Source organism: Sphingobacterium endophyticum (assembly GCF_009733535.1).
Classification (GTDB): Bacteria; Bacteroidota; Bacteroidia; order Sphingobacteriales; family Sphingobacteriaceae; genus Sphingobacterium; species Sphingobacterium endophyticum.
In genome coordinates, this window is sequence record NZ_SMMI01000003.1 from 576,716 (window position 1) to 634,386 (window position 57,671).

The 57,671-nt window shown below is 37.5% G+C and carries 47 protein-coding genes and 5 tRNA genes (2 of these 52 running past the window's edge); 19 read left to right on the plus strand and 33 right to left on the minus strand.

Features of this window, described 5'->3' with window-relative positions:
* Together E0Y80_RS05490 and E0Y80_RS05495 are read left to right on the plus strand one after the other, a co-directional pair.
* Positions 1–135, plus strand: the 3' end of a protein-coding gene (locus tag E0Y80_RS05490; protein ID WP_156306458.1) for a DEAD/DEAH box helicase. The gene continues 2,748 nt to the left of window position 1, outside the view; the window shows 135 of its 2,883 coding nt (coding positions 2,749–2,883); its start codon lies off the left edge, out of view; it ends in the stop codon at positions 133–135.
* Between the two features lie 521 nt (positions 136–656).
* Positions 657–1,133 (plus strand): hypothetical protein, encoded by a 477-nt coding sequence (locus E0Y80_RS05495; protein ID WP_197091487.1) that lies wholly within the window; start codon positions 657–659, stop codon positions 1,131–1,133.
* Between the two features lie 50 nt (positions 1,134–1,183).
* Here E0Y80_RS05495 and E0Y80_RS05500 read toward each other — a convergent pair whose 3' ends face one another.
* Together E0Y80_RS05500 and gltX are read right to left on the minus strand one after the other, a co-directional pair.
* Positions 1,184–2,059, minus strand: a complete 876-nt coding sequence (locus E0Y80_RS05500) for a sugar phosphate isomerase/epimerase family protein (protein WP_156306462.1) — start codon at positions 2,057–2,059, stop codon at positions 1,184–1,186.
* 20 nt (positions 2,060–2,079) lie between these two features.
* Positions 2,080–3,609: a glutamate--tRNA ligase gene (gene gltX / locus E0Y80_RS05505; protein ID WP_156306464.1), complete on the minus strand. Its 1,530-nt coding sequence runs from the start codon at positions 3,607–3,609 to the stop codon at positions 2,080–2,082.
* A 78-nt stretch (positions 3,610–3,687) separates the two neighbouring features.
* On the opposite strand from gltX, the gene E0Y80_RS05510 reads away from it, so the two are divergent.
* The 5 genes from E0Y80_RS05510 (at position 3,688) to E0Y80_RS05530 (ending at position 8,264) form a co-directional block, all read left to right on the plus strand.
* Complete coding sequence (locus E0Y80_RS05510; protein WP_156306466.1) at positions 3,688–4,920, plus strand: sensor histidine kinase; 1,233 nt, start codon at positions 3,688–3,690, stop codon at positions 4,918–4,920.
* Positions 4,901–5,437, plus strand: a complete 537-nt coding sequence (locus E0Y80_RS05515) for a DinB family protein (protein ID WP_156306468.1) — start codon at positions 4,901–4,903, stop codon at positions 5,435–5,437. Before E0Y80_RS05510 ends, E0Y80_RS05515 begins: the two co-directional genes overlap by 20 nt.
* Positions 5,427–5,852, plus strand: coding sequence for a hotdog fold thioesterase (locus E0Y80_RS05520; RefSeq protein ID WP_156306470.1), 426 nt, complete (start codon positions 5,427–5,429; stop codon positions 5,850–5,852). Before E0Y80_RS05515 ends, E0Y80_RS05520 begins: the two co-directional genes overlap by 11 nt.
* Before the next feature lie 204 nt (positions 5,853–6,056).
* Positions 6,057–7,331 (plus strand): sugar MFS transporter, encoded by a 1,275-nt coding sequence (locus E0Y80_RS05525; RefSeq protein ID WP_156306471.1) that lies wholly within the window; start codon positions 6,057–6,059, stop codon positions 7,329–7,331.
* 87 nt (positions 7,332–7,418) lie between these two features.
* Positions 7,419–8,264 carry a DUF2911 domain-containing protein gene (locus E0Y80_RS05530; RefSeq protein ID WP_156306473.1) on the plus strand — a complete coding sequence of 282 codons (846 nt, stop codon included), beginning with the start codon at positions 7,419–7,421 and terminating at the stop codon, positions 8,262–8,264.
* A 79-nt stretch (positions 8,265–8,343) separates the two neighbouring features.
* On the opposite strand, the gene E0Y80_RS05535 is transcribed toward E0Y80_RS05530, so the two are convergent.
* The 3 genes from E0Y80_RS05535 to cdaA form a co-directional block, all read right to left on the minus strand.
* Positions 8,344–11,265, minus strand: coding sequence for an FAD-binding and (Fe-S)-binding domain-containing protein (locus tag E0Y80_RS05535; RefSeq protein WP_156306475.1), 2,922 nt, complete (start codon positions 11,263–11,265; stop codon positions 8,344–8,346).
* A 2-nt stretch (positions 11,266–11,267) separates the two neighbouring features.
* The gene (locus tag E0Y80_RS05540; RefSeq protein ID WP_156306477.1) at positions 11,268–12,176 is read right to left on the minus strand and encodes a DUF1338 domain-containing protein; all 909 of its coding nucleotides are present in this window, start codon (positions 12,174–12,176) and stop codon (positions 11,268–11,270) included.
* Between the two features lie 104 nt (positions 12,177–12,280).
* Complete coding sequence (gene cdaA / locus E0Y80_RS05545; RefSeq protein WP_156306479.1) at positions 12,281–13,075, minus strand: diadenylate cyclase CdaA; 795 nt, start codon at positions 13,073–13,075, stop codon at positions 12,281–12,283.
* 108 nt (positions 13,076–13,183) lie between these two features.
* On the opposite strand from cdaA, the gene E0Y80_RS05550 reads away from it, so the two are divergent.
* Positions 13,184–13,900, plus strand: coding sequence for a pyridoxine 5'-phosphate synthase (locus E0Y80_RS05550; protein WP_156306481.1), 717 nt, complete (start codon positions 13,184–13,186; stop codon positions 13,898–13,900).
* A gap of 76 nt (positions 13,901–13,976) precedes the next feature.
* Here E0Y80_RS05550 and lepB read toward each other — a convergent pair whose 3' ends face one another.
* Genes lepB through E0Y80_RS05575 form a run of 5 tightly spaced genes read right to left on the minus strand, consistent with a single transcriptional unit; the run spans position 13,977 to position 18,650 of the window.
* Entirely contained in the window at positions 13,977–15,419 is a 1,443-nt protein-coding gene (lepB, locus tag E0Y80_RS05555; protein ID WP_156306483.1) for a signal peptidase I, read from the minus strand.
* Between the two features lie 3 nt (positions 15,420–15,422).
* Complete coding sequence (gene dapB, locus E0Y80_RS05560) at positions 15,423–16,166, minus strand: 4-hydroxy-tetrahydrodipicolinate reductase (protein WP_156306485.1); 744 nt, start codon at positions 16,164–16,166, stop codon at positions 15,423–15,425.
* A 15-nt stretch (positions 16,167–16,181) separates the two neighbouring features.
* A complete protein-coding gene (locus tag E0Y80_RS05565; RefSeq protein ID WP_156306487.1) occupies positions 16,182–16,871 on the minus strand; it encodes a DUF5683 domain-containing protein in 690 nt (229 codons plus the stop codon).
* Between the two features lie 59 nt (positions 16,872–16,930).
* Positions 16,931–17,851, minus strand: a complete 921-nt coding sequence (locus E0Y80_RS05570; RefSeq protein ID WP_156306489.1) for a ParB/RepB/Spo0J family partition protein — start codon at positions 17,849–17,851, stop codon at positions 16,931–16,933.
* Between the two features lies 1 nt (position 17,852).
* Positions 17,853–18,650, minus strand: coding sequence for a ParA family protein (locus E0Y80_RS05575; RefSeq protein ID WP_156306491.1), 798 nt, complete (start codon positions 18,648–18,650; stop codon positions 17,853–17,855).
* Positions 18,651–18,864: 214 nt separating this feature from the next.
* Between E0Y80_RS05575 and E0Y80_RS05580 the strand changes: the two genes are divergently transcribed.
* From E0Y80_RS05580 to E0Y80_RS05595, 4 genes are all read left to right on the plus strand, one after another.
* Positions 18,865–19,386: an NADPH-dependent FMN reductase gene (locus tag E0Y80_RS05580; protein ID WP_156306493.1), complete on the plus strand. Its 522-nt coding sequence runs from the start codon at positions 18,865–18,867 to the stop codon at positions 19,384–19,386.
* A 132-nt stretch (positions 19,387–19,518) separates the two neighbouring features.
* On the plus strand, positions 19,519–20,235 hold the full coding sequence (locus E0Y80_RS05585; RefSeq protein WP_156306495.1) for a 3-keto-disaccharide hydrolase: 717 nt from the start codon (positions 19,519–19,521) through the stop codon (positions 20,233–20,235).
* 332 nt (positions 20,236–20,567) lie between these two features.
* Positions 20,568–21,434: a glycosyltransferase gene (locus E0Y80_RS05590; protein ID WP_156306497.1), complete on the plus strand. Its 867-nt coding sequence runs from the start codon at positions 20,568–20,570 to the stop codon at positions 21,432–21,434.
* Positions 21,435–21,668: 234 nt separating this feature from the next.
* Positions 21,669–24,065: an ABC transporter permease gene (locus E0Y80_RS05595; protein WP_156306499.1), complete on the plus strand. Its 2,397-nt coding sequence runs from the start codon at positions 21,669–21,671 to the stop codon at positions 24,063–24,065.
* Positions 24,066–24,200: 135 nt separating this feature from the next.
* On the opposite strand, the gene E0Y80_RS05600 is transcribed toward E0Y80_RS05595, so the two are convergent.
* The 19 genes from E0Y80_RS05600 to nagA form a co-directional block, all read right to left on the minus strand.
* A tRNA-Phe gene (locus E0Y80_RS05600) sits at positions 24,201–24,272 on the minus strand.
* Entirely contained in the window at positions 24,256–24,504 is a 249-nt protein-coding gene (locus tag E0Y80_RS05605; RefSeq protein ID WP_156306501.1) for a GIY-YIG nuclease family protein, read from the minus strand. Before E0Y80_RS05605 ends, E0Y80_RS05600 begins: the two co-directional genes overlap by 17 nt.
* Positions 24,505–24,557: 53 nt before the next feature.
* A tRNA-Phe gene (locus tag E0Y80_RS05610) sits at positions 24,558–24,627 on the minus strand.
* A 54-nt stretch (positions 24,628–24,681) separates the two neighbouring features.
* Positions 24,682–24,751: transfer RNA gene (locus E0Y80_RS05615), tRNA-Phe, on the minus strand.
* Between the two features lie 72 nt (positions 24,752–24,823).
* Positions 24,824–24,898 (minus strand) — tRNA-Val (locus E0Y80_RS05620).
* Positions 24,899–24,907: 9 nt separating this feature from the next.
* Positions 24,908–24,985, minus strand: a tRNA-Val gene (locus E0Y80_RS05625).
* Positions 24,986–25,217: 232 nt separating this feature from the next.
* Positions 25,218–25,541 carry a DUF6686 family protein gene (locus tag E0Y80_RS05630; protein ID WP_156306503.1) on the minus strand — a complete coding sequence of 108 codons (324 nt, stop codon included), beginning with the start codon at positions 25,539–25,541 and terminating at the stop codon, positions 25,218–25,220.
* Positions 25,542–25,993: 452 nt separating this feature from the next.
* Positions 25,994–27,982 (minus strand): putative porin, encoded by a 1,989-nt coding sequence (locus E0Y80_RS05635; RefSeq protein WP_231595937.1) that lies wholly within the window; start codon positions 27,980–27,982, stop codon positions 25,994–25,996.
* A gap of 58 nt (positions 27,983–28,040) precedes the next feature.
* Positions 28,041–28,847: a purine-nucleoside phosphorylase gene (locus E0Y80_RS05640; RefSeq protein WP_156306507.1), complete on the minus strand. Its 807-nt coding sequence runs from the start codon at positions 28,845–28,847 to the stop codon at positions 28,041–28,043.
* 76 nt (positions 28,848–28,923) lie between these two features.
* Complete coding sequence (locus E0Y80_RS05645; RefSeq protein WP_156306509.1) at positions 28,924–30,435, minus strand: sodium:solute symporter; 1,512 nt, start codon at positions 30,433–30,435, stop codon at positions 28,924–28,926.
* 15 nt (positions 30,436–30,450) lie between these two features.
* Positions 30,451–31,269 carry an N-acetylmuramic acid 6-phosphate etherase gene (gene murQ, locus E0Y80_RS05650; protein WP_156306511.1) on the minus strand — a complete coding sequence of 273 codons (819 nt, stop codon included), beginning with the start codon at positions 31,267–31,269 and terminating at the stop codon, positions 30,451–30,453.
* Between the two features lie 86 nt (positions 31,270–31,355).
* On the minus strand, positions 31,356–32,054 hold the full coding sequence (locus E0Y80_RS20740; RefSeq protein ID WP_317163521.1) for a polysaccharide deacetylase family protein: 699 nt from the start codon (positions 32,052–32,054) through the stop codon (positions 31,356–31,358).
* The gene (locus tag E0Y80_RS05655) at positions 32,036–33,823 is read right to left on the minus strand and encodes a glycoside hydrolase family 9 protein (RefSeq protein WP_231595938.1); all 1,788 of its coding nucleotides are present in this window, start codon (positions 33,821–33,823) and stop codon (positions 32,036–32,038) included. The genes E0Y80_RS20740 and E0Y80_RS05655 overlap by 19 nt, the downstream gene beginning before the upstream one ends.
* 13 nt (positions 33,824–33,836) lie before the next feature.
* On the minus strand, positions 33,837–35,666 hold the full coding sequence (locus tag E0Y80_RS05660) for an outer membrane protein assembly factor BamB family protein (RefSeq protein ID WP_156306513.1): 1,830 nt from the start codon (positions 35,664–35,666) through the stop codon (positions 33,837–33,839).
* Between the two features lie 55 nt (positions 35,667–35,721).
* Positions 35,722–37,584, minus strand: a complete 1,863-nt coding sequence (locus E0Y80_RS05665) for a RagB/SusD family nutrient uptake outer membrane protein (protein WP_156306514.1) — start codon at positions 37,582–37,584, stop codon at positions 35,722–35,724.
* 11 nt (positions 37,585–37,595) lie between these two features.
* Positions 37,596–41,072 (minus strand): SusC/RagA family TonB-linked outer membrane protein, encoded by a 3,477-nt coding sequence (locus tag E0Y80_RS05670; RefSeq protein WP_156306516.1) that lies wholly within the window; start codon positions 41,070–41,072, stop codon positions 37,596–37,598.
* Positions 41,073–41,233: 161 nt separating this feature from the next.
* Positions 41,234–42,466, minus strand: coding sequence for an exo-beta-N-acetylmuramidase NamZ family protein (locus E0Y80_RS05675; protein ID WP_156306518.1), 1,233 nt, complete (start codon positions 42,464–42,466; stop codon positions 41,234–41,236).
* 358 nt (positions 42,467–42,824) lie between these two features.
* Positions 42,825–44,471 (minus strand): glycoside hydrolase family 10-like protein, encoded by a 1,647-nt coding sequence (locus E0Y80_RS05680; protein WP_231595944.1) that lies wholly within the window; start codon positions 44,469–44,471, stop codon positions 42,825–42,827.
* 72 nt (positions 44,472–44,543) lie between these two features.
* Positions 44,544–45,656: an N-acetylglucosamine-6-phosphate deacetylase gene (nagA, locus tag E0Y80_RS05685; protein ID WP_156306520.1), complete on the minus strand. Its 1,113-nt coding sequence runs from the start codon at positions 45,654–45,656 to the stop codon at positions 44,544–44,546.
* A 133-nt stretch (positions 45,657–45,789) separates the two neighbouring features.
* On the opposite strand from nagA, the gene E0Y80_RS05690 reads away from it, so the two are divergent.
* The 6 genes from E0Y80_RS05690 to lipB all read left to right on the plus strand — a co-directional run bounded on the left by E0Y80_RS05690 (position 45,790) and on the right by lipB (position 51,829).
* Positions 45,790–46,176 (plus strand): RidA family protein, encoded by a 387-nt coding sequence (locus E0Y80_RS05690; protein WP_156306522.1) that lies wholly within the window; start codon positions 45,790–45,792, stop codon positions 46,174–46,176.
* Between the two features lie 207 nt (positions 46,177–46,383).
* Complete coding sequence (locus tag E0Y80_RS05695; protein WP_156306524.1) at positions 46,384–47,133, plus strand: SDR family NAD(P)-dependent oxidoreductase; 750 nt, start codon at positions 46,384–46,386, stop codon at positions 47,131–47,133.
* A gap of 138 nt (positions 47,134–47,271) precedes the next feature.
* Entirely contained in the window at positions 47,272–47,667 is a 396-nt protein-coding gene (locus tag E0Y80_RS05700; protein WP_156306526.1) for a hypothetical protein, read from the plus strand.
* A gap of 64 nt (positions 47,668–47,731) precedes the next feature.
* Positions 47,732–49,837, plus strand: coding sequence for an ATP-dependent DNA helicase RecG (recG, locus tag E0Y80_RS05705; RefSeq protein WP_156306528.1), 2,106 nt, complete (start codon positions 47,732–47,734; stop codon positions 49,835–49,837).
* Positions 49,838–49,930: 93 nt separating this feature from the next.
* On the plus strand, positions 49,931–51,121 hold the full coding sequence (hflX, locus tag E0Y80_RS05710; RefSeq protein WP_156306530.1) for a GTPase HflX: 1,191 nt from the start codon (positions 49,931–49,933) through the stop codon (positions 51,119–51,121).
* Positions 51,122–51,130: 9 nt separating this feature from the next.
* Positions 51,131–51,829 carry a lipoyl(octanoyl) transferase LipB gene (gene lipB, locus E0Y80_RS05715; protein WP_156306532.1) on the plus strand — a complete coding sequence of 233 codons (699 nt, stop codon included), beginning with the start codon at positions 51,131–51,133 and terminating at the stop codon, positions 51,827–51,829.
* Positions 51,830–51,877: 48 nt separating this feature from the next.
* Here the strand turns inward: lipB and E0Y80_RS05720 are convergent, their stop codons facing one another.
* The 4 genes from E0Y80_RS05720 to E0Y80_RS05735 all read right to left on the minus strand — a co-directional run bounded on the left by E0Y80_RS05720 (position 51,878) and on the right by E0Y80_RS05735 (position 56,683).
* Complete coding sequence (locus tag E0Y80_RS05720; RefSeq protein ID WP_231595945.1) at positions 51,878–52,711, minus strand: MBL fold metallo-hydrolase; 834 nt, start codon at positions 52,709–52,711, stop codon at positions 51,878–51,880.
* A 34-nt stretch (positions 52,712–52,745) separates the two neighbouring features.
* On the minus strand, positions 52,746–54,173 hold the full coding sequence (locus tag E0Y80_RS05725; RefSeq protein ID WP_156306534.1) for an L-serine ammonia-lyase: 1,428 nt from the start codon (positions 54,171–54,173) through the stop codon (positions 52,746–52,748).
* A gap of 173 nt (positions 54,174–54,346) precedes the next feature.
* Positions 54,347–56,053, minus strand: coding sequence for a glycoside hydrolase family 3 protein (locus tag E0Y80_RS05730; RefSeq protein WP_156306536.1), 1,707 nt, complete (start codon positions 56,051–56,053; stop codon positions 54,347–54,349).
* A 90-nt stretch (positions 56,054–56,143) separates the two neighbouring features.
* Positions 56,144–56,683, minus strand: a complete 540-nt coding sequence (locus E0Y80_RS05735) for a TetR/AcrR family transcriptional regulator (RefSeq protein WP_156306538.1) — start codon at positions 56,681–56,683, stop codon at positions 56,144–56,146.
* 175 nt (positions 56,684–56,858) lie between these two features.
* On the opposite strand from E0Y80_RS05735, the gene E0Y80_RS05740 reads away from it, so the two are divergent.
* On the plus strand, positions 56,859–57,671 hold the 5' end (the start) of the coding sequence (locus tag E0Y80_RS05740; protein ID WP_156306540.1) for a TonB-dependent receptor. Its footprint extends 1,941 nt past the window's final position; only the first 813 of its 2,754 coding nucleotides appear in the window; it begins with the start codon at positions 56,859–56,861; its stop codon lies beyond the right edge, outside the window.

A 57,671-nucleotide genomic window follows, 5' to 3' on the forward strand; every position in this document is an offset into this window, starting at 1 on the left:
GCTAAAGACACCATTGAGGAAAAGATTTTAGCCTTGCAGGGAATGAAAAAATCTTTAGCAAACTCCTTAATTACTACAGAAGAAAGCTTTGTGAAATCCTTGAGCAAAGAGGATATAAATGAGCTATTTAATTGATCTTTTTACTTTCAAACGCTTACACTTTATTTTCTTAAAAATGTCTTTTTAACTTTACATTCTTTAAAAGAAATAAAAATAAGAATGGCAAAGATTGACTATCCAAAAATAATGCTTTATAGTTGTTTGCTTTGATTAATAAACTAATACTGAGATGGATACTTAAAAAACAACCTACTATACATTACTATTTCTTAACATTAAATTAACAACCCGCTCTATTAATAAATTCAATAGCACCTCCTCCTTAAGAATCTTATTAAATAAAATAATTAGCCTTCTTACTATCCAATCAATTTATTTATCCAAAATGATTGTCTCCAATTACGGAAAGCCGTATTAACTTTAATAAAATCTTTTTTACCTTGTATTGTCATTAAAAGAATATATTATTATTATTTATTACATTTTTTAACATTTATTATCTCTAGCGGAATAAAAACATTTATAAATTTTATCAATTATTTAATACAAGTAATTAAAATTTATATATTTTAGTAAAACAATAACCAAATATGCAAATGATTTATGTTTTAGATTTCTTCACGCAGTATAGCCAATTTTATATTGTCGACCAGGGTACAATTGGCGAGACTGATGATCTAGAATTTTGGAGTGATCAAGCATTAAATGACCGATTAGCCTATGAAGATGGTATTTTAGGAATTACAGTTGAAAACGATTACTCTACTGTTTTGGGTGAACTTGAAATTTTAGAGACTTCCAATCCAAATCCAAACTTAAATGCTGATCATATTGTTGAAGCAAGTATTACCATTAATTCCGGTATTCTTGAGATTCAGGACTGCCCAACAAGTAATATTATCCATTCAATCTGTTTGGAAAATGGAGATTACAGAGTACGAGTCTACTCATTTAATCTTGCCAATGTCTATGTGGAAGGCAAAGATATCCCTAATGATCGATACCGTATTGAAATCTGGAAGGATATCCCATCTCCTAGAAAAGTCCTAAAAAGATGGCACATTAAATATTAAAAAAGGTGGCAAGTTTCCTTACCACCCAATATCATTTTATTTGAATATAATTATAAAGCCGCTCTGAAGTTTACAACACTTTCAGTAACTTCTGGCAAACTATTTTCCCAGTTATATTCATATTCTGCAGAGATCATCCCTTTAAAGTTTTGACGCTTCAATTCTGCCTGAACTTCTTTCATACCTAATTTACCTGTTCCCCAGATTACGTCATGAGCTTTCTTATCGCCAAAAGCATTCAAATCTTTAAAGTGAATATGGTAAATTCTACCTTCTAATTTTTTAAGACATTCGATAGGGTTCAATCCCGATCTCATCCAGTGACCTACATCTGCTGCTGCGCCCATCTTCTGGCTTCTTCCTTCCAATGCTTTTAAAACAACATCTGGATTCCAGTAGTGTGATGGCTCTGGGTGATTGTGAATAGCCATTTTAATATTGTATTTATCGCATAGCTTTGACAAATAATCCAATTGGTTCTCTGCAGGCTCGGCATTGATTACCTCAATACCTAAATCCTTTGCAAATTGGAATACTTTCTCCCATTCAGCTTCGTCCTTTGCACCAACAACGCCATAAGCATGAACGGTAATCCCTCTATCTTTCAATAATTGCTTAACTAATTTTCTTCCTTCAGGAGATAGTTCATAAGTCATTTTTTCTGAACTTCCAGCTCCAACTGGCTGTCCAGGGAAAGCCTCTACATAACGCAGATTTGCGCTCGCGATTTTATCTAGAGCTTCTGCAAATGTAAATAACCTAAAAGTATATGCTTGTGAACCTAATTTCCATCCTAATTTTTCTTCCGGAAATGGCCCTTTTGCTTTGGAAGCACCTTTTGTTGCTGGTACATTTGTTGAGCAGGATGCAAAAATAACTAAGGCAACTGCCATACATCCCACAAAAAATTTAGTTAATTGTTTCATATAATTTGATTTATGTTGATCTAATTCTGAAATTTTGGAACGGCCAATTCAATACGTGCTATAACTTCATCTTTACCCAAAACCTCCGTAATCTTGAAAACATCCGGGCCGAATTTCCCGCCAACAAGCATAATCCTGTATGGCATCATCAATTCTCCCATTTTCATTCCTGAATCAGTAATCTTGTTCTTAAACAATGGTTCAAGCGATGCAGCTTCCCAATCGGATTGATTAGCAAATAAATCAGCTACTTCATTAAAGAAAGTCGTTTTATCAGCATTCCATTTCGGTTTTACAGCGTCAATATCATAGGTTTCAGGTTTTTGAAAGAAGAATGAAGCCTGCTCCCAAAAATCTTCGATGTAAGTTAATCTTTCTTTCACTAAATCAAGAATAGTTTCTATAAATTCATCAGGGAAATTTACAAGATTAACCCCGTGTTTCTCCAATACTAATTTCACATCCGCCAATAATTCTGCGTTTGGAGCACGCTTAATCCATTCCTGATTATACCATTTCGCTTTTTCAAAATCAAATTTAGCACCTGCCTTACTGATGCGATCAACAGAAAATTTCTGAATCAATTCCTCCATATCAAAAATCTCCTGTTCCGTTCCATCATTCCATCCTAAAAGCGCCAACATATTTACAAATGCTTCAGGAAGAAATCCTCTTTCCCGGAATCCAGTTGTCAAATCTCCCGTTTTTGGATCTTTCCAATTCATCGCATAAACTGGAAAACCTAATCGATCTCCATCACGCTTACTTAGTTTTCCATTCCCGTCAGGCTTCAAAATCAATGGTAAGTGAGCCCAATTTGGCATTTCATCCTTCCATCCAAGGTACTCCCATAATAAAATATGGACAGGAGCTGATGGCAACCATTCCTCGCCTCTAAAAATATGAGAGATCTCCATTGCACGATCATCTACGACCACCGCTAAATGGTAAGTTGGCATACCATCTGCCTTCAACAAAACTTTATCATCTACCAAGTTAGTTTCAAAACTAACCCGTCCACGGATCATATCATCAAACGAAACCGTTTCGTTTTCAGGCATTTTAATTCGAATTGTATGTGCAGCACCTTCACTTAATAAGCGATCGGTCTCTTCTTTACTTAAAGAAAGTGAATTCCTTAAATCCATCCGGTTCTCATGCGAATACCTGAAGTTAGGATGAATCTTGCGTTGTTCATCTAATTCCTCAGCAGTATCAAAAGCATAATAAGCATAACCTTTTTCCACAAGTTCCTCAGCAAATTTTCTGTAAGATGGTTTTCTTTCACTTTGACGATAAGGACCATAATTCCCAGGTTGGTTCGGACTCTCATCCGGATTTAATCCACTCCATGCCAAACATTCCATGATATATTCTTCAGCACCTGGTACAAATCGTGTTTGGTCTGTATCTTCAATACGAAGGATAAACTCCCCGTTATTGTGTTTTGCAAAAAGATAATTAAACAAAGCGGTACGAACGCCGCCCAAATGTAATCCGCCTGTAGGACTTGGCGCAAAACGAACCCTTACTTTTTTCTGTGAACTCATAACCACAAAATTAAGCATTTATTACTTTTCTTTCTCGTAGCAATCCGAAAATGATTATTTTGGTTGTCTTAATAATTTATGAAGCAACATCCCTATCGGTACAATAAACAGCAATGGAAGTTTTTTCTGTTCCTATTTGCAGCTTTAATAGCCGCAGCATCGCTGCTTTATACGAACTATTTAGTAAAAAACCTCTCTAAATCGGAACGTACGAAAGCTGAGGTCTGGGCGATGAGCACACAAAGCATTGTGTCGATGCCCGATGTTGATGACCAGTTTATCAGCTTTATTTATGCCGTTAGAGATAGCTTGAGTTTACCGGCAATTATTACAAAAGAATCAGGAGATATCATTTTCTGGCGTGACCTCGACAGTACCAAAACAAATATCCACCCATCAACACAAGATACCGTTAGTCATTTAATCTACGACCCGCCATATTTTGAAAAACAGCTGGAAAAGATGAAGAAATCTCATCCTCCAATTCGTATTTCCTTAGATACAGGTGAAGATTGGCTAGTCTACTACCACGATTCGGAAGCCCTAAGTCAACTCCGGATCTTTCCTTATTTGCAATTGTCGCTGATTGCTGTCTTTCTGGTCGTTGCCTACACCGTATTTAATTCCATTCGAGATTCCGAACAAAACCTTGTTTGGGTTGGTATGGCCAAAGAAGCTGCCCATCAATTAGGTACGCCGATTTCTTCCATGATGGGCTGGCTAGAACTCGCCAGAATAACATACCAAGGAAAAGACAACTCATTATTGGATGAAATGGAGCGCGATGTCCAGCGTCTTGAAATTGTTGCAGACCGATTCTCAAAAATTGGCTCAACTCCTTCCCTTTCAAACCATGTTATCTATAAAGTTGTTGAAGATTTTGTCAATTACTTCAAAGTAAGAACCAGCAAGAGAATATCTTTTGAATTGACAGGAGACCAACAAGTAGAGGCAAAATTAAACATTCAAGTATTTGACTGGATTATTGAAAACCTCTTGAAAAATGCAGTGAATGCAATCGAAGGTGAGGGAAATATTACCGTTAACATTTCCGAAAACATTGCAAAAGAAGAAATTTTTATAGACATTAGTGACACCGGGAAAGGAATCCCAAGGTCCAATTGGGAACTCATTTTCCAACCAGGTTATACCACAAGACAGCGGGGGTGGGGATTAGGACTTAGTCTTACGAAGCGAATGGTATACTATCACAGAGGTCAAATATTTGTTAAAGAATCCGAAATAGGAAAAGGTACAACATTTAGAATTGTATTAAAAAGTAATTTACGCTATGAACCCACTCAAATCTGATGAATATCCAGCGATTTTCAATGACTACATCGAAACCATAACCGGTGATGTCATGGAAGAATTGAACCAACAAATTGAATCATTTCCTGAATTTATTGCTAGTATCCCTGAAGAATTGGGAACATTTCGCTATGCGGAAGATAAATGGTCAATCAAAGAAGTATTGTGCCATATCCTGGATGCCGAGCGTATCATGACTTATCGGGCATTGCGATTTGCGAGAAATGATATGACCGCTCTTTCTCCTTTCGAACAAGATGAATTTGTTGCAAATGGAAGGCACAACGAAAGAAGTTTAGCTGACATTGCGGAAGAATTCGAGCATCTAAGAAAAGCAAATATGTTTCTTTTCAACTCCTTTGATGAAACGGAATTAAATCGAAAAGGAATGGCATCCGACCGTTTGATAAGTGTTCGTGCATTTCTATATATCATTGCCGGCCACTTGAACCACCATGTTATTCTTTTAAAATCACGTTATCTTAAAGATCAAAAATTAAACAACAATGTGGTATAGAGATTACAGCTTAGAGGAAATCAACAGTTTATTTGCAATAAATATGACCGGCTTCTTGGACATCAAGGCCGTTTCAATTACTCCCGACACGTTAGTCGCCGAAATGCCCGTGAACGAAAAGGTAAAACAGCCTTACGGTCTGTTACATGGCGGAGCATCTTGTGTTTTGGCAGAATCTGTTGGCAGTATTGCTTCTAACATGGTTGTCGATTCAGAAGAATGGGCAGGTGTCGGTCTTGAAATTAACGCAAATCATTTAAGACCAGTCACGAAAGGTGTCGTTCGAGCAACATGCAAAGCTTATCATATCGGCAAAACGACCCATGTATGGGACATTCAGATCCATAATGAAAGAAATCAATTGGTGTGTATATCCAGACTTACCATCGCCGTTATAAAAAAACCGAAAATCTAAAACAAATTGTTACAACATCTGTTGAACAGGTATCATATCTATATGGTTTTATGATACGGTTTAGGTTTTGAGGAGACATTACTTTGTAATGTCTCCTTTTTTTATGGCAAATGCAATCGATTGCCTGCTAAATTCTCCTTTTATATATCGAATTATTTTATTAGCCTTGTAGCTACCATTATTATTAATTCGTAAATCAACTTTATGACAACTCAAAATAATCAATCTACCGTAGGGCCAATGATCATCATCGGATCCTTGTTTTTTATCTTTGGTTTTGCGACCTGGTTAAACTCCTTATTAATCCCATATCTACGTATAGCATGTGAATTATCTGAGGTTCAATCCTATTTCGTAACCTTTGCATTTTACATTGCATACTTGGTGATGGCACCTGTCTCAACTTGGGTACTGAATAAATTCGGATTCAAGAATGGTATGGCAGTTTCACTCGGAATTATGGCCGTAGGTGCGTTATTGTTTATTCCAGCTGCATATTCGAGAACATATATACTTTTCTTATTAGGACTATTCATCATGGGAGGTGGACTTGCAATTTTGCAAACTGCTTCAAATCCTTATATCACAATCTTAGGACCGGTTGAAACAGCTGCAAGAAGAATCAGTATTATGGGTATCTGTAATAAATTTGCAGGTGCATTAGCTCCAATTATTTTAGGGTTCTTCCTTAAATTAGATGAAGCAGATAAAGTTAAAAGTCAATTAGCAAACATGACTCCTGAGGAATCAAGTATTGCATTAGACAAAATCGCCCTTCAGGTAGTAAATCCTTATATTGGAATCGTAGTTGTATTAATCATTTTGGCATTTTGGATTTCAAAATCTAACCTTCCTGAAGTTAAAGGTGACGAAGAAGAAGATGCTTCACACCATAACCTAACAGAATCTAAACAAAGTATCTTTGATTTTCCACATGTATTATTAGGCTTCATCGCATTATTTGCCTATGTAGGAGTTGAAGTATTAGCTGGTGACACCATTATTGCATACGGTACTTTCTTAGGTATTCCGTTAACAACGGCGAAGTTTTTTACCTCATTTACAATGGGATCAATGGTAGTTGGATACATCATCGGGATTATTGCAATTCCAAAATATCTTTCTCAAGAAACAGCTTTAAAGCTTTGTGCTATCTTAGGTATTATCCTGACTATTGGAATTACCGTAACCGACGGAATGGTTTCTTTAACCTTAGTTGGTCTTTTAGGATTAGCTAATTCATTGGTATGGCCTGCTATTTGGCCTTTAGCATTGAAAGGTGTAGGTAAATTTACGAGTGCTGCATCTGGTATTCTAGTAATGGGTATTGCGGGTGGTGCAGTTATTCCATTATTATATGGAGCATTGTCTCATGAGATAGGTGCGCATCAAGCTTATTGGATAGCATTACCATGTTATTTGTATATCCTTTATTATGCTATTTCTGGGCATAAGGTTAGGAAAAAAACACAAGCTTAATATTTTGCTTAACAATGGAGTTAGTTATCTAACTCCATTGTTTATTTAGGGGAGTTTCTTATCTTCGGATATTCTATTAAAATGATTATGAAAAAATTAGCATTAAGTATCCTTGTTGCGGCAGGGCTAGTATTGACTTCTTCTCAAGCTGAGGCTCAATTAAAGTTACCGCAACCAAGTAGTACACAATTTATCCTTCAGGATTTAGGAATAGAACAGATCAGCGTCGTGTATCAACGTCCAAGTGCAAAAGGAAGAACCATCTTTGGAGACCTAGTTCCTTATGATCAAATTTGGCGTACGGGTGCAAACAATGCGACCAACATTACTTTTCAATCCGAAGTAATGATCGAAGGCCAAAAACTTGCAGCCGGAACCTATGCATTATTTACCATCCCTGGAAAAGAAGAGTGGACTATTATTTTCAATAACAACGCTAAACAATGGGGTGCTTATACCTATGACAAAGCGGATGACGTTTTGAGAGTAAAGGTAAAACCTAAATCATTGGAAACTCCTGTAGAAACTTTTACTATTGAGTTTGATAATGTTCATGAGCAATCTGTGGACTTATCCTTAAGCTGGGAAAAAACAAAAGTTGCCTTCAATGTTGCTGTAGATCAGAAAGCTGAAATCCTTGCAAGCATTGACGAGGCAATGAAAGGCGATAAAAAACCTTACTTCCAAGCTGCAATGTATTATTTCGGTAATGACCTGGATCTTAAAAAAACAGTGGAATGGATGAAAGAAGCTGATAAAGGAAACACAAAAGCTCCACACATCAAATACTGGAAATCTTTAGTATTGGCTAAAGCAGGAGATAAAGCCGGAGCAATTAAAGCTGCTGAAGAAGGACTTGCAATCGCTAAAGCTTCTGACAATCAAGAATATGTTAAGTTGAACACTCAAGCATTAGAGGCTGCTAAAAAGTAAATCAACAATGTATGAATGAATAAAAAAATAAGCAGGCCAGCATAGGCCTGCTTATTTTTTTTATGTGACTTACAATAAACTATTTTAAAGCTCTGTAAAGGATTTCTACAGGATGTTTAGACTCAACCCCTGTTCCATCCATAATCTGATGCCTACAGCTTGCTCCTGGTGCTGCAACTAAGGTTTCTCCTTTCTTATCCCTGACCGCTGGAAACAAAACCAACTCCCCGATTTTCATAGAAATATCAAAATGCTCCTTTTCATAGCCAAAGGATCCTGCCATACCACAACAACCGGAAGGTATTTCCCTGACTTTATAGTTTGTTGGAATCTCTAAAACTTTATTGACAATCGGCATCAATCCCCATGCTTTCTGCTGACAATGCCCATGCAAAATAATTTCCTCCTCCCTTGACTCAAATTGAGTAGATGAAATGTTCCCTGCCAAGTATTCTTCCCATATAAACTCTTCGATAGTTAATGCTAAAGGAGCTATCCGTTCTGCTGCTTCTATTAAATGTTCATCAACCAAATCAACATACTCATCCCTAAAGGTTAAAATCGTTGATGGTTCCACTGATACCAGCTTAGTATCTTTATTTAAACGATCTTTAAAAATCTCAACATTTTTATTTGCCAGTTTCTTGGCCTCTCTCAAAAAGCCTTTTGACAGGAGCGCACGACCAGAAAAAGCATGCTGGATCATCAATACTTCATAGCCTAATTTCTCCAATAAGAGAATGGCTTTTTTCCCTATTTCAACATCATTGAAATTCGTGAATTCATCACAGAAGAAATAAACAGTTCTGACTGCAGTTTGATGCCCTGAAAAAGGTTTATCTTTTTTCTGATACCAATCCCGCAGGGTAGTTGATGCTATTTTGGGTATATTTCTCTGCGAAGCGAATCCCAAAACATTTTTAACCAGTCCGGAAGTCAATGTATTGCCAACAACAAAATTATATAGCCCTGCAATCGGCTGCATCATTTGGGTCATGGAATCTACATGAGCAATCATACGTGTCCTAAATGGAACAGGATGACTATCATGGTAACCCTGTAAGAATTCCGCCTTCAATTTAGCCATATCCACACTGGACGGACACTCTGATTTGCAGGCCTTACAACTTAAGCAAAGATCCATAACCTCCTTGATCTCTTCATGGTCAAAAGGATTCTTCTTGTCAGAATGGGTTAGCATCTCCCGCAAAATATTAGCCCTTGCCCTGGTCGTATCCTTCTCATCCTTAGTCGCCATGTACGATGGGCACATCGTACCGCCAGACAGATGGCTCTTTCTGCAATCTCCCGAACCATTACATTGCTCAGCATGTTGCAAGATCGTTTGACCGCGAAATCTAAAAACTGTTTTAATTTCTCTATCCTTCTGCCCGGGCGTATATCGCAGCGAAGTATTCATAGCCGGAGTATCCACAATTTTCCCTGGATTGAAGATTCCTTCTGGATCCCAAGTGTTCTTTATTTCCTTTAACAACCGATAATTGTGCTCACCGATCATCAACGGAATAAATTCTCCTCTCAATCGACCATCACCATGCTCTCCACTTAAAGACCCTTTGTATTGTTTCACCAATTGAGCAATCTCCAAAGCGATGTCCCTAAATAATTGATTTCCTTCTTCGGTTTTTAAGTTGATAATTGGGCGAAGGTGAAGTTCGCCGGTCGCGGCATGTGCATAATGAACAGCATACAAATCATACCGCTTCAAAATATTATTAAAATCGTGGATATAACTAGGAAGGTCCTCTACATCCACAGCAGTATCTTCAATTACGGCAACTGGTTTTTCATCCCCAGGGACATTACTTAAAAGTCCTAATCCCGCTTTGCGTAAATTCCAAACCTTCTTTTTATCATCACCTAACACAACTGGAAAATGATATCCTAATCCATGTGCCAACAAGTCCTCTTCTACAGCCTTTACCCTTGCTAAGATATCATCTTGGTCAATCCCATCATATTCTGCAATCAATATTGCTTCAGGATCTCCTTCAACAAAAAAACGATTTTTAGATTGTTCCAAATTATTCTTGGTACACTCCAAAATATAGCGATCCATCAATTCACTAACCAAAGGACCATGCTTCAAAATGATAAGATTACCCCTTAGTGCATCCTCCAATGTTCTAAAATGAACGCAAAGCAAACCACTTGGGTTGATGGCTAAAGGATTTACATGAACCTTGATCTCTGTAATAAATGCCAAAGTTCCCTCTGACCCACAAATTAATTTACAAAAATTGAAAGGTTCAGCTCCTTCGGTGAATGGATCGGTTTCCAATAGCATATCAACTGCATAACCTGTATTCCGGCGATGAATTGATTGTTTAGGAAAATTCTCTCGGATTTCAACTTGATTTTGATAGTTGCCAAGCAAGCTTCGGATATGTTTATATATCCTGCCTTCTAAGTTTGATTGATTGCATTTTGAATTGAAATCATCAAAATTTAAAGATTTAAATGTAACCTCAGAACCATCACTTAGCAGGGCTTCAACCTCCAGAGTATGCTCTCGGGCACTTCCATAAATTAAGGAATTTGAACCACAGGAATTATTCCCAACCATACCTCCAATCATAGCTCGGTTAGCTGTAGATGTTTCTGGGCCGAAATAAAGCCGATATGGCTTGAGAAACATATTGAGTTCGTCTCGAATGACCCCGGGTTGAACCCTAACCCATGATTCCCCAGGATTGACCTCTAATATTTGCGTGAAATATTTGGATACATCAACAACAATTCCCGAACCCACGACTTGCCCAGCCAATGAAGTACCTGCTGTGCGTGGAATCAGGGATGTTTTATTTTCCTTAGCAAATTTTATGAGCACTAATAGGTCTTGCTTATCCTTAGGATAGGCGACCGCGAGTGGAAGTTCCCGATAGGCAGAAGCGTCTGTTGCATATAAGAGACGCATCTTTTCATCCCAAAACAACTCCCCACTCAATTCCTCCGAAAGCAGCTTCAACTGCTCCTCCATAGCTATGAACCCTTTATTTGTGATGTATATGTACTTTCAAAAATCTTATCTGCGTTATTGGTCTCAAAGCCATCACGTCGATGTGATCTTTTAATATTTTCTTTAGATAGATGCTTAAACTGCGGTAATACACTGCGTTCAGCAAACTCAACATAGCTTCCCGCAATCTCCAAGGTCTTCCCATCTGCAAACTTGGCATCATACAATGCCGATACTGTACTGCTTTGCCTCAATAAATTATCCTCACTAGTCTTGATTTTCCCTCCTGAAGTATTCAATTTTATTCCGATGCTCTCCAAAAACGTATTGAATTCCTCCAAGGTATTATAGCCGTCTTTTAGCTCATGAATTGATATGGTATAATGATTTAGATAATACCGATTATAGATTACCCATGCGGCATATTCACTTTCTTTCAAAAGTATCTCATATTCCGTAGAGGTCGGCAAATCCCATAAAGGCCTTTGAAGAAAGTCTGCAACCTCTTGTCCATTTCTCAGATCTAAAGCATCAACCGGATCGGAGTTTATGGAAGAAGTATATTTATATATGATATCTTGGGAATCCTGGCTTAATTCTGAAACTCTCAATTCTGAAACAAAGATTCGCGGGTAGTTATCTGCAGGTGGAGCATACCAATAGGCATCCAATTTTTTCCCTTCAAAATAATAATAGTCCATCTTTTTATATCCAAAGGAAAGGAATATCTTTTCAAAGGACTTTATCCCCAAATGAGGGACTCCAAGCGTACGGAAAGCTATATGATCGTTTACGATGTCGGATTGGGATTGTGCAACACCTCGTTCAAGCAGAGATTGGGTAATTTTATCAACGTCTGAAACGTTTTCTCGGTAATGTTCAAACAGATCGTTTAACACTATATCAATAGGCTTTTTTTCGTCGAAATGCATAACAAAGAATTTAGTCTTATAATTTGAATAAAGTTATCTAAAAATAATCAAACAAAAACAATTGTTCAGCAAAAAATAGATAACTAGAAATTTTATTCAGAAAACTACAATTCGTCCGCAAGAATCTTCTCCAGCTCGTCTGCTGTAAGGTTCATATTGATGTTTCCATCTTTTGCAAATGAAATTTCACCCGTTTCTTCTGAAACAATGACCGCAACAGCTTCCGAAACCTCCGTAACACCTATCGCTGCACGATGACGTAGACCAAATTGTGGTGGTAAATCCTCACTGTCAGACAATGGCAAAACAGAACTCGCAGTCATAATACGGTTATCTACGATAATAACAGCACCATCATGCAATGGTGAATTCTTAAAAAAGATACTCTCTAACAACCTCTTCGATATTGGAGCATCAATCATAGTACCACTCGTCTGATAATATTCTTCATCAAAATAACGGGAGAAAACCAATAATGCCCCTGTCCTTGATTTAGACATGTTTTGACAGGCCTCAACAATTGGTTTAATAAATTCTGCATTATCTCTATGGGTAGACTTCTTGCCTCCAAATATTGACCAAAGAAATTTCTTCCTTCTTAAGGATATATTCTTACCAATGTGCAATAGGAACCTTCGTATTTCCTGTTGAAATACAACAATCAGAGCAATCGAACCAACGGAAATAAATCCTCCGAAGATCTCTGTCAGAAGGCGCATCTCCATTTGCTTAACGACAAGATAGATCCCATAAAACAATCCTACACCAATTAAGATGTTTACAGCTATTGTGCCTTTGATTAAGCTATAGACATAATAGATGATAATTGCCACTAGCAATATATCAATGAAGTCCAGTAGCCTGAAGCCACTTAATAGATTGAAGTCTAAACCATCCATACTTCCTGCAATTTAAAAAATATTATCCATTGATACTCGTATTTAAAATCATAAAATGATAGGGATATGGATTGCTAAAACAGTAAATTTGTAAAAAGGAGCTGAACTATGACTAAACTATCCGTAAATATCAATAAAATCGCAACCCTTAGGAACTCTCGTGGCGGAAATGTACCTAATGTATTGGCAACTGCTTTAGCCTGTGAAGAATTTGGTGCTCAAGGAATCACGGTACATCCTAGACCTGATGAAAGACATATCCGCTATCAGGATGTCTATGACCTAAAAGCAAATATTTCAACAGAGTTTAATATTGAAGGTAACTGTAGGGAACAGAAATTCGTTGATCTTGTCTTAGCGAATACCCCTGCTCAGGTCACCTTAGTTCCGGATGCAGAAGGTCAATTAACCTCCAACCATGGCTGGAACACCATTAACAACCGTGTTTATCTATCGGAGATGGTGAAGCTGTTTAAAGATAGGGGAATCCGAGTATCTATATTCGTTGATCCAGATGAAAGAATGGTAGAGGCCGCAGCTGAAACTGGAACCGATCGCATCGAATTATATACCGAGGCTTACGCAACTGAATTTCATGAAAATCCCGAATTGGCCATTGAACCCTACGTCAAAGCCGCACTAAAAGCTCAAGAAGTTGGATTAGGATTGAATGCAGGCCATGATCTTGACTTAAAAAACTTACAATATTTTAAACAAAATATACCTGGCCTTTTGGAAGTCAGCATTGGTCATGCTTTAATTGCTGACGCCCTGTTTCTTGGATTAGAAGAAACCATAAAAAGATACCTTGTCTGTTTAAAATAGTATTTCCAGAATTTTAAATATAAAAAGAGCGGGGAACCATTTAAATGATTCCCCGCTCTTTTTTATCTAAAACCTATTAATGAATAGGCCTGAAAATTCGATTCCATCTAATTTTGGATAAGAATGATCCATCTTCGTCCCAACTTAACCAGGTAAATAAAGCCTTACCTACAATATGGTCCTCCGGAACAAAACCCCAACCCCTTGAGTCCAAAGAGTTGTGGCGATTATCACCCATCATCCAATAATAATCCATTTTAAATGTGTAGCTATCTGTTTTCTGTCCATTCAAATAGTATCCATCAGCTTTCTTCTCAAAGGTATTGCCTTCATAAACCTTAATGGCTCTTTCATATAATGGTACTGTTAAACTATCTAACTTCACTGTCCAGCCTTTTTTAGGTACCTGAATTGGTCCAAAGTTGTCGTAATTCCAAATTATACCATTATCATAAAAAGGGAATGCAGCATATTCTGAATTATTATCACCAGGTTCAAAAATAATCTCCTGAAACTGTTTGATATTACCCATTTTCTTAACTTCTTCCGCTTCTTCTTTAGTCATATGAATGACGTATTGCCCTGATGCAGGATTCGTATAACGTTGATCCAACTCCAACCTCATATCCAATAATTTTTGCATATTCAATCCGTTGGGATCCGTCATAATTAAGTAGTTCGTCTGGAAATCCTCATCAACAAAACCTGGCTCACCATTTACAAATAGTTTCGTACGTTCCATTGATATAACATCTCCAGGCATTCCTACCAATCGTTTGATGTAATTCTCGCGCTTATCGATTGGTCTATTGAATGGAGCATCTGCTTCCATAGGATAGTTGAATACAACCACATCATTACGTTTGATGTCTTGGAAACCCGGCAAACGTTTATATGGAACTTTTATCGCTTCAGAATAAGCTTTCCCTCCCGTAATAGGCATGGTATGGTGCGCAAATGGGAATGCTAATGGAGTCATCGGAATTCTTGGCCCATAATTTAACTTACTGACAAAAAGAAAATCTCCAATCAATAAGCTTCTTTCCATCGATCCTGTAGGTATCATATATGCCTCAATCAAAAAACCACGAATTAAAGTAGCAGCAACAGTAGCGAAAATAATGGCATCTGCCCATTCTCTCCCCATTGATTTCTTATAAAAATATTTCTTCTTGAATTCCTCTGATGTTGGTATGCCTAAATACTTTACATTGGGATCTCTACCCCACATTGGCAACACGATAAAGGGTACCAATACTGCTGCTGCATTTTCCCAAAAACGACGTTTACCAAATGCTTTAATTAGATTTAAGAACAAATCGTAAAAAATAAAAACATTCACGATCGGTACGAAAAGCCATATTATCCACCAAGTTGGCCTTCCAACTAATTGAGCCATTACATATTGACTGTAGATTGGAACAATTGCTTCCCAACCTTGCTTACCCGCTTTTTTATATAATAAGAAAAGTCCGTAAGCTGATCCTATGATGTATATGGCTAAAATGATATACCACATATATTAATTATTAAAATCAAACATTTCCGTCACTTGGTAAAACCCTTTTTTACCAAAAAGCCATTCTGCCGCAATTACTGCTCCTAAAGCAAATCCTTCCCTGCTGTGAGCAGTATGCTTGAACTCAATCTGATCTACTTCTGAACTATAAAGCACAGTATGAGTTCCCGGAACCTCCTCTATTCTAAGGCTTTCAATCAGTAATTCATTAGCTTTCGGAATAACCTCTTCTCCAGAACCCTCAACTGAATTTACCCAAGCACTTTTATCTTCGTTATTTTCTAAAATTCCCTCTGCAATCGTAATGGCAGTGCCGCTCGGCGCATCCAATTTATGGATATGATGAATTTCTTCTACCTGTACGTCATATTGCTTATAAGGATTGATTGCCTTTGCAAGCAACTTATTAATATGGAAAAATATATTAACTCCAATGCTGAAGTTGGATCCATACAATAAGGATTGTTCCGCTTCTAAACATGTCGCTTTCACTTCATCTAAATGATCGTACCATCCTGTTGTTCCCACTACCAAGGGCAGGTTAGATTCGAAACATAAACTAATATTTTCTAAGGCTGCATGTGGGGTACTGAAATCAATAGCAATATCTGCATCTTCAAGATCCTCCGAGCTAATGCTATCTCGATTCCGCTCATCAACGATTAAAACAACTTCATGCCCTCTTTTCATGGCGAAGCGCTCAATCAATTGCCCCATTTTTCCATAACCTAATAAAACGATTTTCATATAGTTAATTGGTTTTTATTTTATGGTAAAGGTCATTTTAAATCCAGGCGTAACTAAATTTGAACCTGAAAACGAACCCATACCCGGTGTATATGCATAATTTGGAAGTAGCGTTGGCGAAACTTTAAAGCTTAGGTCATTACTGATATTCCAACGATTCTTCAATATAGAGTCTACATAAGCTTCCACAACATTTAGACCGTACCATCCTACAGTTATTAATATAGTTAAGTCCCTGTTCCTGCGGCCATAATCCTTCTGAGCAACTAATCCTTGTATACTCCAGTTACTTCCTAAACCCAATGATTCATGATTTGAAGGCTGCCCAAATTCCTCACGGTACTGTAGCTCTCCTAAAAACTCATTATAATACCACTGCCAATAATTGAAAGTTAACCCAGCGCCAACAAATCCACCATAGATAATAGGAACTTTAATCCACCATAATCCACCATTGGTATATTGACCCCAGCCAGGTAATATCAGCGACCTCTTCCAAGCAATCCTTGATAGGCGCTCAATCTCTAAACGAGCTGAATCCTTTAGGATATTTTTATAGTAATACTTCTCGCGCTCTTTCTCTGCTTTCTTACGAGCCCTTCTTTCTTCACGGGTTTCCTTTTTAGTAGTATCTTGGGCATTCTTCTTTTTTAATGAATCCTGCACCTGGATCACTTTTGTTGAATCAGGAGCTACTTCCTTCACTTGGCTTTTTAAACCAGTAAAAGACAAAATCATCCCAAAGAGCAATAAATACTTATACATTACCAGTCAAGCAACTCTAATATACGGCTCAAATCATCTTCCGAATTAAAAGGAATTTCAATTGCACCCTTTCCTTTAGTAGTCTTTACGTTTAATTTAACGCGAGTAGCAAATTTAGACGCCAAATCATCTTCAATCTTCTGGTATTGAAACGCGAGTGGAGTTTCTTTTTTTCCTTTTTTCTTCTGTTCCTTTGCTTGTTGTACTTCGCGAACTAATTGTTCAGCCTTACGTACCGAAAGTCCCTTTTCAACAATTTCCTTGAATATAAATAGCTGCTTATCAATCTCACCAACATTAATCAATGCCCGTGCATGACCCATTGAAAGGTCTCCATCGCGAATAGCCGCCTGTATAACCGGTGGCAATTTCAATAAGCGTAGGTAATTGGTTACTGTAGAACGGTTCTTACTTACACGATCGCCTAATTCTTCCTGCTTCAAACTACATTCCTCAATCATTCGTTGGAAACTTAAAGCAATTTCTATCGCATTTAAATTCTCTCTTTGAATATTCTCAATCAATGCCATTTCTAACATTTGTTGATCATTCGCAGTACGAACATATGCTGGAATTTCTGTAATTCCCGCTAATTTGGATGCTCTTAATCTTCGTTCACCACTTATCAATTGGTATTCATTTTTCCCAACTTGACGCACGGTGATAGGCTGTATTAAACCCTGAACTTCAATAGATTCTGACAATTCCTTTAAGGCCGTCTCGTCAAAATCAGTTCTTGGCTGAAAAGGATTTATTGATATTTGCTCTACTTTTATAAAGTTTATGCTACCGGCAGGAGAGCTCGGTGTTTTATTTACAGGTGTTTCGGCAGATTGTTCTTTAGGACTACTTACGACATCTTGCTGAAGCAATGCCCCCAAACCTTTCCCCAATCCTGTTTTCCGCTGTTGTGCTGCCATACTATACTGTTACAGTTTGCTTGTTCTCTTTTAATAACCCATTTTTTTCTAGAATCTCTCTCGCAAGATTCAAGTAATTGATCGCTCCTTTGCAGGATGCATCATGCATAATAACCGATATACCAAAGCTTGGCGCCTCGCTCAATCGTGTATTACGCTGAATAATGGTCTCAAATACTAAATCATGGAAATGCGTACGAACTTCTTCTACAACTTGATTTGACAACCTTAAACGGACATCATACATCGTTAATAAAATACCTTCTATTTCCAGCTCTGTATTTAATCTATTTTGAACTATTTTGATTGTGTTCAATAACTTTCCTAATCCTTCTAACGCAAAATATTCACATTGAACCGGAATGATCACTGAATCAGATGCCGTCAAGGCATTGATGGTAATCAAACCCAACGAAGGTGAACAGTCAATGATGATAAAGTCATAATCATCCTTTACCTCATCCAAAAGACGTTTCATTTTATATTCACGCTCTTCTAAATTGATCATTTCAATTTCTGCACCAACCAAGTCGATATGGGCAGGCAATAAATCAAGATTAGGAGTGTCTGTTTGTTGGATCGCTTCTTTTGCTGTTATATCATTTACCAAACATTCATAAATGCTGTTTTTGATTGCGCGAGGATCAAAACCAATACCCGAAGTTGAGTTTGCCTGTGGATCTGCATCCACCAACAAAGTCTTATACTCTAACACAGCTAAACTCGCAGCAAGATTGATGGAGGTGGTTGTTTTACCAACTCCTCCTTTTTGATTGGCTATGGCAATAATCTTTCCCATTGTGATTCCTCAATTTTTGAAAATAATTCAAATTGGCACTTCTCCACTTCGATTTGCAAATTAACATACCTTAATGATATTAGATACTTAAATGATGTTAAATTTGTTAATTTTGCTGTGAAACTAGTTCTACCAACTTAGGATGCTAAGATACGAAAAATAGATTTAGGTATTTACACCGAACGCTATTGCTTTTTACATGTAACAACTTACGATGAATTTAATTATCTCAGGCACAAATAGAAAACACTCCAACTCCATAAAAGTTGCAAAATTTTATCAAAAGGAATTGTCAAAAAGAGGCGAAGAATTTGAAATTCTTTCTCTTGAAGATCTGCCTGAAAATATCATTGCAACTGACCTTTACGGAAAGAGAAGTGAAGCATTTGCAGAGATTCAACAAAAAGTTTCCGAAGCTAAAAAATTTGTGTTCATTATCCCTGAATATAACGGCAGCTATCCTGGTGTGCTGAAAATTTTTATTGATGCCTGCTCTTTTCCTGCTTCATTCTTCCATAAAAAAGCAGCTCTAGTCGGTGTATCCACTGGAAAATATGGGAATATCCGAGGCGTGGACCATTTTACTGGGGTATGTAATTACATGCGAATGCATGTACTCCCTCTTAAAATCCATATCCCTTTGATTCAAAACGAATTAAACAATGAACATGAATTCCATGACCCCATTTCCCTTAAATTCATCATGGAGCAAATAGAGGAAATTGTCAGATTCTAATTGCTGTCTTTCTAAACATTCCTTTTGTCAAAATTTCTTTATTAACTCGTATTCTTCTTGTGAATTAAGAATGATGTTGATTTTTATGTCTACATTTAAACTTGAGTTTAAATTAAAATCAATCTTTACCGCATGTCAATCAGATTTATTACCTCGTTAGCAATTTTTCTTTCAATAGCATTTACTTCATGTAACCATGATAATTCAGATTCCAATAAAACCTCGTCAGAAGGTTCTGATGTCTTTTTCAATGGAAAGGACTTATCGGGTTGGCATATTTACAATCGTGGAAACGACGAATCTAAATGGAAAATTGTCGATGGCGAATTAATTTGTGACCCCAAAGGAACAGGGCAATTTGGAGATATCATCAGCGATAAAGAATACGAAAATTTTGAATTGGACTTTGAATGGAAAGTCAAAAAAGGAGGAAACAGCGGCGTATTTATCAATGTTAAAGAAGATACAGCCTATGCAGCTACTTTCGCAACTGGATTAGAAATGCAATTATTAGACAATGCCAACGCCGAACAAAGGCACAAAATAGACTCTACGCATTGGGCAGGATGTCTATATTCGGTGGAATGTATCGGTAGTAATTCTAAACCAAATCCTTTCGGAGAATGGAACAAAGGTAAAATCAAACAGGATAACGGTCAGGTAACGTTTTGGTTAAATGATAAAATAACTTTTCAGGACAGCATTAATACACCTGCCTTCAAACAAAAAATTGCAAATAGCAATATGAAAAACTACCCTGCTTTTGCTACATACCCTAAAGGTAAAATCGCATTTCAAAATCACACCGACTCAGTTGGGTTTAGGAATATCACAATAAAGGAGCTTTAAGCCTCCTCATTCTTTTCCAATACAACAGAGCAAACCCTAAGAATAATTAAATGGGGAATTTATTCCCTTTTGACCTTTACTTAATAATCTGTTTGATTAATATTTAATTATGCTAATTTTTCTCTTAAATTATATATTATTTATTATAATTTAATATTTGCTCTTTTTGTGTTGTAATTTTTTTTAACACTTAATGAATTTTTTTAAAAATTATTAATCAAAATGCAACTTGCAATTACTTTAATAGTATATTTGTTTATCACTAACTTGTTTTCTATTATGGTAATTAATAATCCGAGATATATTCTTAGACCATTTAAATATTGCGCAAAATGAAGATTTCTGTTGCAATGTGCACCTATAACGGTGAAAAATACCTGAAAGATCAAATTGAAAGTATATTAAATCAATCATCGCCAGTCGATGAAATTATCATTTGTGATGATCGATCTAAAGACGGCACCAAAGATATTCTTGAGTATTATAAATCAATTCATCCGGAATTATTTAATATATCATACAATGAGACTTCATTAAAGACGGTTAAGAATTTTGAAAAAGCTATCCTCAAAACATCAGGGGACATCATCTTTCTTTCTGACCAGGATGACATCTGGAAAGTTGATAAGGTGAAAATTATACTGGATATATTTTCAAAAAATGAAGATGCTAAAATGATCTTTACAGATGGAGATCTAATTGATGCCAGCAACAAATTATTAGACCATTCATTGTTTGAAAAATGGGATTTCCCAAAAAGCAAGCAAAAACAATGGAAAAACAACAAAATCGCCATTATTAATCTTATTAATTGGAATAATAAAATCACCGGTGCAACAGTGAGTTTCCGGAAAGATTTAATTAACAAATTTGTCCCTATAAATCCTCCGTGTGATTTCTGGCATGATGCCTGGATCGGGATACACGCAGCAAGAGAAAACGGACTCTTTGTTTTCCCAGAAAAATTAATCCAATACCGGATTCACAGCGAACAGCAAGTCGGATTATCCAAAAAATCAAAAAATCCTGACAAAGAATTGGATTGTAAATTATTGAAAAAACAATATTCAGATTACCTAAAAAAAGAGTTCTCAGATTATTTCCCATATTTTGATCATGGAAAGCACTCTGTTATTAAAAAAGTAAAGAACAAGATTGTAGAGTTCAAAAACTTCTTTCAGAACGCAAAAAGCACGTAATATAAAAGCATCAAGAGATTGATGCTTTTTTTGTTTATCATTCCTAATAAGCTGTCTAAAATTCACTTTGTAAATCCGAATTAATAAAAGTTTAATTGAATGTTCATTAACGACCATTTTTTGTTCAATTACGAACACAACCAGATAGCTAATATTTCTTAACTTATTGGTTTTTATTATTTTAAGACATTGGTTTAGTCTTTGCGTAGCATCTTTTAATCAGTAATCAATTTTATGAATTCATTAAAATTAATATTAAGAAGATGGAGGAGTCGACCTTCATTCTTCTGTTTAGGGGTATTAGGATTAGGAGTTTCTTTCTCTGTTCTAATATTGGTCCTTTCATACATTCAATTTGAATTGAATTTTGATAAATATATTCCCAAAAATGAAAATATTTATTTAGTAAGTAGAGAAAATAAGATGAATACCTATTTGGATCACACCAACTTAGGGAAAACATTGGAGCATGAGATTCCCGGAATTAAAGCATCTGCAACCTTGTGGATAGATCAAAAAGGATACTATGCAGATAATACAGAAATTTTCAATGAGAGGTACTTATCAGTTTCACAGGATTTTTTTAAAGTATTTAATTGGCCATTAAAAGGAGGTAATTATCCAGTTGAAACAGATAAAAATGACATATTTATTTCTGAAGATGCTGCTATAAGACATTTTGGAAAAACTGATGTCGTTGGAATGCGGTTAAAATCAAAGGATGCACTGAATGAAGAAGATATTTATACTGTTAAAGGAATCTTTAAAAATCTACCAAAAAATTCAAGTATAAAAGCTGATGTTATAATTAGTGACGATAAAACAACTCCGGATTTCAATGGAACAGAGACAGAATTTAGAATTTCATATAACTGGCTATTAATAGATAATAATACAGGTCTAAATCAAATTGAAAAAAGGTTAAACAGTTATGGAGATAAAATAAGTAAACAAGAAAAGCAGAAATTTAAACTAGTAAACTTATCAGATTTACATTTTAGTGATGATAAATTGCTACAAAAAGATTTTAATACAACATCCCCTAAAATATTGTATTTACTCATTGTTATTTCCCTGTTTATATTAATAATTGCATCCATTAACTATATTAATTTATCCATAGCAAAATCATCTAGTCAAATAAAAGAATTTGGCGTTCGTAAAACTTTTGGAGCATCTAAATTAAGCCTCATTAAACAATCTTTTTTCGAAACAAGCATTCATTTATTCGTTTCAATGTTAATTGCAATTTTTATTGCAGTATTAACTTTCCCATATTTTACAAAATATCTAAAAATTGAAATCAATATCGAACATCTGCTTGATGTCAAATCAATAGTTGTTCTAATTGGCATTTCCATTATTATCGTCATTTTATGTGGAATATTTCCTGTGTTACAGTTGCTAAATAAAAATGCAGAACAGCTATTAAGAAGGAATAATTTTAACTTGGATATTAATTTTAATATTAAGAATGCCTTGATCATTGTCCAATTCTGTATTTCAATATTCTTAATAATATTTTCCATTGGAATTCATAATCAAGTAAAGTTATTAACGAACAGGCCTTTGGGATTTGATAAAGAGCAATTGCTAATTTTGCCAAATGTTCAATTAAGGGAAAGATATCAACCTTTTAAAAATGAACTCAAGAATATACCGGGGATTATTTCTGTAGCAGGATCATCAATGGGTATAGGGATAACAGAGGACAAAAATAAAATTGATAGCATAACTACTTCTCAAACAATTATTGCAGATTTCGATTTTATCCAAACATTAGGTATAAAATTATTGGAAGGAAAGAATTTTGATGCGAACAGCCAACATCATAGAGTGTACAATATGGAATATATGTTGTATGATCCTGAACATGAAGATGAATTTATAAGGAAGGCTAGAGCGAGACCAATTATCGTTTCCAAGAATTTAATTGATCATTATAACATAAAAGATCCTATCGGGAAGATCCACATAAACAGCAATGGAAATCCTGTTGGAACAATAATAGGTGTTGTCGATGACTTTGAATTCGGATCTCAGCGAGATAAGAATTCCATAAAAGTGATTTTTGGAGATTATAGCTTTTATTTCGGCGGATATGTTATTTTAAAAATAGCAAACAATCAGATTTCAAATACTCTTAGCAAGGTTGAGAAGGTTTGGAAACAGAAAATCTCAGAAAAACAATTTGAATATTCATTTGTCGATGAAAGAATTGACAATTTATATAAGGAAGAGTTGGGGCTAAGTTGGCTTATTACAGTATTGACATTAATATCTATCATTTTATCTATTGTTGGAGCAATAAGTTTATTGGCAATTACTATTCAACAAAAAACAAAAGAAATTGGCATACGAAAAGTGTTAGGTGCTTCAATTTTAAGAATTTTTAGGCTGTTATTACTAAATTCCCTTAAACCCATTTTTATTGCATTGATTATTGCCATTCCAATTTCTTGGTGGGCTATGAATTTGTGGCTGAATAATTTTGAATATAAGGTATCATTGAATTTTACAGTATTCTTGATTTCTGGTTCTTTTATTATACTCCTCACGACGCTTTCAATGTTTATACAAGTCCTTAAAGCAGCAAGAGAAAACCCCATTAATAGCTTGAGAGATGAATAGTTCATTAATAGTTAGTTGGTGAACCTGTTAAGGATAAAAGGAAGTAGATAGAATTTTTGCCCCGCATTTAGTCGGAATCCTAAGAACTAGTTTAACTCCAAAAAAAGCATCAATAATTGATGCTTTTTTCGGTATTGGAGGCTACTGGATTCGAACCAGTGACCACTTCCGACTTTTAGTCGGAATGCTCCTAACCAGCTGAGCTAATCAATTTCTCCAATAAGTTTTTACTTTTCCAATTCTTGATCTGTCTTTCCCTTTTCATGGCCTCTAACTTATCTTTATAATATTCTTTGTAAACGAGTTTCCAATCATTTGCCCTATTAGTAAAACCCTTACTTTTTGAATTATGTCTACGTAACCTATCTGAAATGTTCTTTGTTAATCCAATATAATACTGGTCTAATTGAGCGGAATATAATATGTATACAAAATACATAAGATCAATATATGCAAAAAAGCACCAATTCCTTGATGCTTTTCTTTCGGTAGTGGAGGCTACTGCATTCGAACCAGTGACCACTTCCGACTTTTAGTCGGAATGCTCCTAACCAGCTGAGCCCACAATCAAATCCTATAAAAAAGCACCAATTCCTTGATGCTTTTCCTTTGGTAGTGGAGGCTACAGGATTCGAACCTGTGACCACTTCCGACTTTTAGTCGGAATGCTCAAAACCAGCTGAGCCCACAATCAAAACCTATAAAAAAAGCACCAAAAACAAAAAAGCACCAATTCCTTGATGCTTTTCCTTTGGTAGTGGAGGCTACAGGATTCGAACCTGTGACCCTCTGCTTGTAAGGCAGATGCTCTGAACCAGCTGAGCTAAGCCTCCTTTTACTGTTGGTGGAGAATACTGGATTCGAACCAGTGACCCTCTGCTTGTAAGGCAGATGCTCTGAACCAGCTGAGCTAATTCTCCTTATTTTCTTTGTGACCACTTCCGACTTAATGTCGGAATGCTCTGAACGAACCGAACTTTGATCCTTTTCGCTGTTGCGGTGTGCAAATATAGGTGTAAATTCTGATTTACAAAATATTTTACACATATTTTTTGACCCTACTCCGTCAATCAATTCAGTGCCAAATATTTAATTTATATAAAAATAAGATTTTTGGACTAAAAACAAACCCAATAGTCCTTTAATAACGATTTATTGAAAATAAGAATAGATCCTTTCCATATAATAAGCCTCATCTAAGGACCTTAGCAATTCCGACAATTCGAAGCGATCAAATGAAAAATTAATGCCGGGATATGGACTACTAAGTACCATTCTTTGCCTGCCATCAGGAAATGAAATAGGCTCAGTTTCCTTGTAAATATCTTTGACGATGGATCTAAATGCAATGAAATCTGCTTTGCTGAAATTAATCATAAGGTTATTGAAACAAAGATGAATCATTTCGTGATCATCAGGCATGCTAATGAAGCCTAGCTCACTTTTGGAAAGAATTTTTAGGCGGCAACTATTCATATATGTTCAGTGCTTTATTTGTGCCTGCCTTACCCGCACGCCTATCTCATGCGGGTAAACAGGACTTCTGTATAATTGAAACTATTTTTTCTTTGCTGTAGTAAATGTAGTATTTATTTAGAATGATTATAAATAATATTCCCTTTATGACATTCGGATTATATTTTATCGTTTAGGTTAAACAAAAACGTTTTCATTGGGGTTGGCTTTGGTCTTGCTCGTGTTTTGCTCGTGTCTCATCCACAGCTTGTCCAAAACTTATCCGGAGCTCGTCCGCTCACAAGCGGACGAGCTATGGACAATGTCAAACCAAGGTGCGGACCAGACACGAGCGAAACACGACTAAAACAAGACTAAAGCTCAAACAGAACCATAGCCTTTGCCTACTAAAAATTACAAGGAAACCTTACCATCGGACAACGGCAAGAAAAAGTTCTTAAGCGGATTATGCACTAATCATAAAACTTCCATGAAACTCCAAACCTTAAAAAGGCTGGGTTCATAGGATATCTTCTGACAGTGTAGTATCCATTTGGATAGACGTGTTGGTTTGCGAAACTGTAGCTTACAAATAGGTTCACGCGATCAATGTTACCAGTCATCCAGAAGTCTACAATTGGGTAGGTAGAGAATTCTATTCCTACGTTGTCATTGTAAAACTGACCGGAGTTAATGGAATAAGACGGTGTACGAAATGGAGTGTTAAATTTGACATCCATACCAATTCTAAAATCCATTACATTGTACAGGATATTTGCATAGTATAGACTGTGCCATGTATATAATTCAGGAGTAGCGAGTACAGCCATGGCATCTGATTTTTGATAGACTACCCTATTGTCTAAATGCCATCTGCGGAATTTAAAATTCTGACCGATGGTTAACTTTAAGAGATTCAAGTTGCTTTCTTGTGCAGGCATGATATGTCTCCTAAGAAGGGTGCTATTGTCAGGGTTGTCAATCTCTTTAAAATATGTATAGTTATTGATTAAGAAGTATTCTAACTTTCCAGTAAAACCAATCTTATCATTGGCATATTGAAATGAAAGGTTTTGGGTCTTAATTTTGTCCAGGTTCAAATCTTCTTCCTTCCATGAATGATAAGAAAGGTTAGCGTTTTCGAAGATCATTTCTGGGGATTTGTTCTGTGAATATGCCCCTATTCTCAATTTTCCGAGCACATCGCTTAGGTGTACATCGGCATAGGCCTCATAAAGGAAATCTCCAAAATTTCGTCCAATAACAATTTGGTTAGCGGAGAAGTTTAAATCCACTCGATCGGAGAATTTATATCCTATAGCTCCTTTGACCATACTGTTTTGATAGAATCTATTGAGCATACTATCCGCATACCAGATCAGGTCATTTTGGAAACCCAATTCTACTTTCGCTTCGTTCTTGAGGTTCTTTCCTCGGAGATAGAAGCTATAAGTAAAATCATTGGAGATGGTTGTTATTTTAGTTGTATCATCGACTTCAATTAAATTTCGGTCGTTATAAGGCAGGGCATTATAAAGATCCGATTGATTTTTATAGAAGATGAACTTTTGTTGGCGAATACTTGAATTATGAGCGACGACATTGGTTGGATGAATTTCAGCATCAGGACCACTTCCGCTCACGGTATCAATTCTTCCTAGATAATAAGATTGCCTTAAGAAAAAGCCAAGGTCTTTCCATTTATTATAAGGTCTATTTTTTTGAATACCATCCAACCTTACAGGATATCTACTCGGCGAGGTATTATCAGAAGTATCCCTAAATAAAGTATCATTACGTACAGAGCCGTTTTCGGTTGCATCTAAGGTATTGAAAGTAAAATTTGAAAGTAGGTTATACCGCTTGCTTGGCGATTCGTACCAAGCGAATACAGCCCCTTTTCGGTCACTGTACTGTTGGTTATTATAATAACCATCTGTATTGGTAGCATGGTATTCCGCCCCTATATTTAAATGCGGATTAATATTCTGTGCTAATTTTGCACGGAACATCTGGTCATCGAAGAAGAAACCGACAGCATAGAGCTCTGAATAACGTGCTCGCGCACGATAATAATGAATGGAATCTGGGTTAACGAGATAGCGTTCCATAGCATGGTATCCCGATTGAAATCCGATAGTCTTATTGGGATTAAACAATAAGTCACGGGCGGCAAGACCGTAGGATCCAAGGTTAATGGTTGGGTCCCAAGGAAGATTTTGCTTATTGTAGTATTGAAAGTTTACGTGTGAGGTATCAATCTGAAAGGTTTTAGTTCCTCTCTTCATGGTTGCCAGGTTTGTATAGCGCACGTATTTCGCTGTAAAGATGACAGAATCCTTCTTATTATCTTCAGCATTACGCGCAGAGTCCAATGCAGAACTGAATTCATCTTCAGTCTGAGCGTATAGTTTAGGCAGCAGACTAAACAACATCAATACAAACAGCAACCTTTTTAGCATACTCAAAATAGGATCGGTACAAATTTTATGCCCTCAAAAATAGCGCAAAAAACCAAAATTATTGCATTGCAATCAATTCTTTTAAAATACTTGTCATTTTTGGTTCAGCCTGAGCGGCTACATCAACGATTTCTTTCAAGGAAACCGGCTTTAAATCGACATGGAATCCTTCATCCGTAATAACCGAAATAGCGAAGACAGGCAAACCCATATGATTGGCAACAATAACCTCAGGAACGGTACTCATTCCGACAATATCACCACCTATAATCCGCATATATCGGTATTCGGCACGTGTTTCCAGGTTAGGTCCTGGGGCGGAAACATACACAACCTTATGTGCTCGTACACCTAACTTTCCAGCAATTTCCAAACCCTGCTCCAGCATTTTGAAATTATAAGGTTGGCTCATATCCGGGAATCGAGGACCAAGGTCGTCATCGTTGCTTCCACGCAAAGGATTGTCCGGAAGGAGATTGATATGGTCTTCAATAATGCCGATATCACCCTTTCGGATATCGGGATTTAAAGAACCGGATGCATTTGAAACAAATAGTTTTTGGATACCAAGCCCTTTCATGACCCGGATCGGAAAGGTGATTTCCTGCATGCTGTATCCTTCATAATAATGAAGTCTGCCTTGCATAGCAACAACCTTGCGGCCAGCTAATGTTCCAAAGATCAATTTTCCGGAATGGAATTCTACGGTTGAAATAGGGAAATTAGGAATATTGGAATACATCATTTGGTATTCCACTTCTATTTCTTCAACAAGTTTTCCGAGGCCAGTTCCTAAGATAATACCGAATTCTGGGGTGAAATCGCCGATTTTCCGACGTATAGATTGGATAGATTCTTCAATCATATGATAAATGTGTGCAAAAAAACTAGTTAATCAAACTTACTGTTATTTTTTTGCACACACAAATCAAGGATTGGCCTTATTTAACCACCGCTAATGGGGTCTTCACTTTCCCAGGGGAAGTTAGCCATAGCAAGATAAAGGTAATTAAGCCATTATAAACAATCAGTTCGAAACCGATTTTATAGTCTGTTAAAGGAAGAATATACTGCGTCAATAAATAAATCAGAACAGGAGAAATGACACAGATAAATGGCACTAAGTTATCCTTTACCCTCATTTTCGTCAAGATACCGAAGGAGAATAATCCCAATAAGGGTCCATAGGTATATCCGGCAATCTTAAATATAGCAGATACGACAGATTCATCATTGATCACATGGAATAATAGAATCACCAATAGCATCACTACAGAGAATGCAAGGTGAACATAGTTACGCTGTTTAATCAATTTGGGGTCATTTGGATTTTCCTTCTTGTTGAAATTTAGAAAGTCAACACAGTAGGACGTTGTCAAAGCAGTCAGCGCAGAGTCGGTCGTTGCAAAAGTTGCTGCAGTCAATCCCATCATAAAAATAATCCCAGGGACGATAGAAAGATGTCTTAAAGCGATTTCTGGATAAAGATAATCCGACTTGCCTAAATCAGCGATATTGATCCCATTGGCATCAGCATAGAAGTATAACAATGCACCAACACAAAGGAAGAACAAGTTAATAATGACAAAAATTCCTGTAAACGTCATCATATTGGTTTGGGCCTCTTTGATGGTTTTCATGCTCAGGTTTTTCTGCATTAAATCTTGATCTAATCCAGTCATTGCAATCGTTACGAAGATACCGCCAATAATATGCTTCCAAATATTTCGAGGATCACCCAAGAGATTTTCCCAAATAAAAACTTTAGAATAAGTACTTTCCTTTACTTTTTCGAATGCTTCGAAAACCGTCAAACCTAAACCGTCAGCCATAAAATAGATGGATAGGACAACTGCCAATAATAAGAAAGTAGTCTGTAGAGTATCCGTAATAATAATGGTTTTAAGACCGCCTTTATTGGTGTATAACCAAATTAGAACTAGACAGACTGCAACCGTAAGAATGAATGGAACTCCCCAGGCATCAAAAATATAACGTTGAAGCACGATAGCCACAAGATATAATCTGAAAGCAGAACCAATAGTCCTAGAAATCAGGAAGATCATCGCTCCAGATTTATAACTTTTATGACCTAAACGTTCCTCTAAGTAGGTATAGATTGACGTCAGGTTCATACGATAATAAAGGGGCAAAAGGACATAAGCGATGATTATAAATCCGATTGCATTTCCGAGCACAAATTGAAAGTAACTGAAATTATTGGCATCAGTCAAACCGGCAGGTGTATTACCGACATCTCCAGGAACGGAAATAAAAGTAACCCCTGACAAAGCGGTACCAATCATACCAAAGGCAACCATGTACCATTTAGCATTTCTGTTGGCTACAAAAAATGTAGAGTTATCTGAAGAATTCTTGGAAGTAAAGTGAGCTACTGCCAAAAGAATCCCAAAGTAAACCACGATAAAGGTTAAAAGGATAATTGGTGACATAATAGATGGTCGAAATTAGTTTTGTTTATTCAGGTTATAGTTATCGATTGCTTTACGCACATTACCAAATTGTTCGATTAAAGCAGTTGCAGTATCCTCATCGGTTCCAGTCTCAGCCATTACCATACGTACACCCCTTCCGACCAACTTATGGTTGGAAAGTTGCATATCAACCATTTTGTTGCCTTTGACCCTTCCCAATTGAATCATAACCGCAGTACTGATCATATTCAGGACAAGTTTTTGAGCTGTTCCAGCTTTCATACGCGTAGATCCAGTAACGAATTCCGGGCCGACAATAACCTCAATGGGATATTTAGCACGGGCTGCAATGGGAGAATTACCATTACAAACCAAGCATCCGGTTGCAATACCCTTTGCATTCGCTTTATCAAGACCGCCAATGACATAAGGCGTAGTTCCGGAAGCAGCAATGCCGATAACAAAGTCATTTTCATTGATTGCAAATTCCTCAAGGTCTTTCCAAGCTTGCTCAACATCGTCTTCAGCAAATTCAACAGCTTTACGAATTGCTGTATCACCACCCGCGATAAGACCAATTACCCAGTCAAAAGGAACACCATAGGTCGGAGGACACTCCGAAGCATCCAAAATCCCTAAACGACCAGAGGTACCGGCACCGATATAAAACAAACGACCCCCAGCTTTCATACGATCAACGACAACTTTTACCAGTGCATCAATCTGTGGAATAACTTTTTCCACCGCTAATGGCACTGTTTTATCCTCATTGTTGATATTCGTCAGGATCTCTTGAACCGACATTTTATCTAAGTCCTGATAATTGGAATCTTTCTCCGTTGTGTTAATCATAACATCTAGCATTTGCAATTCTTTCAATAACTTTCCGTAAATATGCGACTTTTTTGCTAAAAAACGCAACAACACGCATCTAATATTTATAATTCGTCTAAGCCGACGAATTTATAATTTTTATTCTTCAATAAATCAATTATCGTTTCTAATTGATTAAAAAATTTATCTGTCCTTTTAGGGTCACTTCCCAAATGTATGATAACAATATGTCCGTTTAACCCTTTATCGCTTTCATATTCAAGCAATTGTTTTAAAATAGCATCTGATGACATATACTTCTTTCCCATCTCAGGAAAGGTGTAGTCCGCAGCGGTTCTTAAACCAGGAGTAAAATTATACAGATCTAATCCAAGTTCCTTTGTCCAAGCAGCAATCTCAGAATTGTACCATTCATAAGGAGCAACAAATTTATTTATATTTTTAACACCCAGTTTGTTAAGTTTATCAACATTTGCAATTAAATCTTTGTTAAACTCTTCTTTACTAAGCAATAAACTATCTCTATTTTCCCAAGGAGCATAGAGCAGATGTTGATCAGAATGGGGTCCGATAAAATGACCCTGCATACTCAATTTTTTCAACAGCCTTGCCGCTTTCTTATCCTCTAAGAATCTCCCAGTCACAAAAAAGCTTCCAGGAACATTTTCTTTTGTTAATGTTTCCGCTACAGTCTGCAGTCCTTCTCTGAATTCATCTCCAGTAAAAATAAGACTGATCTGCCTTTTTGTTTCATCGCCGCGGATAATTGCTCCATGGGCATCAATTAATCTTTTTTTTTTGATTCGTTTTCTTTAGCAGACAACAAATAAATTAACGATGCAGTACCGTCCATTGTCGGTTCATTCGTACTGTAATCACCAAAATCATCATGATAAACTACAAGATCACTTTGGAAATCTGCATAAGCATCTGGTTTATAAAGCTGTATACCAATCAAATTATTATAGATAGCAGAATAGACTGGTCCATCGACAAGTCCACCATCTATCGGATAGTTGTGTAAGTATGTAAACGCTGAATGAGGCTCTGTTGGTGTGTCACCATGAGCAGGAAGTCCATAAACCATACTAGTTCCCCAAGGATTTACGCCAAAAAGCCAATCGATGTTAGCCTGTTCAAGCTCTTCGAATTGTTTATCGCCAGAAGCTTCTTTGTACCAAATGCATTGAATGGCAAAAGAAGTTGTTAAATTATTGCTACACCAAATAAAAGGAACCCCACGAAGAAACATATTTTCCTTTGCTCTGGAATTTACCTCCTCAATCCCTTGTTTATAATAACTTAAAGCTTCCTTTTTTACTTGACCAACCGATGATTTCGCTAATTCGAAATGTCCAAGATTGATAAATGGGTAATATTGATAATGATTTGCGGTATCCCGAACCATCCAAGGTGTTACTTTTTCTTGCCTAGCAAACGCTAATGCTTTATCTATATGGCTTTTATCCTTGTTCAAATTAAACATGGTCGCTTCAGCAAGTTCCATATCATCCACCCAATTATCTTCGGCATAAATATATGGGGACTTGACGGAAACCGTCTGTGTCACTCCCGGCTTGATATAGGCATATTGATAAGCGGTTGCGGCTTTATCCTTTAACAGATTGGCATATTCTACATTTTGGTTTTTTAACAAATGATGTCCCAATCCAAATGCACCAACAAATTTGGCGGCCGTTGAACTTGTACCTGTTGTATTGTTCATGAATTTACCACGTTGCTGAGGATTGCCATCTATAAAATAGACAGGCCTTTCATGGCCACGACCATAAACAGAGTCTTGTCCCGGAAGCCTCATTTTCGTATGGTCTCGGTCATCGGCGATCTGATTGAACATGATATTGGGTTTTGGATGCATTTTCAACAACCAATCCAATCCCCAAATCGCTTCGTCCAACACATCAGCGATTCCATTTTTCCCATCTAAGCCATTTGCCTGTTTTTCATCAGAGAATACAGCAGGGAAATCTCGGTAAGCAGCCAATAAGTGATAAGTAGCATTCGCTGAGGTTGTCGCATATTGTAGATAATCAGAAGCATCATGCCATCCTCCCGCTACTTCAACTCGGGTGCTATCTGGCATACCAACAGAACTGGCATACATGGTGAATCCATCATGTGTATGGCAACTGTCTTGTAAGAAAGGGTTGAACAGCGTTCTCTGTTGACGCATATAACGCAGAGTAAAATCTGCGGTGCCTTTATAAACTTCGGAATTTATTTTAAAAGTTGGGGATTTCGTACCATCATCTGCTAGGATAAAGTACTCCCCATTTTTATTGAATTTTGAGAAATCCAATCGATAACCTTTTGAGAACGGTCCATATTTTCCAAATTCTTTCCCAGCCTTAGCTGTAAAGACTTTTTGGTTTGTATTAGGATCAATCAGGCTAAAATTCTTTAATTGTACATCCGACTTCGTAACCCAAACCGCAACTTTCCTGTTGTCCGGCAGATAACCAAGTTGGTTAATCCTTATCCAAGATTGTTCCTGCGCAAAAACTTGCACAAAGGAAATCATCAATAGAATAATGGCTAAAAATTTCTGCATTATTATTTCAGGTTTAGTAGGTTAGCATTACGATTTTTCCATCCATTGTACTTACGACAACTTTATCCTTTAGGATAAATGGAGGGTTAATCATACCATTGGAGATTTTATATTGCCAAGCGGTTTCACCACTTTTGAGATCAACAGCGGACAATAATCCTTTATCGCTAGGCACAAATATATATTTTGAATTGCTAAAAATAGCAGTCGGAGCTAATTCATATGGTAATTTAATTTTGGCTTTCCAACTGACATCCATGGAATTTGCATCATTTGGAATGCCAATTAATTCGCCATCCATTGTTTTTGCCAAGACCAATTTCTTATCATAAGAAAGTCCCATAGACTCTCTGACACGATATTCATCCTTCTTTTCTCTCCAGATAGTTTTGCCATCTTGAAGGTTAATGGAAGTCATAAAACGATCTGGTGCAACAATAAAAACGCGATCATTGACAACAACAGGGTAACAAGCCGCAGCGGAGAACATCCTGTTGCTGTGTCCATTTGACCATTGCCACTCCAGATTACCGGTCTTTTGGTTTAAGGCATAGAAACCGTTTTTCCAACTTCCGAAAATTACTTTTCCGTCGGCCAGCGTAGGTAAGGTAGAGACATAGCCCTGAACCTGGTTAAAGGTCCAATTAATCTTACCTGATTTCACATCTATACAGCGGAATATTCCATCAGATGAGCCAATATAAGCTCGTCCCTTTTCTATGGCAGGAGACCCTAAAACAGCCTTTTCAGTTTCAATTTTCCAGACAAGTTTCCCGGATTTTGCATTTAAACCGTATATGAAATGGTCAGAGGAACCGACCACAACAATTCCCTTGTGAACCGCAGGTGTAGAATAGACTTTTCCACCTGTTTTAAAGGTCCATTGTTTTTTTCCCGACTTTAGATCTAAGGCATATACTTCGCCTACCGTATTTGCGGTGTAAATCCATTTTCCATCGGAACTGATGCCGGCTCCAATATCGCCATGATCTTCAAACTCCCAAACTACTTTTGCAGAACTTGTCTGGTTCAGCGAATAGTTAGGACGTTTTACCTGATCACTAGATTGAGGATTGATTTTTTGCATGGCTAATTTCAGCCAGGGGTCTTCCGTTTTTAGCTGAGGTTTTCTTACCTGAAAAAACACCGAGTCCTTAGAAAAGGTAATGATATTATAACCTCCAACTTCATCTTTAGCACGGAGGTTGGATCTAGCCATAACACCTGGAACACCTTCCCAATTGTAGAGATGGTTTTGATGCCCATGCCCACATAAAGCCAATTGAATATTTCTGGTCTTAATACGATTGATATTTTCATACCAGTTATTTAGCGAAGAATCCAAAGGGTAATGGTTTATTGCAATCAAGGGCTTCTGTTGGTCAGGATGTGCTGAAAAAATAGAATCCATCCAGACTAGGTTTTCCCGAGGCACCTGTCCGGGACTCATACGCATATTAGGACCGGAGGTTGTGCCGATGAATTGAAATCCTTTATGTTCAAAAAAGAAAGTTTCAGCTCCGAAAACTTTTCTAAAGCTGTTGGCACCACTTTCAGACCAGTTGCTATCATGATTTCCAGGAATCACGTACAATGGCAGGTGTAGACTATCTAAGATTTGTTTGGCAAGGGCTAGTTCTTCATCAGATCCAAATTCAGTCACATCACCGGAAAGGATCACAAAGTCAATGCCTTGCTGCTGATTTAAGTCAAGAACAGTCCTGCGTAAATCATCAGCTCCGGTTGCACCACCTACGTGAGTATCGGTAACTTGAGCGAATTTAAAAGTTTGAGAAAAAAGGTTTAATGGTAAAAGGAACAGCAGAAATAAAAGTCTTTTCATAACAAATGAATATAGCAAAAGGTCAATTGCTTGACCTTTTGCTTAATTTTTAAGATTAATTCCAACCCGGTGTTTGGGTTAAAGTATAGCCTCTATCAGCGTATTCTTGTAATAAAGCAATGCTTAATGGCGCAAGATAGTTTCTTTCTTGAACAGCCAAGCGATTTGCGTAATTTCTAACTACGTAGAAACCTTCCATTTCGGCATCATTAGTACCATCATAAGTTACAATTTTACCGTCGGCTTTCTGAACCTGAAGTCTACCTTTATAGGCCGCTAAGATTTTTCCTGGATTTTTTTTGTCTCCAAAATCTTTGACACCAATCACCCAAGAGCCTCTTTTGTAATTGTCTTTATCGAAATTCAAGTAGTTCAATTTTTTCCAACGGCGGATATCTTGAATCCTTGCATACTCAAATACAAATTCCATACGACGTTCACGACGGATTTCCCACATTAATTGAGAAACATCAGAATCTCTAGCCGGATCAACTGGTAAAGAAGACAACAAAAGCGGAGCTGTTTGTTTCACCCCTTTAGCATCTGCTTCAGCATCTAATGGTCTTAATCGGATTGCATTGATTGATTTGTCGATATCACCTTGTGAAACAGCGGGACCGCCATAGAATTCCGCCAAGATTTGTTTAGCCTCAACCCAGTTCAAAACCACTTCAGCCAAACGAGCAACTGGTGCATCGTTGGTATTGGTATTAGAACCCCATTTTGGAGGATAGGCTTGACCTGAATTCAGGTAAGTTAAAGCCTCTCTAGCAGCGAATTTATAGGCGTAAACCAAAGTTCCGATTGCAGGCGTATTCACGGTGTCCATGAAAGTTGCTTCAAAACGAGGGTCACGAGTTTTAATTAATTCAGAAAGTCTGAAATTCTTTGCATTGGCAGTCGATGAACTTTGGAAAGTTTTACCGTCATTACAAATAAATGCTTCGATTAAGTTTAAGTTAGCAGAACGAGCTTGGTTTTCCGTACCGTTGCTATAAGACCCAACCGAGTGACGAATAGTTAATGCATCGTCATAAATTCTAGAGAAAATAACTTCTTTATTACTAGCTAGATTTTCAGAAGCGAATAGGCCTTTAAAATCGGATGAGAAGTTGTATTTACCAGAATCCATCACATATTGAGCGGCGTCACGAGCTAATTCCAAATACTTTTTAGCTCTAGTTTTGTCAATATTGTGATAGTGTTGCCAAGAACCTTCAAACAACATCATGTTTGAGATTAGGGCAGCTGCAGCATAACGATGAACATAACCTGCACCATCAGACTCACGCATATTTGCCAAAACATATTTGAAGTCATCGTAGACTTTATCCATGACCTCCACACGTTTAGTACGAGGTTTGTATTGGGTATCAAAGTCATTAGGTTCTACTGGAGCATCAAAATAAGGTACATCTCCGAAATTGCTTACCAATCGGCTATATTCGAAACCACGGAAGAATCTACCCACAGCTGACCAATGTTTGTATTCATCTTCAGTCAATTTAGGTTTAGCAAATTTTTCGATCCTATCGATCATGATATTTGCCTTTCTAACCCAGTAGAAATTCCAGTTCGGTCCCTGGAATTCATGGCTCAAAGTTGAAACTGCTGATGAGGAAGAACCACCGCCCCCTGTTGGAGGTGTACTAGTTAAAGCTAGCTGTTGGTTTTCAGATGTAAGGTCATCTGAGAAATTATATCCGATTACCGGTGCATAAGCAGTTCCCCATGCTGAATTATATCCTACAAAATAATTCGGATAAAAATCATTTGCATACAGTCGCAAATCATTTTCGTTTCTCCAATAGGTAGCTTCAGAATCCACCATGGAGTTCAAATCCGGTCTGTCCAAGAATTTTTCACAGCTGGTGAAAAGAAGGGCAGATCCTAGAATTAGATATGTTAATTTTTTCATTGTTCTTAGAATTAGAAGTTCAACTGTAAACCAAATGAAGCAGATTTGAAAGTTGGAGTACCAACCCCTGTTCTACCGCCATTGTAGTTATCTTCATTAAACATGGAGAAACCAGAAACTACCTCAGGATCGATTGGCAAGCCATTCAATTTATCCCATGTAAAGAAGTTTTCAAGTGCCACATAAACACGTACATTGCTTAATTTCGCACGGGAGATAAAGTCCTTCGGTAATACATAACCAAATGTAATGTTCTTGATTCTGGTATAAGAAAGATCTAATAGATATCTAGACTGAACTTGCATGTTATTTGCCGAATTACTTCCAGCATTGTTGAATGCTGCTGGATAGAATGCGCCAGTATTTTCAGGGGTCCAATAATTATCTACGATTGCAGCCGGCATTGCACCATCAGCAGTATTGAAACCTGCGATTGCTAAACCACCTTGACCCCAGATTGCTCTCTGTCCAGTTCCTTGGAAGAAAATCGAGAAATCAAAACCTTTGTAATCCGCACCTAAACGTAAACCATAGTTATAACGAGGCGTTGAATTACCGATGATTTTCATATCCCCAGGGTTGTCGATAGTACCGTCACCATTATCAATTTCACCATCACCATTTAAATCTTTGAATTTAACATCACCCGGACCGAAATCAAACGTACCTGTATTCTCTAAACGAGTTTGGTAAACAGGCTTACCGTTTTGATCATTTAATTGGTAAGTAGATCCACCACCACTTGAGAAATATTTGGTCATATCCTCGGTTAGCGTAACTTTCTGTGGCTTACCGTCAGCTCCTAAAACGAAGTCATCCATTTGATACAACCTATCTGTTTCGTATCCCCAAATATCACCATAAGCACGGCCATCGTAATTTGAAGACATTAAACGAGATGCTGTATAGTCATAGAATCTGGAAACTGCATCGTCAAAGTTAGCACGGATGTTGAACCTTAAGCCGTTTTCAAAACGATAATTATAATCTACAGCAACTTCGTATCCTTTCGTTTGAAGTTCACCGAAGTTACCCTGTGGAGCACCACCTCCGATAGTCCAAGTTGTTCCTTCAAATGGAGCAAACATATTCTTGGTTGTACGGATATAATAATCGAATACAAAACCTAAACTGCTGTTTAGGAAGCGCGCATCCACACCGAAATCTTTCGTTTCTAGTTCTTCCCAGGTAATATCTCTCAAGCTAAATCTTGGAGATCCAACAGCATAGAATTTATTGGAACCACCAACCCAAGTAGATTCATAAGCATCCATTGTAGGACTATATAGACCTGCAGGAACAGCTTGGTTTCCAATGACACCGTATGATGCTCTGAATTTCAATTGAGAAAGAGCAGGTTTAGCCCATTCCATAAAGTTTTCTTCAGAAATTACCCATCCAGCAGATGCAGAAGTGAACCATCTCCATTTCAACTGATCGATAAATTTGGAAGAACCATCATAGCGTGCATTGGCTTCCAATAGATATTTATTCTTGTAAGAATAGTTTACACGACCGAAGAAACCAACCTGGCTTGTCCAGTAAGTACCACCACTACCTGTAACAATACCAGAAGCAAGATCGAATTGAGGATTATTTAAGTCTAGTAAGTTTGTTTTCTGAGTCCAGTTATATTTTCCATAATCAGAAACAATGTTTGTACCTAACATAAATTTGAAATCATGATCTTCTTGTAATTTCAAATTATAAGTCGTGAAAGCATTTAACGTATGTTTATACTCAAACGCTGATCTAGCATACACATGATCTGGGTTACCTCCTGGAGCTGTATATTGATAGGTATTTAAGTCATAAGCAGGAATTGCCCCAGCAGCCCCCGCAGCAACTACAGCACCTGTTCCGTCGACATACACTGGGTTTCCAGAAGCATCAAGACGAGCAATAGGCGCTATCCAGCTATCTGCAGCAGTAAAACGAGTACCTGGTCTAAACCAGTTATAGTCTTCATTCGTAAAATTGTAATCCACATCTAACTTCCAGTCCTTAGTCATATTAACTGTTGCACCAGCATTTAAATTGATGTAGTTACGTTTCATAGAAGCTTCGTTAGCATCTGAATATTCAGACCAAGGGCTACGGATCTTGCTTCCATTTTCATCTAATCCCATTGGATACATTGAACTCCAACGATACATGTAATACCATGGATCGGCAGTTGTTGAGTTCGTTGCGTATGGATATAATTTATTACGTTGCGCAAACATGGCACCAGCACGAAGAGTCAAATAATCATTGACATCTGTTGACAACCTAACAGCAGCATTTGCTCTTTTAAACTTATCGGAGTCACCAGCTTTCAACATACCGCTTTGTGCAATATGGCCAAATGTTGCGGTATATCTTGTTTTACCGACTGTTCCGTTCAATGATGCATTGTTCGTAATGGTAGGTGCCCATTCCCTAACCATATATTCGTAAGGATCATAGGTTCTTAAGCCTAGTTTTCTTCCTGGATTTGTTGGATCAACAATCCAGTCACGACCATAAATGGTAGGATCACCGTAGCCAATTGACGAGCCATAGGTTTCATCCCACTGCTTAGCCATTTCATAACTTTCAGGAGTCAAATAATAGAATGCTCCAGAAATATTTGAGCCCACTCTTTCCATCGCATCTTTGGTATACTTCAAAGCGTTGATTCTTCCCATTTCATATTTTTTGAAAGGGTTTTGGAAAGAGAAGTTATTAGAATAGGAAATATCAATTTTTTCGCCTTTGGCACCTGTCTTAGTTGTAATCAAGACCACCCCGAAAGCTGCCTTTGCACCATAAATAGATGAAGAAGCGGCATCTTTCAATACTGAAATGGATTCGATATCATCAGGGTTTACGTACTGGATGCTTGGGATTTCCACATTATCCAATAAGATTAGTGGATTACCATTTCCTTGTACCGATGCTAAAGAACCGCGGATTTTGATTTGCGGATCAGAACCAACTTCACCACTAGGAATGGTTACAGTTAAACCTGGAGTAACCCCTTGAATACCACGACCAATATCAGCGATAGGACGACCTTCCAAGTTATCCTTAACACTAATAGATGCCACAGCACCTGTTAAGTTACCTTTTCTTTGAGTACCATAACCCACAACTACGACCTCGTCAAGAAGGTCACTAGTTGATTGAAGGGTAACATTGACAGTATTACCTGCTACAGTTACATCTTTGGATTCGTACCCTACGAAAGAGAATCTTAATGTTGATCCTACGGGTGCAGAAATGGAGAATTTACCACTGTCATCAGTTGCTGTGGTTACGGTTGTACCCACGACATTGACAGTAGCTCCTGCAATAGGACCATCTGAGCCGCTAACCGTACCAGTTACGGTATTTTGCAGCACCGATGAAGCCTTAGTCCAGCTAGCATGGTTTCCAAGTGCAACAACACCTTTGTTTGCGTTAAAAGACGCATAAGTCGGCATTGTTAGACCCAGAGCGAGAGAAAAGAGTAGAAGTCTTCGCATTGCTTTAAGAGTTAATAATAATTTATAATTTTTGTTATCATAATTCGGTTTATTTCCATCTAACTGAAACAACCGATGCTTTAGTACATTGACCTTTCCAGAAACAAATTATCCTTTATGCGAATAGGCTCAATAAAATTGAGCCATCACATGCTTGTTTTTCATTTGAAGTCTGGGTAGATCAAATATTTTGATCTCATCTTCTTATACTCGTCTAATTCAGGTTTCCAGCTTTCGCGAATTTCCTCTTCTGTTTTTCCAGCAATAATCTGCTTTCTAAGGTCATCCGTTCCGGCTAGTTTATCAAAGAATTCTGCACGGGCAAAAAACTTAGATTTGTCTGGCATTTTATTATAGAAGTCGAGAATATATTTTAAAGTGAATTTTTGTTTATCAGCGTCTAACCCACGAAGATCCAGACCATAATTAACATTGCCTTTACCTTCCACATGTTTCGCCATTCCTGCCTTTTCAGTCGGTGTAAAGGTAAAATCACCGTATACCGGATTATTATAACCTACTACTTGGAACGGCCAATCTGTTCCGCGACCAACAGAAATATCTGTTCCTTCGAATAAGCATAAAGAAGCATATAAGCGAACTGATAAATGATTTGGAAGGCTTGGAGATGGGATAACCGGAAGATCGTACATGCTGGAGTGGGTATAGTTTTGAACAGGTACAACAGTCAATTTACATTGCTTACCCTGCTCTAACCATTTTTCTCCATTGATCATCTTAGCCAACTCTCCAACAGTTAGACCATGAACCATAGCGATTTTATGGTAAGACACATTGGATTTATATTTATCGTCTTTACGAACAGGTCCATCGACTTGGTCGCCACAAGGATTTGGGCGATCCAAAACTATCAATTCTTTGTTGTGCTTGGCACATAATTCCATGACCCGGTGAAGAGATGTGATATAGGTATAAAAACGAGCACCAACATCCTGCAAATCAAAAATCATGACATCAATGGATTGGATAATTGAATCCTGCTTTTCATTTCCACCATATAAGGTGAATAGCGGTAAACCGGTTTTTGCATCCACATCGTTAGAAACTTTCTCACCTCTTTCGATATCACCACGGAATCCATGTTCAGGAGCGAAACCAAATTTAAGGTCTACCTTCTCTTTCAAGAGTACATCAACAAGATGTTCATTCTGAGGGCCAACTACAGATGTCTGATTTCCCATCAACCCAACTTTCTTACCTTTCAAAAGAGGCAGATAAGCAGATAATTGGTCGGCAGCAGGTAGAATTGTCCCTTGATTCACAGCAACTGAAGATTGCTCATCGTTTTTAACAACGATTTTGTTTTTAGTTGAACCACAGCTACTAGTTAACAGAAGCCCAATTACAGAAGCGTATAAGAATATGTTTCCCATTAATTTATGATTTGGTACATCGAGTTTAGCAAAAAAACCACGCTAAAATTAACACAAATACCGCATAATAAAGCAAGGTAATGACGGAATAATGACATATTTAGCAAAACCAGGTATTAAACACGCATAAATCGGAATGAAGGTTCGAATAAAAATGCAGAAGGTTTAGCCCATAATCGTTGAATTTTAGCAGATTAAAGCATTTAGCCGCGCAACCGATTGCACTCTAAAGTGTAAATCATACACACATCGGTAACATTTACGTGACATTCAAATGATTTAGGGACATTGTAAAACAAAACAGCAGATAGGTGTCATTCCTATCTGCTGTTTTGTTTAAGATATTAATCCTTATTGATTATTCAATAGCTTCGCCGGCATAGTCGCCTTCGTTCCCCAATCTATCGATTGGTTTTACAGCAACAGCATTTAGTTTCTGACCATCTTTACTTTTTGGAAGACTCAATTCAGATTGAGGCGCATCAAGAATCTGTACATCCCACGTATCTCCATATCTAGCATAGGCAACCCATTTAAATACCTGTTCAGGCTGTTTATGAAGCCATTTCACAAATACACTGCTTGGCTGATTCGTTAGCATTAGCGTTGGTTTTAAAATAGGGTTGGCAGATAGCCAAGGTGATGCAGGAACTAATGCTTTTTGGGAATATGGTCCATCGTGTAAAGCTTTTAATAACATTGGATTTTTAGTTAATCCAGCAATGCTCCAATGCACAGCACCTACACTATTTGGAATAACCTCACGAGTTACCGCAATTTGGCGTTTAATCTCGTCCGCACGGTTAGCTGACCTTACTTCAACAGTATTAAGTCCTGGCCACAAATGGCGGTTATGTTTGTTTTCAGATTGCCACCATTTCAATAAACTAGTAAAACTCTGTTTTGGAGGATCAATCGGCCAATACAATTGAGGTGTAAAATAATCTATCCAGCCTTCATTAAGCCAAAGTTTCGCATCTGCATAAAGCTCATCATATTGAGATGAACCTGTTACGCCGGAAGGATAACCTGGTTTCCATATCCCAAATGGGCTCAAGCCAAATTTAACGGCAGGTTTTTCCTTTTTAATTTCGGTATAAATGCGCTTAATAAATTTATTGACATTATCTCTTCTCCAGTCAGGTCTACTTAAGTTGCCACCAACTTTCTTATACGCAAACCAGGTTTTGTCATCTGGGAAATCAGATCCTCCATTATAAGTAGCATATGGATAGAAATAATCATCAAAATGCACACCATCGATATCATAACGCTTCACGATATCCATAACCACTGCTGCGGAATGGTCTTGCGTTTCTTGGCTAGCTGGGTCGAACCAGTACATTCCATTTCTAAGACGAACGATATTGTCTGGGGATTTGCGAACTAAGGACTCACCCGTCACTTGTCCACCATTGCTATGGTGAGCACGATAAGGATTTAACCAAACGTGAAGCTCTAAACCTCTTTTATGAGCCTCTTCAACCCAAAATTCCAATGGATCATAGTAAGGGCTTGGAGCCTTACCTGTCTGTCCTGTTAGAAAATAAGACCAAGGTTCTAAGCTTGACTTATACATAGCATCAGCAGAAGGCCTTACCTGAAAGATAACAGCGTTGAAGTTGTTATTTTTCAACATATCCAATAAGTTAATTGCTTCTTGTTTTTGCTGTTCAGTACTGAGGTTATTCTTACTAGGCCAATTGATATTTGCTACTGTTGCAACCCAAGCTGCACGAAATTCTCTAGGTACATTTGGTAGGTTTGCCTTAAATACAGGTTTCTCAACTACTTTCTTTTGTGTAACCGGTTCGCCTGCAGGTTTAGGCTTTTCTTTATTTTCAACCGGTTTTTCTTCTTCTTTTTTAGTTTCTTCAGGAGTTACTGTCTCCACAGAGGCAGTTGGTTTCTGCAAAACTTTTCCTTGCCTTCTTTTCGAGCCACATGATATGATAACCACCGCCAACAACACAAAAAGACAAAGACTTAAAAATCTTCTCATCATAAATTCGTTCTTAACTCACAAAATTAAGCTTTTTATAAGCTTTCCTACTAATTGTAACCTATTCTTTATATGTTAAATAACTTTTTCACCCTGAAACACAACCTGTTGAACCTGGAAATTCTGGTCAAAAACCAACACATTAGCGATTGATCCACTATTTAAATTACCGATATCATTCCTTCCAAATAACCTTGCTGGATAAAGGGTTGCCATCCGAAGGCTTTCATCTAGACTAATTCCTACTTTCTTGACACAATTTTCTACTGCTTTTAACATACTCAAAGCTGATCCGGACAAGGTTCCATCCGGCATACTGTAATGATCAACATTAAATACATGTTGATAGATTGCTTTGTCACATGCGGCCACCGCATCTGTAATCAGAAACAATCGCTCACCCATTAATTCTTTCGATATTTTCACGGCTTCAAAATCCACATGTACCCCATCCACAATAATGGATGCGCAAACTTCAGGATGATTGAACGCAGCACCTGGCAGCCCGACATCACGGTGATGTAAAGGGGACATAGCATTCCAAAGGTGCGTTATGGCAGGAATTCCATTATCAAAGGAATGTGTAGCCTCCTGATAAGTCGCAGCACTATGGCCAGCAGTTATTAATACATTATTCTCATTCAGATAATCTATACATTCCTGATCAGTCAACTCAGGCGCAACGGTCATCATTTTTACCACATTAGCATTACCTTCTATTACAGATTTCAAAAGATCAACTGTAGCTTTTTGAATGAGTTCGGCAGGATGGGCACCACGTTTGGCAGCATTTAAAAATGGTCCTTCTAAGTGGAGTCCTAAAGCTACTTTTGGGTTTGCTTTTTTAAATACATCAATTGCTTCTTTGAATAATTCCAGCGTATTAGTTGCCAAGGTCAGGACAAAGGAAGTACATCCCTGCTTAAGTAAATTCTGTTCTATTCGGTGTAAAGAATCAATGGTTAATTCAGCAGAAAAAAGGTCAGTACCAGTTCCATAAATCTGTAAATCGATAAGACCAGGGCAAATATTTGCCCCCTCAACATCCCAATTTTGGTAGCCTTCAGGAACATCTGTAATGGGGATAATACCAGCGATTCGATCATCGTCTATTAAAAGTGCGTGTTGATCATAAATCTGATGTTCTGAATAAATCCTTCCATTGGTTAAAGCTAATTTCTGTTTCATTCTGCAATTTACTTATTGTTCTCAATTGTTGAAAATCCAAACGGCTAATCGTATATTAGACCATCAAACGTAAGGAACAATTCCTAATAGGAAACTACGTTTAGACATATTTTAGTATAAGAGAGATAAAAACATGGCACAAAAAGAAATTCTAAACACGGAAAAAGCACCAGCAGCAATCGGACCATACAACCAAGCAATCAAAGCCGATAAAACATTATATGTATCGGGTCAGATTCCATTGATCCCTGAAACAATGGAACTCATAAGCACCGGCGTAGCAGATGAGGCACATCAGGTATTGAAAAATGTAGGGGCGATTTTAAAAAATGCTGGATATGATTATTCAGATGTGGTAAAGACTTCTATTTTCTTGAGTAGCATGGACTATTTCGCGACAGTCAATGAGGTTTATGCTGAATATTTTAAGGAGAATCAACCTGCGCGAGAATGTGTTGCAGTGAAAACATTGCCCAAAGAGGTTAATGTAGAGATTTCTGTCATAGCCTGGAAATCTTAAATAAAAAGTTATTATTCCATAAAAAGTCTGCTTAATTGAAATAAGCAGACTTTTTTATTTAAAATCAAACCAATCAGATTGTTAACTGTTATTTCAATTGTCATATCATTTGCGCACTAACAGTTTCATGAATTTTTCAACGAAGGTAACCTATATCACTTTTTAATTGAGAAAAGCTACGGATATTTATAAATCAACATAATTGCTATGAGATTAAAAGGAAAAGTGGTCATTATCACAGGTGCCGCTTCAGGAATGGGAGAGGCCATGACCTACCTATTTGCCAATGAAGGGGCAAAAGTAGTTGCTACCGATATTCAGATTGATAAATTAAGAGGAATAGTAGAGAAAATACAATCAGAAGGCTTTCATGCAGTTGCTGTACAACATGATGTTTCCAATAAAGAGACATGGTTTCAGGATGTTGTTCCTGCTGCAATCAATAATTTTGGAAAGATTGATGTATTAATCAATAATGCGGGCATTTCGGTTCCCACGCCATTTGAAGAGCAGAATGAAGCTTTATGGGAAAAGACCTATGCAATCAATATCAATAGTGTGATGTTGGGAATGCAGGCGGTATTGCCTCACATGAAAGAAAATGGGGGTAGTATAGTCAATGTTTCATCCATAGCAGCATTAACGGGAATGGCTGGTCCGGGTTCTTATACCGCATCAAAAGGTGGAGTTTCTGCTATTACCCGCGCGGCAGCTGTGGATTTCGGGAAGTACAATATCCGGGTAAACGCCATTAATCCTGGCTATATCAAGACTCCAATGTCTGAATCTCATTTAAGCAATGAACAATACCATCAATATTTAATGTCTATCATACCCCTAAAAAGTTATGGGGATGCTAAGGATATTGCATTAGCAGCTCTATTTCTTGCATCGGATGAATCCAAATACATCAGTGGTGTGAACCTTCCGGTTGATGGCGGAACAACAATACAATAGACCTACATCTATCTAAATAAAACAATTTCAAAAGTCCCTTTATACAGGGACTTTTTTCATTTAATAAACTAAAGTGTAGCACTTTACAATAATAAACGTTTAAATATGACACTAAAGTTAAACCATAAACTTATTATCATGAAGTCAGCAATCCATTTATTCAGCATGATTACTTTTTTGTTTTTATTTTCTTGTGATAAGACGAATTTAGATAGCGAAAAGGCTCAAGACCAATTAGAGCTAGATAAAATGCTTCAAAAAATTACAGAATTGGCGAATTCAGTTGAGTGTAATAATTCTAATGATTGGAATTTTATAGCCTTGGGCGAAAAAGCCTGTGGAGGTCCAAAAGGTTATATTGCATTTTCAAAAACTGTGATAAAAGACGGATTTGAAGACCTTGTTAAAGAATACAATGAAGCAGATATTGCATTTAATAAGAAATATAAACTTATTTCAGACTGTATGCTGTTGCTGCCGCCAAGTATGGTTTCCTGTAAGGACGGGAAAGCAGAACTGATCTATAAATACTAAATAAATCGAACGGCATACTGCTTGGGTTTTCATTTTTTACTATTTTAGTGGGATTATCTATCCCATGGCAGATTTATCTTTAATTACTCCCATCGAATATCTTAAAGGTGTAGGTCCTCAAAAGGCTGATGTACTCAAAAAGGAGCTGCAAGTCTTCACTATTGGCGATTTAATACAGACCTATCCGTTTCGCTATATCGACCGCACGAAATTTCATAAAGTCCGGGACTTAAATTCGGACATGGTCGGTGCTCAGGTATTGGGAAGATTAATGAGCCTACAGGAAATTGGCGAAAAAAGGGGCCGGCGATTGGTTGGTCAGATCAAAGATGATACGGGAATGATGGAACTGGTCTGGTTTCAAAGTATTTCTTGGTTGAAAAAAGGCTTGAAGGTTGGCGCTGCCTATATTATTTATGGTAAACCGTCTGAATTCAATGGATCGATATCCATTACCCATCCAGAGATGGAACTGTATCAACAACAAGGGAAAAAGGTCGGAAATATGACCATGCAGCCCGTCTATTCTTCAACTGAAAAACTAAAGAAATTTAACCTAGATAGCAAAGGGATTCAGAAGCTTCAGCAAACTGCTCTTGAAATCACCCTTCGGTCAATTCAAGAAACTCTTCCTCAATACATTTTAGAGAAGTTCCAATTCCTATCCCTTCAACAGGCTTTATTAAGCATTCATTTTCCACAGAATGAATCCCTGATGAAGGCAGCGATCAACAGATTGAAATTTGAGGAACTTTTCTTTATACAGCTTAGATTATTAAAAAATAAACAACTCAACACGCAACGCTATAAGGGACATCTCTTTAATCAGGTTGGTGACAAGTTCAACCGTTTTTTTAATGAAAGACTTCCATTCCCTTTGACGAATGCACAGAAAAGGGTAGTCCGGGAAATACGGTTGGATTGTAATACCGGAGCACAGATGAATAGGCTGGTGCAGGGAGATGTTGGCTCTGGGAAGACTGTAGTCGCTTTGATGAGCATGCTGCTTGCTTTAGACAATGGCTACCAAGCCTGTATGATGGCTCCTACAGAAATCTTGGCTACCCAACATTTCAATGGATTGAAAGAGCTTTTAGGGGATGACATATGCAATGTTAAATTACTAACTGGCTCTACTCCTGCTAAAGCCCGAAGGGTAATCCATCAAGAACTGGAGGATGGAACATTGGATATTTTGATAGGCACCCACGCATTAATTGAAGACAAGGTAAAATTTAAAAATATTGGTTTTGTAGTTATCGACGAGCAGCATCGATTCGGTGTGGAACAGCGTGCTAAATTGTGGCGGAAGAACAGCATTCCACCGCATATGCTGGTCATGACCGCCACCCCAATACCCAGAACATTGGCAATGACCATGTACGGGGACCTCGATATTTCAATCATTGATGAGTTGCCAGCGGGCAGAAAACCCATTAAGACAGTTCAATTCTTTGAAAACCAAAGGTTGCGAGTTTTTGGTTTTATGCGAGAAGAAATTGCCAAAGGTAGACAAGTCTATATTGTATATCCGTTGATCAAGGAAAGTGAGAAAATGGACTTGCTATATTTGGAAGCTGGTTTAGAGGGATTGATGCGGGAGTTTCCTTTACCGAATTTTAAAATCAGCATTGTCCATGGCAAGATGCCTGTAAAGGATAAGGATTTTGAAATGCAAAGGTTTATCAAAGGAGAAACCCAGATTATGGTTGCGACGACTGTTATTGAGGTTGGAGTGAATGTTCCGAATGCCTCGGTTATGGTTATTGAAAATTCGGAGCGCTTTGGTCTTTCACAGTTGCACCAATTACGCGGACGGGTCGGACGAGGGGCAGAACAGTCCTTTTGTATTTTAATGTCCAGCAATAAACTGAGCAAGGAAGGCAGAACAAGGTTAGAAACCATGGTGAGAACTAATGATGGGTTTGAAATTGCGGAGGTGGACTTGCAACTTCGAGGTCCTGGCGATTTATCAGGCACTCAACAATCTGGTGTGTTGGAAATGAAAATTGCTGATTTGGCAAAAGATCAAGCTATACTTTCAGAAGCCAGGCAATTAGTCATTCAAATCTTCAAAGAAGATCCGAATCTGCGTGAGGAAAGGAATCAACTATTAGCACAATACCTAAACAAAAGTGCTCCAACGATTTCATGGGACAAAATCTCGTAAATTCCGTAACTTTGTAAACCTGTTTCTACTGGGACGGGCCAAAACAAGTACAAACCATTCAACGTTTTACTTGTTCAAATTTAAAAACAATAAATGGCAAGATTTAAGATACATGACACGGCAGTTAAGCCGGAAACAGCGGTATTGGTAAGTGTAATTACTCCGGATGTTTCTGAGGAAACTGCAAAAGAATATTTAGAAGAATTAGAGTTTTTGGTCACTACCGCTGGTGGTATTACCAAGGGCATCTTTACCCAGAAATTAGCATTTCCAGACCGTGCAACATTTGTGGGTTCAGGAAAACTGGATGAGATAAAAGAATTCATCAAAGCCGAAGAGATTGATATAGTTGTTTTCGATGATGAATTATCTCCATCTCAATTGAGAAACATTGAAAAATATTTTGAGATTAAGGTACTGGACAGATCGAATTTGATCTTAGATATTTTTGCAAAGCATGCCAAAACAGCGCAAGCAAAAACGCAGGTTGAATTGGCACAATTACAATATTTACTTCCCCGACTGACCAGGATGTGGACACACTTGGAGCGTCAGCGAGGTGGTATTGGTATGCGTGGTCCAGGTGAAAGTCAGATTGAAAGTGATAGACGGATGATCTTGAACAAGATTTCCCTGTTGAAGGACCGTTTAAAGACCATCGACAAACAGAATGAAACCCAACGCAAAAATAGAGGCGAAATGATTAGAGTAGCCTTGGTTGGATATACAAACGTTGGGAAGTCCACCATCATGAATATGATTTCAAAATCGGATGTGCTGATTGAGAACAAATTATTCGCTACACTAGATACGACCGTAAGGAAAGTAGTTATCGACAATCTTCCTTTCTTATTATCCGATACCGTAGGATTTATTCGCAAATTACCACACCATCTGGTGGAGTGCTTTAAGTCAACATTGGACGAAGTACGTGAGGCAGATGTATTGATTCATGTAGTAGACATTTCACACCCCTACTTTGAGGACCATATCCGTGCTGTTAATGAAACCTTGAAAGACATTGGTGCCGTGGACAAACCGGTTATTACCGTTTTTAACAAGATCGATGCTTACAAACCACCTGTTGAAGTAGATGAGGAAGGAGAAGAAATTAAGGTGACTATAGATGACTTCAGAAACTCTTGGATGGCAAAGAATTCAGATCCTGCCATCTTCATTTCTGCGACGAACAAGATTAATGTAGAGGAGTTTAAGGAGAAGGTTTATGATATCGTTGTAAAAATGCATAACGCACGGTATCCTTATAACAACCTGTTGTATTAGGAGAGAAAAATGCAAAACAAACAAGTTCAATTTATTGACTGGGGGCTTTTGGACTATCAGGAGGCATGGGACAAGCAGGAAGAAATCTTTGCAAAGACCTTGGCGATTAAGCATGATAACCGAGTGAACAATACGCAGGCCATAACCCCAAACTATTTAATATTTACTGAACATCCTCATGTTTATACCCTTGGTAAGAGTGGACATTTGGAGTATCTATTGCTGGATGAAGCGGGGTTAAAAGAGAAAGAAGCAACTTTTTATAAAATAAATAGAGGCGGCGATATTACCTATCATGGACCTGGACAGATTGTTGGATATCCCATCTTGGATCTGGACAATTTTTTCACGGATATCCACCTTTACTTAAGAACGCTTGAGGAGGCCATTATCCTGACTCTTGCAGATTATGGAATCGTTGCAGGAAGATACCCGGGATATACAGGAGTTTGGTTGGATCCCGACAATGACAAAGCGAGAAAGATCTGTGCAATGGGTGTTAGAGCTTCCAGATGGGTGACCATGCACGGATTTGCATTTAATGTCAATGCAGATCTAGATTATTTTGGAAACATTGTTCCTTGTGGAATAGATGACAAAGATGTCACTTCAATGGAAAGAGAATTGGGGCAGAAGGTTGATATGGAGGATGTGAAGCTTAAACTAAAAAATCATTTAGCAGAACTTTTCAAAATGGAATTAGTTTAACCTTAATTAATAATATTCAAGGCCATAAGACAAAATCTTATGGCTTTTTTATTGCTGTATATCAATCACTTGAATGGATTGATAAGAATAATGTTCTACAAATACTTCGGTCTGAATCTGTTTAGCGATTTCGAATAAAGATGTAGATTCTGTTCTTTTTGCGACAGATAACTTAATCTCGGAGCAGTGGGGTTGAAATAGGTTTTCCACTAAATCAACTGTATTATTTTCTCCAGATAAATGTCCTAATATCAAATGCTTGAGACGTTCGGTTTTGTTCTGCAAGAATGCTTCTAAGGACAGAGAATTGGAAATATGTCCCCACCCACCTTTGATTCTGTTCTTCAAATGATAAGGGTATCTTCCGGTTAAAAGCATCTGTTCATCATAATTTGCTTCAAGAAACAAAATATCTGCAATACGGATAGCTTTTTTGACATTATCGCATATTCTTCCTAAGTCGGTCAATACAGAGATATTAATTTGACCATCCGATACTAAGAAGCTACAAGGATCTTGCGCATCATGATATTTAGGAATACCATAAACACTAAGGTCTTCTAAATTTACTACAGAATTTGGTGTAATGAAATTGATCAAATAGTCAGGTAGTTGTAGTCTTGAGGATTGATAGGTTCCTTGGGTGAGATAAACTGGGATTTGATAACGTTTTACAAATACAGCAAGACCTGAAATATGGTCTGTATGTTCATGGGTTACAAAAATAGCGTTGATTGTTGCAGGATTAATGCCCAGGGCTGCCATACGCAGGTGAAGATGCTTGTTATTGATTCCGGCATCAATTAAAACAGCGGTATTACCTTTAGCGATGTAATAACTATTTCCATTACTCCCGGAAGCAAGTGCTGCATAACGAATCATGATTCAAAGATAGAAAAATTAGATTTTTATTTGGCTAACATTCCGGTAGACTTAAAGGAACTTTTATTGCTAAACCACCATCGGCGGTTTCTTTGTATTTAATGTTCATATCCTGAGCGGTATCCCACATGGTACTAACCACCGCATCCAAACTTACCTTCGCCTTATCGGGATTGGATTGTAATGCAAGCTGAGCAGCAGTAATAGCTTTAATGGCGCCCATGGTATTCCTTTCAATGCATGGAATTTGAACCAACCCGCCAATAGGGTCACAGGTTAATCCAAGATGGTGCTCCATTGCAATTTCTGCAGCCATTAAAACTTGTCTCTGAGAACCACCAAGACTTTCGGTCAATGCACCGGCAGCCATAGCAGAGGATACGCCGATTTCAGCTTGACATCCCCCCATTGCTGCAGAGATGGTCGCTCCTTTTTTGAAAATAGAACCTATTTCAGATGCTGTTGCGATAAACTGAATAATCTTGTCTTCTTTATAGCAATCGTGGAAAACAATATAGTATTGAAGAACTGCAGGTATCACTCCTGCTGCGCCATTGGTTGGTGCAGTGACAACCCTTCCAAATGATGCGTTCTCCTCATTAACTGCCAGAGCAAAACAACTTACGCAATCTAGGATATATCCAAAGTCCCTGCCTCCAGCTCTAATTGCCTCAACCCAGGTATCAAAGTCTGAATAAGCCCTTCCCTTCAGCATTCGCTTATTTAATTTAGAGGCTCTTCTTTCCACATTAAGTCCTCCAGGCAAAACACCTTCGGTATGACAACCTTTATAAATACATTCTTTGATGGCCTGAAATATTTTCAGAACGCCCTCTTTGGTCTCTTTCTCGGATCTCCATGAGCATTCGTTTTCAAGAACCAGTTCAGATATCTTCAATCCAGTACGCATACATGCGACCATTAATTCTTGCGCAGTATCAATTGGAAAAGGAAGGTCAATTTCAGACAGTACGCTTTCCGTGTCATTTTCCTGAACAACAAATCCACCACCAATCGAATAATAAGTTTCAGAGATTGCGTTTCCAGATTCTAAGAAAGCTTGAAAGGTAACTGCATTGGGGTGAAAGGGCAAACTTTGATCGAATAAGAATAATAAATCATCTGGGTAAGAAAAATCAATTTCTTTCTTTCCTCCAAGGGTCATCTTCCTATTTTCTTTAATCCGGTTTACTTTAGGAATTACGTCACTAACATCGAAGGTAACTGGGTCATCACCACTCAAGCCCAATAGGACAGCAATATCAGTTCCGTGTCCTACACCGGTCTTAGCTAATGAACCGTAAAGCAAGATTTTTATCTCTTTTACATTATCCAGTACGGCTTTGTTTTCTAAAGTTTCAACAAATCTTTGTGCCGCACGCCAAGGACCTAATGTATGAGAACTGGATGGACCAATCCCAATCTTAAACATATCAAAAATAGAAATCTGCTCTTTTGCCATAATGCTCAGTATACCTAGCAAAATTAGTCTTTCTTTTCAATAAAACTTCATGATTCAAAAGAATCAAATAATCCCATTTGTTCTTAGAAAACTATTAAAAACAAAAGCTATTTAACATAAAAAAGCCAGTAAAAATTACTGGCTTTTATAAAATTTATATTAAGCAAGGGATATTAAATTCCATCACCATTTTGTAAATCATCAGATATTGTCACTGGTAATCTACCTTCTGGTTTAATCTGTTTTAATAAAGCTTTTAATACAGCTTTTTGCATAAAGAAATCATTCTGATAACCCAACAATACCGAAGAGCTTCTCATCACATCCACGGAGTTCAAAGCATAAGGATTTGTAAACATTACTGAGATCGTTCTTCTTCCAGCAATTTTGTCAATAAATTCTTTTGTCGCATCATTTAGTTGCAGCTCGCTGCGAGGTCTAGCTCTATTATCATGAATTACCAAGATAATTTGACGGTTATCTTTTGCGTCTTTCATCAAATCCTTTAATTGTTCCTCTGTTTCATTTCCTCGGATAAAGTATTGATCATGTTCACCCAATTGACTAGCTAATCCAATTTCAAAGTCCTGAGGTTTTTCAATACCTACACTAACAATTGATGTTTCTCTTCTCGGATCAAATCTTTTCAAGCCTCTGTCTGATTTCAATAGAGTTACCGCTGCATCTGAAATACGCTGAACTAAACTCTGAGAACTTGCAGTATTTAAATCTTGGTAAAGATTATTGGTATTAACTGGTTTTGACTGGTTCAATCCCAACCATAATTTTGTTGCCAGTACTTTCTTAACTCTTGCGTCCAAATCAGCTTGCGAAATTCTGCCGGACTTGATTGCTTTTTCAATTAAATCAATAGCGCGTCCGCTGTTTTCAGAAACTTCCAATAGATCATGTCCAGCCTCAATAGCCATCACATCGGCTTCACCCTTTGGGAAGAATTTCTTCACGCCGTTCATATCCATAGCATCAGTCACAGTGAGGCCTTTGAATCCCAATTCCTTGCGAAGGATATCTGTAACTACTTTTTTGGAAATTGAAGATGGCATATTTGGTGTTGCATCCAATGCCGGAATATTCATGTGAGCAACCATAACTGATGGAGCTCCGTCCTTGATTAATTCTCTAAAAGGATACATCTCAAGGCTATCCAATCTCGCTTTATCAAATTTCAATTGCGGCAAATCATGGTGTGAGTCCACATCTGTATCACCATGGCCAGGGAAATGTTTCAAAGATGCTAAAATACCGCCTTGAACCATTCCATCCATATAAGCTTTAGCCTTAGCAGTCACCTTATATTTATTATCTCCGAACGAACGGAAGTTAATCACCGGGTTTTTTGGGTTGTTATTAATATCTACGACAGGAGCAAAATTGAAGTGCATACCTATTCTTTGGAAATCACGAGCAACTTGCCTTCCCATTTCATACAAGACATTATTATTTTGAATTGCACCCAGCGTCATTTGGTATGGATAAGAAATTGTGGAATCTGGCATCCGCATTCCCAATCCCCATTCGCCATCAAAAGTAATGAGCAAAGGAACCTTGCTGACTTTTTGATATTGGTTAAACATATTGGCATGTCGAACAGGTCCACCCTGAAAAACGACTAATCCACCTAGCTGTTCTTTCTCAATGACCTGCTTCACTGAATCAATATATTTTTGCCCTAAATTAGTATGGGCACGAACTAAGAACAATTGAGCAATTCTTTGTTTTGGAGTTAAGGTATTGAAAACAGAATCTACCCAAGTATGCTTTTGATTGATAAAATTTATGAAATTTGGCTTATTCTGAGCGAAAACCGCAGAAATAAGCATCATGGATAATAACCCAATACAGAATAGTTTCTTAATCATCACAATAAAGTTTATACGAAATAAGGCATTTTAAGTTGTTTTTTAAAATATTTTGCATATTTAAAAAATAACATGCACAAACACGCAGTTCTAAAGGCTGTATTTTTCTTCAACCAACCTCGCCAATTCCGCTGCATTTTCCAATTCGCCGCATGCCTCCTTCTTCCATAGCATATCAATGACCAGCAATAGGAATTGGGTTTCTAAATCCGGGGTTTTATACCCTAATTCTTCAAAAGCCTTATGGACGATTGGCTGAACTGGTTTAATAAAAAGTTCATGTTGGGATTTTGAAAAACTATGATGGGATAATCTTTCCTGCAACTTCCAAAACAACGGATCATCAGCGACTAATTTACTTGGAAATTGAACCATATTTTTCAAGAAATCCTTGGCTCCTCTATAGGTCATCATCCCTTTATGATGGAGCAATACTTTACGATAACCTGATTTTACGATATGGGCTAATAATGCATCCTTGTTTCCGAAATGCTTAAAAATTAATGCTTCAGAAACCCCAGCCTTAGCAGCAATCTCCTTGGTTGATGTATCAAGGTACCCTTTGCTTGCAAAAAGCTGTAGAGCTGTTTGCATTATCTTTTCTTTCCTACTGAGCGTTGTTTCTTTCATTGATTATATAAGACAAATATATCCATTTTTTCTTAATGTCGGCCCCTTGAATAGCGGGCTATATCTTGCTAAAACCTTTTCAGCCACACCTAAAGCACTGTATCTTTTTTGTGATTATAAACATCCTATCAACAAAAAGCTATAATATTGGAAAAAAAACCTAGTTACCTAAATTATGAAAAGCATATTGCCATTTATTTTAATGTTCTTTATAACCGTATCTGCTGTTCAGGCGCAAGTCCGAATTTCAGGAACAGTAAAGGACAAAACTAAGGGCAATGGCTTATCAGATGCAAGCATACAGCTTATCAACCTTAAAGATTCTACAATTCGCTCTGCTAAATCAAACGACAAGGGTGAATACACGCTTGATCGGGTTGCATTGGGAAAATATCAGGTTACCTCAACCCTTTTGGGCTTTAAAAGATTTGAGAAGCAAATTGAAGTTAAAAGCAACAATGAAAGCATAAATATTGATTTGGAGCCTGGAGAGATTATGCTAGAAGAAATCACGATTGCACCTGCTCCCAATGTTGCTGTAAAAGGAGATACATTGGAATTCAACTCCAGGAACTTCGCTACGAAGGAATACGCTGATGCGGATGAAATGGTCGCCCAAGTACCGGGAGTAACGATTGATGAAGATGGAAAAGTTTCTGCCCATGGTGAGGAGGTCACCAAAATCTTGGTCGATGGCAAAGAATTCTTTAGTACAGATCCAAAAGTTGCCCTAAAAACTTTACCCGCAGACATTATTGATAAACTCCAGATTATTGATGAAAAAAGTGAGCAGGCTAAATTTTCAGGTTTTGATGACGGAAAAAGGTCAAAGGTTTTAAACATAGTAACCAAACCTGACAAAAAGAAAGGGGTATTTGGAAAATTTAATGCTGGAAAAGGAGATGCTGATAAGTTTACCATCAATTCGGGGGTAAATGCCTTTCGTGGAGATGAAAAAATCTCCTTTAATATTATGGCAAACAACATC

What these genes read in the sequence shown, in the direction of transcription:
- E0Y80_RS05665 (WP_156306514.1), bottom strand. Translation starts at nt 37,584, where the DNA reads ATGAAAAAATTAACATATCTAATTCTAGGATCTGCCCTTCTTTTCACC.
- E0Y80_RS05530 (WP_156306473.1), top strand. Translation starts at nt 7,419, where the DNA reads ATGAAAAAATTAGCATTAAGTATCCTTGTTGCGGCAGGGCTAGTATTG.
- E0Y80_RS05500 (WP_156306462.1), bottom strand. Translation starts at nt 2,059, where the DNA reads ATGAAACAATTAACTAAATTTTTTGTGGGATGTATGGCAGTTGCCTTA.
- E0Y80_RS05570 (WP_156306489.1), bottom strand. Translation starts at nt 17,851, where the DNA reads ATGGCAGCACAACAGCGGAAAACAGGATTGGGGAAAGGTTTGGGGGCA.
- E0Y80_RS05540 (WP_156306477.1), bottom strand. Translation starts at nt 12,176, where the DNA reads ATGCATTTCGACGAAAAAAAGCCTATTGATATAGTGTTAAACGATCTG.
- E0Y80_RS05525 (WP_156306471.1), top strand. Translation starts at nt 6,057, where the DNA reads ATGACAACTCAAAATAATCAATCTACCGTAGGGCCAATGATCATCATC.
- E0Y80_RS05595 (WP_156306499.1), top strand. Translation starts at nt 21,669, where the DNA reads ATGAATTCATTAAAATTAATATTAAGAAGATGGAGGAGTCGACCTTCA.
- E0Y80_RS05550 (WP_156306481.1), top strand. Translation starts at nt 13,184, where the DNA reads ATGACTAAACTATCCGTAAATATCAATAAAATCGCAACCCTTAGGAAC.
- E0Y80_RS05670 (WP_156306516.1), bottom strand. Translation starts at nt 41,072, where the DNA reads ATGCGAAGACTTCTACTCTTTTCTCTCGCTCTGGGTCTAACAATGCCG.
- E0Y80_RS05635 (WP_231595937.1), bottom strand. Translation starts at nt 27,982, where the DNA reads ATGCTAAAAAGGTTGCTGTTTGTATTGATGTTGTTTAGTCTGCTGCCT.
- E0Y80_RS05695 (WP_156306524.1), top strand. Translation starts at nt 46,384, where the DNA reads ATGAGATTAAAAGGAAAAGTGGTCATTATCACAGGTGCCGCTTCAGGA.
- E0Y80_RS05575 (WP_156306491.1), bottom strand. Translation starts at nt 18,650, where the DNA reads ATGGGAAAGATTATTGCCATAGCCAATCAAAAAGGAGGAGTTGGTAAA.
- E0Y80_RS05675 (WP_156306518.1), bottom strand. Translation starts at nt 42,466, where the DNA reads ATGGGAAACATATTCTTATACGCTTCTGTAATTGGGCTTCTGTTAACT.
- dapB (WP_156306485.1), bottom strand. Translation starts at nt 16,166, where the DNA reads ATGAAAATCGTTTTATTAGGTTATGGAAAAATGGGGCAATTGATTGAG.
- E0Y80_RS05700 (WP_156306526.1), top strand. Translation starts at nt 47,272, where the DNA reads ATGAAGTCAGCAATCCATTTATTCAGCATGATTACTTTTTTGTTTTTA.
- E0Y80_RS05630 (WP_156306503.1), bottom strand. Translation starts at nt 25,541, where the DNA reads ATGAATAGTTGCCGCCTAAAAATTCTTTCCAAAAGTGAGCTAGGCTTC.
- E0Y80_RS05655 (WP_231595938.1), bottom strand. Translation starts at nt 33,823, where the DNA reads ATGCAGAAATTTTTAGCCATTATTCTATTGATGATTTCCTTTGTGCAA.
- E0Y80_RS05520 (WP_156306470.1), top strand. Translation starts at nt 5,427, where the DNA reads ATGTGGTATAGAGATTACAGCTTAGAGGAAATCAACAGTTTATTTGCA.
- E0Y80_RS05690 (WP_156306522.1), top strand. Translation starts at nt 45,790, where the DNA reads ATGGCACAAAAAGAAATTCTAAACACGGAAAAAGCACCAGCAGCAATC.
- E0Y80_RS05580 (WP_156306493.1), top strand. Translation starts at nt 18,865, where the DNA reads ATGAATTTAATTATCTCAGGCACAAATAGAAAACACTCCAACTCCATA.
- E0Y80_RS05730 (WP_156306536.1), bottom strand. Translation starts at nt 56,053, where the DNA reads ATGATTAAGAAACTATTCTGTATTGGGTTATTATCCATGATGCTTATT.
- murQ (WP_156306511.1), bottom strand. Translation starts at nt 31,269, where the DNA reads ATGATTAACACAACGGAGAAAGATTCCAATTATCAGGACTTAGATAAA.
- E0Y80_RS05720 (WP_231595945.1), bottom strand. Translation starts at nt 52,711, where the DNA reads ATGATTCGTTATGCAGCACTTGCTTCCGGGAGTAATGGAAATAGTTAT.
- E0Y80_RS05590 (WP_156306497.1), top strand. Translation starts at nt 20,568, where the DNA reads ATGAAGATTTCTGTTGCAATGTGCACCTATAACGGTGAAAAATACCTG.
- lipB (WP_156306532.1), top strand. Translation starts at nt 51,131, where the DNA reads ATGCAAAACAAACAAGTTCAATTTATTGACTGGGGGCTTTTGGACTAT.
- E0Y80_RS05735 (WP_156306538.1), bottom strand. Translation starts at nt 56,683, where the DNA reads ATGAAAGAAACAACGCTCAGTAGGAAAGAAAAGATAATGCAAACAGCT.
- nagA (WP_156306520.1), bottom strand. Translation starts at nt 45,656, where the DNA reads ATGAAACAGAAATTAGCTTTAACCAATGGAAGGATTTATTCAGAACAT.
- E0Y80_RS05510 (WP_156306466.1), top strand. Translation starts at nt 3,688, where the DNA reads ATGAAGCAACATCCCTATCGGTACAATAAACAGCAATGGAAGTTTTTT.
- E0Y80_RS05660 (WP_156306513.1), bottom strand. Translation starts at nt 35,666, where the DNA reads ATGAAAAGACTTTTATTTCTGCTGTTCCTTTTACCATTAAACCTTTTT.
- gltX (WP_156306464.1), bottom strand. Translation starts at nt 3,609, where the DNA reads ATGAGTTCACAGAAAAAAGTAAGGGTTCGTTTTGCGCCAAGTCCTACA.
- E0Y80_RS05585 (WP_156306495.1), top strand. Translation starts at nt 19,519, where the DNA reads ATGTCAATCAGATTTATTACCTCGTTAGCAATTTTTCTTTCAATAGCA.
- E0Y80_RS05605 (WP_156306501.1), bottom strand. Translation starts at nt 24,504, where the DNA reads ATGTATTTTGTATACATATTATATTCCGCTCAATTAGACCAGTATTAT.
- hflX (WP_156306530.1), top strand. Translation starts at nt 49,931, where the DNA reads ATGGCAAGATTTAAGATACATGACACGGCAGTTAAGCCGGAAACAGCG.
- E0Y80_RS05515 (WP_156306468.1), top strand. Translation starts at nt 4,901, where the DNA reads ATGAACCCACTCAAATCTGATGAATATCCAGCGATTTTCAATGACTAC.
- E0Y80_RS05640 (WP_156306507.1), bottom strand. Translation starts at nt 28,847, where the DNA reads ATGATTGAAGAATCTATCCAATCTATACGTCGGAAAATCGGCGATTTC.
- lepB (WP_156306483.1), bottom strand. Translation starts at nt 15,419, where the DNA reads ATGTGGTATATCATTTTAGCCATATACATCATAGGATCAGCTTACGGA.
- E0Y80_RS05725 (WP_156306534.1), bottom strand. Translation starts at nt 54,173, where the DNA reads ATGGCAAAAGAGCAGATTTCTATTTTTGATATGTTTAAGATTGGGATT.
- E0Y80_RS05495 (WP_197091487.1), top strand. Translation starts at nt 657, where the DNA reads ATGATTTATGTTTTAGATTTCTTCACGCAGTATAGCCAATTTTATATT.
- E0Y80_RS05680 (WP_231595944.1), bottom strand. Translation starts at nt 44,471, where the DNA reads ATGATGAGAAGATTTTTAAGTCTTTGTCTTTTTGTGTTGTTGGCGGTG.
- cdaA (WP_156306479.1), bottom strand. Translation starts at nt 13,075, where the DNA reads ATGGATGGTTTAGACTTCAATCTATTAAGTGGCTTCAGGCTACTGGAC.
- E0Y80_RS05535 (WP_156306475.1), bottom strand. Translation starts at nt 11,265, where the DNA reads ATGGAGGAGCAGTTGAAGCTGCTTTCGGAGGAATTGAGTGGGGAGTTG.
- E0Y80_RS05645 (WP_156306509.1), bottom strand. Translation starts at nt 30,435, where the DNA reads ATGTCACCAATTATCCTTTTAACCTTTATCGTGGTTTACTTTGGGATT.
- recG (WP_156306528.1), top strand. Translation starts at nt 47,732, where the DNA reads ATGGCAGATTTATCTTTAATTACTCCCATCGAATATCTTAAAGGTGTA.